The following is a 48,935-nucleotide window of genomic DNA, read 5'->3' on the forward strand; positions in this document are numbered from 1 at the left end:
CAGCAACTCGGTGTAGGCCCGCATGAAGGGGGCGGTCATCGTCACCTTCGCGCGGTCGGGGAGCAGGAAGTCGGTGCGGTGGCCGAAGGTCTTGATGAGGCTGAACAGGTAGTCCCAGCGGCCCGCGTTGAGACCGGCGCTGTGCTCACGCAGCTCGTGGAGGATCTCCTCCATCTCGAAGGCGGCAGTGATCGTCTCGATGAGGACCGTGGCGCGGATCGTGCCTCTGGGGATTCCCAGCAGTTCCTGCGCGCTGATGAAGATGTCGTTCCACAGCCGGGCCTCGTAGCGGTTCTCCAGCTTGGGCAGGTAGAAGTACGGGCCGTGGCCGGCGTCGATCTGGCGCTGCGCGCAGTGGAAGAAGTACAGACCGAAGTCGACGAGCGCGGCGGGCACGGACCGTCCGCCGAACTCCAGATGTTCCTCGTCCAGATGCCAGCCGCGCGGCCGGACCACGATCGTGGCGAGCCGGTCGCGATCGGCGAGCCGGTACTCCTTGCCCTCCGGTGTGGTGAAGTCGATGCGCCGCTCGATGGCGTCGAGCAGGTTGATCTGTCCGCCGACGATGTTGTCCCAGGTGGGTGATGTGGCGTCCTCGAAGTCGGCCAGCCACACCTGCGCACCGGAGTTGAGCGCGTTGACGGTCATACGGCGCTCCGGCGGACCGGTGATCTCCACTCGACGGTCGGTGAGTCCGGGAGCCGGCGGTGCCACCTGCCAGGTGGGGTCGGCGCGGACGGCCGAGGTGACCATCGGGAAGTCGAGCGGTGATCCGGCCGCGAGCCGTATCGCCTGCCGCCTGCGCTCCTTGAGGAGTTCCTGGCGGCGCTTGCCGAAGGCGGCGGCGAGGTGACCGACGAAGTCCAGGGCGGCGGGGGTGAGGATCTCGTCGTGGCGGTCGCCCGCTGCCGCGAGGACGCGGACGTGGTGGGTCAGTGCACTGGTGGACATCGGGATCTCCTGATCGGGGAGCGGAGCGGGAGCCGGTCGGGGACGGTCGCCCGGCTCCCCTCGGTCAGGAGCCGGTTCGCCGCGTCGCCTTGGTGGGACAGGCCCTAGTGGAACTGCTCCTCCTCGGTGGAGCCCGCGAGCGCGGTGGTGGACGAGGCCGGGTTGACGGCCGTGGAGACGAGGTCGAAGTAGCCGGTGCCGACCTCGCGCTGGTGCTTCACGGCGGTGAAGCCCTGAGCCTGGGCGGCGAACTCCCGCTCCTGGAGGTCGACATAGGCCGTCATGCCGTACTCGGCATAACCTCGCGCGAGGTCGAACATGCCGTGGTTGAGAGAGTGGAACCCGGCCAGGGTGATGAACTGGAAGCGGTAGCCCATCGCGCCCAACTCCCGCTGGAACTTGGCGATCTGGTCGTCGTCCAGCGCGGCCTTCCAGTTGAAGGACGGCGAGCAGTTGTACGCCAGCATCTGGTCCGGGTACCGGGCGTGGATGGCCTCGGCGAACTCACGGGCCTGTGTCAGGTCCGGGGTACCGGTCTCGACCCAGATCAGATCGGCGTACGGGGCGTAGGCCAGGCCGCGTGAGATGACGGGCGCCATGCCGTTGCGCACGTGGTAGAAGCCCTCGGCGGTGCGCTCGCCGGTGACGAACTCGGCGTCGCGCTCGTCCACATCGCTGGTGAGGAGAGTGGCGGCGAGCGCGTCGGTGCGGGCGACGATGAGCGTCGGCACGTCCGCGATGTCGGCCGCGAGGCGGGCCGCGTTGAGGGTCCGGATGTGCTGGGAGGTGGGCACCAGGACCTTGCCGCCGAGGTGGCCGCACTTCTTCTCCGAGGCGAGCTGGTCCTCGTAGTGGATGCCCGCGGCGCCGGCCGCGATCATCGCCTTGGTCAGTTCGAAGGCGTTGAGCGGGCCGCCGAAGCCGGCCTCCGCGTCGGCGACGATCGGCGCGAGCCAGTCGGTGGTGTCCGCGCCGCCCTCGGCGGTGGCGATCTGGTCGGCGCGCAGCAGCGCGTTGTTGATCCGACGGACCACCTGGGGAACGGAGTTGACGGGGTAGAGGCTCTGGTCGGGGTAGGTGTGACCGGCCTGGTTGGCGTCGGCGGCGACCTGCCAGCCGGACAGGTAGATGGCCTGCAGCCCCGCCTTGACCTGCTGGACCGCCTGACCGTCGGTGAGCGCGCCGAGCGCGTGGACGTAGTCCAGCTCGTGCAGCTGCCGCCACAGCCGCTCGGCACCGCGCCGGGCGAGCGTGTACTCCTCACGGACGCTGCCGGAGAGCCGTACGACGTCCTCGGGGCCGTAGGTGCGCTCGATGCCCTGCCAGCGCGGGTCGGTGGCCCAGTGCCGCGCGAGTTCCTCGGCCGCCGTCGTCTTCGCCTCTGCCATGGTCTTCACCGTCTCCTCGTTGTTCGATCTGCCAATCTCCTGATCGTGGGAAAGGGGAGTGGCACTGTATGTCTCTTCTGGGGGTGCGGCCCGCTGTCCCATCACCGGGCGGAGCTGAGCAATGCTGCCGTGCAGGAGGAAACAGCTACCGGGATCTCCGACGTCAGGGCATGAATCGCGCTCAGTGCTGTGTGCCTGCTGCCGAAGGTCCGGCGGGCCGCACTGGAACTCTGACACTGGCACTGAGTGCCATCAAGAGGGGATGGCTGCCAATTCTTGCGAATCTTAACTCCGACTTTTGCCAAGTTTGCGAAGGGAGTGGCGGGGTGTTCTTCGCTTACGCTGACGATCGTCCGACCACAGGTGACGTGAGGAGCGCGGTGAGCAAGATCTACGCGGGCGCGCGGCTACGGCGGTTGCGCGAGGAACGCCGGATGACCCAGGCCGAGCTCGCACGGGCGTTGGACATCTCGCCGAGCTATCTGAACCAGATGGAGCACGACTCCCGCCCGCTCACCGTCCCGGTCCTGCTCAGACTCACCGAGACCTTCGGCGTCGACCCGGCCTTCTTCTCGGAGCGCGACACGAGCAGGCTGGTGGCCGATCTGCGGGAGACGCTGGCCGGCGAGCTGGCCGAGGCCCGGATGTCACCGACCGACCTCGCGGACCTCGCCACGCGTATGCCCGCGGTCGCCCAGGTCCTGCTCGACCTCGGCCGCCGCAACCAGTTGCTGGGCGAACAGCTCGCCGGCGCGGCCGACGGCCGGGACGAGGGGCCGCAGGCGCCTCGCTCACCGCACGAGGAGATCCGCGACTTCTTCTACCGTCGCCAGAACTACCTTCACGACACCGACCTCGCCGCCGAGCAACTCGCAGAGGAGATCGGCATCCGCCCCGGTGAGGTCGTACAGGCTATCGGTGCGCGCCTCGTCGACCGGCACGGTGTGCGACTGGCCGCCGAGACCGGCGAGCGCCTGCACCACTACGACGAGACGAGCCGCACCCTGCACCTGTCCACCCGCCTGCGCCCCGGCCAGCGCGCATTCCGCCTCGCGACCCAACTCGCGCTGCTCGAACAGGGCGACGGACTCGACCACCAGGCGTCCGACGACTTCGCACCCGGCTCGCCCACCCACGCCCTGGCCCGCATCGGCATCGCCAACTACTTCGCCGCCGCGCTGATCCTGCCGTACACCGCCTTCCACAGGGCGGCCGAGGAAGTCCGCTACGACATCGAACGCCTCACGGACCGCTACGGCCTCGGTTACGAAACCGTCTGCCATCGGCTCAGCACACTGCAGCGCCCGCGTCTGCGCGGTGTGCCGTTCTCCTTCGTGCGCGTCGACCGGGCCGGCAACCTCTCCAAACGCCAGTCCGCGACCGGCTTCCACTTCTCCCGAGCCGGCGGCACCTGCCCCTTGTGGAACGTCTACGAAGCGTTCGCCGCTCCCGGCCGCATCCACGTCCAGATCGCCGAAATGCCCGACGGACAGCGCTACTTGTGGACGGCCCGAGCCATCACCCGGCATCGGGGCGGCTGGGGCGAGCCGGGCAAGACCTTCGCGATCGGTCTGGGTTGCGAGATCCGTCACGCCCACCGGCTCGTGTACTCCGACGGACTCGACCTCGCCAACTCCTCCGCCGCCACACCGATCGGCATGGGCTGCCGAGTCTGCGAACGCCTCGAATGCCCGCAACGCGCCGCGCCGCCCCTCGGGCGCCCGCTGCGGATTGATCAGAACAGCAGCACGTTCGTGCCCTATCCCGTGGCCGAATCCCCGCGATGACCGATGTAAGGGGGCGGCTCGGCGGCGAGAGTGACGGCCCACGGGCCGCGCTCGGACGCCTGCGCCGCCCGTGATCCCGAGGCGCTGCCTGCGCTCTTCGCGGCATGGGAGAGTCAGACCATGCACGCGCTCGGCTTCGAATACGTCCCGGCGTCTGAGGACTCAAGCCCGGGAAAGAGCGGATGCTCTGGGCCCACCAGGCCGCTGTCTGGGCCGCGGTGTGAAGGCGTCGGTGGTGATGGTGCGGTCGAACTGTGTTTCGCGGGCAGCCTGCAACGTCCGGCTTGCCGCAGGCTGCGGGGTCGCGGCAATCAGCTGGCCTCAGCGTGGGCCACGACTCCGATCACCGGGGCCGTAGTCGGACTCGGCGCGGCGAGTCGTCCGGACACGGGGACGACCTGCGTCAACTCACCTACCACCTTATGGGCGTTGCGGGTCTGGAGCGCGGCCGGCTGACCGGGCTCGTGATGCGCGGCGATGACCCGGGTGATCGGCACTGCCTCGACGTGATGCAGAAGCACACGGCTTGGCATCGCTGATGCCACAGCACCACCCGGTCTGCGTGGCCTTCGACGACGCCGGAGTTCCGGGGAGGGCGGGGCAGCGGTGACGGTGTCGAGGTCTTGACGGGGGAAGCGGGCGAGGCCCTTCCTGCCGCGCACCCAAATCATCGGGCGCCGGCCGGCTGAGGGGTTCCGTTGGGGACCGCCGAGGCGTCTCGGATCGGCTCAACCGGGTGAAGATCGCTGCACGCGAAGGCGGCCTGAAGTAGTCCCGCTTGGCCCCGCCGATGTTGTCGAGGGTGGCCGATTCAACATGCCTCCGTGGGGCTTCACGGGCTGGAGCCCCACGCACACGCCGCAGCGGGCCTTTCCGGCGGGACTGACGGCGGCCTCCAGTTCGGCGTGGTCGGTGGCGCGAGTGAGGATCTTCTCCGAGGCGATGAAGGTGACTCCGGCCTCGGCGGGGAAGTCCGGTTGTGCACGGGTCAGCGGTGCGGGTCGGCGATCTCCCGCAGCATTTCCAGGGCCTGTCTCAGCTGCCGCGTACGTGCCGGGCCCAGGTGGGCCGTCCACTGCCCCTGGATGTCGCGGACGACGGGCAGGCTCAGCTCGACGAGTTCGTGACCCAGGGCGGTGACGGTGACCAGCCGGGCCCGTGCGTCGCGCGGGTCGGGTACGCGTCGGACGTACCCGGCTCGTTCGAGCTGGTCGACGATCGAGCCGATGGTCTGTTTGCTGACCTGTGACGCCTCGGCCAGCTCGGCCAGGCGCGAGCCCTCCGGGCCGATCCGCTGGAAGACGCGTGCCTGGGTGAGGGAGATGTCGTGCCCGGCGGACTTCAGGGCGGCCATCACGGCCGACTCCATGAAGCGGTACGGGATGAACATCAGGAGTCCCAGGTTGAGCTCGTCCGGGTCGTCGTCGGTCATGTGTCCATCATTGCAGAAAGTCCGAGTCTCGTACTAATATGGTCCGAGGTTCGGACCGTTGGAGGCTGATATGGACGACTCGGACGCGTACTGGTCCGCTGTCCGCGCGACCCGGCTGCGGATTGCCGACCTGTTGGAACAACTCGCTCCGGCCGAATGGGAACAGGAGTCGCTGTGCCGGGGCTGGCGGGTGCGGGATGTCGCGGGACACCTCGCCCTGGTCCCTACCATCACCACCTGGGACATGGTCTCGGTCGCACCGCGTGCACGATTCAGCCCCGACCGGATCAACACCGTGCTGGCCCGCCGCAACGGCTCCCGCGAGCCCGCGGACCTGGTCGCCGCGATCCGCCGCCACGCCGGCACCCGGCGGACGGCGAAGGTGCTGGACACCCGCAACGCACTGTTCGACGTGATCGTCCACAGTCAGGACATCGCCCTCCCGCTCGATCGACAGCTTCCCGTCCCGGCCGAACACAGCCGTGAAGGACTGCGGAGGGTCTGGGAGATGGGCTGGCCGTTCCACGCCGAGCGCCGCTTGGACGGCTTCACCCTCCGGGCGACCGACACCGACTGGTCGGTGGGCGACGGACCGGAGATCGTCGGACCCGCCCTGGCCCTCCTGCTGCTCTCGACCGGACGCACCGCCTGTCTGGACGCGCTCCAGGGCGACGGCGTCGACCGGTTCAAGTCCCGGCACGCACACCGCTGAGCCATCCGCTCGCACGCGTCGCATGCGGAACAGAGCATCTGATGCGTCGCACGATCGGCAGGACCCTCTGCGCAGTCCTCGCCGTACTCGACCTGGCCGGCATCTCCGGCCGGTGACAACACCCCGGACCACCGCCCGCTGCCGCCATCACCGGCGCGCTGCTGGGAGCCGTCACCCTGACCGCCTGCCGGCCCGCCCACCGGGGCGACACCCGCGCCCTGCGAGTCGTCGTCGGCTTGCGTGTGATCTCGGCCCTGGCGCTATGTGCCCAACTACCGCATCGTCCGCACCAAGGCCTGCATCCGACTTGGCTGACAGCACCACGCACTTCTCCGATCGCAAAGCCACAGGCCGTCTCGTCTGCCGCGCCGGCCTCGGATTCTCATGTGGAGATGTCTCGCATGGGTCCTGTCGTCGCTGCCTGATCGCTGCCTGCGTGGCGCAGGCTACGGCTCCCGCGCTCGTGATGATTCAGCCGGTCACGGGTATCTGGTGCTTGCGGGCTGATGTCGGGGGTGGGCAACGCCGGAGTGGTCGGCGGCATCAGTTTGATGTGCCCGCGCCCCCTCCCGGAACGTGCCTGTGTCCTGCCGGTTCGGGGATGGCATGAGCGCGGCATCAAAGACGCGTAAAGATTGCCGGAACAAGGCAATGTTCCTGGCGCCCTCCACGTGTGAGCATGCGTCCACCAGCACGGTGGCGGCGAGGAGAGGTGGTGAACGCGGATGGCCTGGTTTCTTGGTCTCGGCATTGCGGGGGTCGTGCTTCTCGTCCTGTCCCTTGTCTTCGACGGTGTCCTTGAGGGGCTCTTCGAAGGCGTCGGCGCGCTGAACGGTCTGTTCGACGGGTTGCTGTCGCTTCCGGTCATCGCTGGATTCGTCTCTATGGTCGGCTTCTCCGGTGCGATCGCCATGGGCACCACCGGGGTGGGTGTGGTCGGTGCCACCGCGGTCGGGGTGCCTGCCGGGGTCGCCACGGGCTGGCTCACCTATCGCCTCAGCCGTGCGCTGCTGAGCGACCGTTCCGGCGCCGCTCGCCGCGACGATGACCTGATCGGTATCTCCGGATCGGTGGTTACCGCCATTCCGGTCGACGGCTACGGCGAGGTGCTGGTCCGCCTGGCCGGGCAGCCGGTGAAGCTCTCGGCGAAGAGTCCGGTTGCCGTGGCGCGCGGTGCCGAGGTCTGGGTGGAAGCGGCGCTGTCGCACACCGCGGTTGCCGTACGCCTGGTTGAACGCTGAGCATCCGAACTGCCTTACCTCAGGCGCCTGTTCGTAGTCACTCTTTCTGTTCCGCAAGACCCGTTTCGATCTGCCGTCCCCTGGGAGGGCTGAGGGGGAATCACCATGAGTTCAGTTGTCATCGCGGTGGTAGGAGTCGTTGTACTCCTCGTCCTGTTGGCACTGGTTGTCGTCACCCGGTACAAGGTCGCCGGCCCCAGTGAGGCGTTCATCGTCACCGGGCGGCGCGGAAAGAAGGCCACCGATCCGGAGACAGGCCGGGTCTTCACCGACAACAGTGGACAGAAGGTCGTGGTCGGCGGCGGCGTGTTCGTCGTGCCGTTCGTGCAGCAGAAGTTCTCCCTCGATCTGTCTTCGCGGCACATCCCGGTCGCGGTGCGCGGTGCCGTCACGCTGCGCGGGGTCAAGGCCCATCTCGAAGGCGTCGCCATCGTCAAGGTCGGCGGCAGCGAGGACTCCATCCGCGCCGCGGCCCAGCGGTTCTTGATGCAGCAGGACGGCATCGTCGGCTTCACTCAGGAAGTACTCTCCGGCGCGCTGCGCTCGATCGTGGGCCGGATGTCGGTGGAGGACATCATCCGCGACCGCGCCGCCTTCGCCGGGCAGGTCGCCGAGGAGGCCGAGGCCAGCCTGTCGGGGCAGGGCCTGGTCCTTGACGCCTTCCAGATCCAGGACATCACCACCGAGGGTTCGTACCTGGAGGACCTGGGCCGTCCGGAAGCAGCGCGGGCCCGTCAGGAGGCCGACATCGCCGAGGCCGTGGCCCGACGTGCTTCCGAGCAGGCGCGGTTGAAGGCCGAGGAGGAAATCGCGATCGCGCAGCGGACGTTCGCGCTCAAGCAGGCGGAGATCAAGGCTGAGACGGACCAGGCCGCCGCCCAGGCGAATGCCGCAGGGCCGCTCGCCGAGGCGGCCCGGCAGCAGGATGTGCTCAGTGAGCAGGAGAAGGTCGCGGAGCGTCAGGCGGCGTTGACGGACCGCGAGTTGGACACGAAGGTCCGCAAGCCTGCCGACGCGGCCCGCTACCAGGCTGAGCAGGAGGCCGAGGCCCGCCGCATTGCTCTGGTCAAGCAGGCCGAGGCGGACGCCCAGCGGTCCCGGCTGACCGGTGAGGGTGAGAAGGCGCACCGCGCCGCGCTCGCCGACGCCGTCCGTATCGAGGGCGAGGCGGAGGCGGCCGCGATCGGTGCGAAGGGTGCCGCCGAGGCTGAGGCCATGCGTAAGAAGGCTGATGCCTTCACTCAGTACGGCGATGCGGCCATGCTGCAGATGCTCGTCGAGGTGCTGCCGCAGGTCGTGGCCAAGGCATCCGAGCCACTGAGCGCGATCGACAAGATGACCGTGATTTCCACGGACGGCGCGAGCCAGCTCTCGCGGACCGTCGCGGACAACGTCGCCCAGGGCGTCGAACTCCTCAACTCCACCACAGGTGTCGACCTCGCGGAACTGCTGAAGAGCATCACGGCCGGCAAGGGCGGCAAGGCCGGAGTTCCGGCCTCGGCGACCACCGGGCCCGAAGGAGTCTCTGAGGCCAACGGCCGGATCGCGATCGCCGAGTAAGGAGAGGCGGCGGCGTGCACGCGGGCCCGGCCGTATCGTCGGCCGGGCCCACGGCTTGGGGGCCGTAGAACCGCGTCGGAGATCTACTCAGTACTGCTCGCCTCAGAGCGGGTCGTACTCCGGGTGCAGGCGACCTCGATGGTCACCCAGAAGGGAGCAGACTCGGCAGACTGGGGTCACTGCCGTTCCGGATCGAACTCCAATACCTGTGTGAGCCGGATGTTGTTGCCCGACGGGTCCCGGAACGATGTGTCGATCCCATAGGGCTGCACCGTCGGCGGGTCGTTGAACTCGACACCTCGGGCAGACAGTTCGTCATACGCGGCCTTGCAGTCGTCTGTCTCCAGGAACAGAGTGCCGCCCGCACCTTTGGCCACCAGATCCGACAACTGGGCAGTGCTCGCCTCGTCCAGCATCGGCTTGCTCGGTACCGGCATCAGTACCAGCGCCGGACCCTCCCCGCCGGGTGGGCCGACGCACAGCCACCGGAAGGTCCATGCCTCCATCGTCACGTCCGCTCGGACCTCCCATCCGAGTTTTCTCGTGTAGAAGTCGAGTGCCTCGTCCTGGTCGTGCACCCAGAACTGGGCGTTGGCGATCTTGATCGTTGTCACGGTTGCCCCTCGGTCGACTGGCTGGGATCGACGCTAGGCAGCCGGTGGCGCCGTGTCTTCTCGAAACGTGCGGTTCTCCGGCCGTCCGTAGGCCATCGCGACACAGCGCGGGATGCGCACATGACGTTCGGCGGGCGGGTGCGTCGCGCGGTAGGCCTGCGGGGTCGTCCCGTACATCCGGCGGAAACTGGTCGTGAACGAACCGATGCTCCGCACCCCGACGGCGACGCCGATCGAGGCCACTGTCCAGTCGGTCGCGAGCAGCAGGGTGGCGGCCCGCTCCAGGCGACGGGTCAGCAGGTACTGGTGTGGAGACTCACCGAACGCCGCCTTGAAGCAGCGGCTGAAGTGAGCCGGGGACAGCGCGGCGGCAGCGGCCATGTCAGCCACAGTGAGTGCCTCGGAGTAGCGGAAGTCCGCGAGATCCCTGGCACGGAGCAGATGACGGGCGATCGGGAGACGGGGCACGGTCCCATTGTGCGGTCCGCGTAACCGTCACCAACGGGGAACAGCCGGCCCTGCATGCGCGACCAGGCGCCGGGCTGTCCCGCCGACAGGAGTCGCTGACGGACTCCGGTGCCAGCGCCAGAGCCCTCCGACTCGGGTCCCTGCCATCGGTCGACACCTCCTCCTGCGTACCGTCGCTCCCACCCCGTTTCCCAATGTCGTCCGGTGGACGTCCTGGAGCGCTTCATGTCCGAGGCGGACGGTGTGCGAGTGGTTTGGCCGTCGCGACCAGCGCACCTCGTCCAAGGCGCAGGGCGCAGGGCGCAGGGCGCAGGGCGCAAGGCGCTGTGGGGCCGGGTGCCCTGTACCCGAATCGCCCCTCAGATCTCTTGAGCGGGCCAGTCGAGCAGTCGGGCGCCGATCACCGCGGTCTGGAGCATGTAGCGGTGGGCGGGGTCGGCCGGGTCGGCGCCGGTGAGCTTGTGGATGCGTTCCAGACGGTACGTCAGGGCGCGCACGCTCAGCGTCAGGCGGCGGGCGGCTTCGGCGGCCACGCAGCCGGAGTTGAAGTAGACGGTGAGGGTGTCGAGGAGTGGTTCGGCGCCGCCGCGGGCTGTGGTGAGCGGGCTGAGGGTGTTGAGGACGAGGTCGGCCATCGCCTGCCGGTCGCGGGTCAGGACCGGGTAGACGAGAAGGTCGGCGGCGCGCAGTACCGGTTCGTCGAGGCCGAGGCGGTCGGCGAGTTCGAGGGCGTTGAGTGCTTCCTCGTAGGACTGGACGACCCCGCCCGGGCCGGGCTGCGGACGGCCGATGGCGACGCGGCAGCCGTCGGTGGCGGCGTACGCCTGCTGGGCGAAGTGGGTGAGGATCTCGTCCTGGTGTCCGGGGGCGACGCACAGCAGGCGGCCGTCCTTGGTGGTGAGCAGGATGCTGCGGTCGCCGAAGCGGGCCGTGAGTGCGCGTTCCACCTGCCGGGGTACCTGGTCGCCTTCGTCGTAGGCGGCCGGGCTCCGGGCGACGGCGACCGCGTGGGCGTGGGAGAGCCGCAGGCCGAAGCGTTCGGCGCGCTCGGCGAGGCGGCCCAGGTCACTGCGGCCGTGGAGGAGGTCGTCGATGAACTCCCGTCGGGTGGCCTCCTCTTGTCGTACGGCGAGGCGTTGGGCGCGTTCATAGCCCTCGGCGAAGGCGCCTATGACCTGCTCCACGGTGGCGAGTGCGGTGTCGGTCGATCCGGAGGTGTGGGGCCAGGTGTGGCGAGCGGCGGCCAGATGTGCGCTGACGAGGTCGCGCAACCCGTGGCCGGCATCGGCGGCTTGTTCCCCGAGGATGCGCCGGGACTCGATCTCCTCCCGGGTGAGGCGTCGGCCGGTGGCTGCGACCGCGGTGAGGATCTGGTCGTAGCCGTCCAGGTACTGGTCGGGAATCCTTTGGTTCGTCATGGGTCCCCCGTGATGTTGATGTTCCGCTGACGGTTCCTTAGCGGCTCACCGGCATGCGAACCCTAGTGAACGCTGCCGGGAACCGGCAATGCGGGGGTGGGGTCCGGCCGTGCAGCATGGCGTGCGGGGAGCACTGCGGATGGTTCCGGCCCGGACACCGACAGACGGTGCCCGGGCCGAGGGGAGCAGTGCTCCTGGGGAGTACGAGGTGGGCGGGAGAGGGGCTGCGCCTGGCGGTGGCGGTCGGTGCTCCGCTGGTCGCGTGGCGACTGGGCCGCTGGTGCGTGCGGCGGCTGAGCCGCCTCTTCCCCGAGGAACGCGGGCCGTCCCGGCCCACTCTCCTCATGCCTAGAGATCTATGTCGTGAACCCCGCTGAGCTTGACACCTGGAATGCGGAGGAGGGGCAGGAACGGTGATGGTGTACTTCCTCGCGCCGCTTGCCGCCGCCATGGTGATCGTGGCGCTCACTACGGCCGTGCTGATACGCGGGGACCGACGGCGGATGCGGACGAGCCCGCAGGAGGTACACCGTCCGCCGCCGGTTGTATCGTGCGTGTACGGCAGATCGGCCGGTTCGGGAGACGACTGAACACGCCGGCTGTCGGTATCGAGCGTGAGACAGGAGCCGAGCGTGCGTGCACGTGACCTGGCGGTTGAGTACGAGACGGTCGGCCTCGACAGCGACGCTCTGGACGCCGCGCGGCTGATGGCCGAGCAACGGCTGCCCGCGCTGCTGGTGGTCGACGAACGAGGGGCGCCGAAGGCGATCCTGCCCGCCTCTCAGATGGTCAAGATCCTGGTGCCGGCCTACGTGGTCGAGGACCCGGCCCTCGCGGCGGTGGTCGACGAGCGTCACGCCGACCGGCTGTGCGAGGCGCTGGCGGGCCGCAGGGTGCGCGACTGTCTGTCGAAGAACACGCCACCGCCCGCCGTCGCCGCGCCGGACGACACCGCGCTGGAGGTGGCCGCGCAGATGGCGCAGGTACGCAGTCCGTTGGTGGCCGTCGTGGAGAAGGACGGGGCAGGCGTACACCTGCTCGGCGTGATCACGGCCTCGCATCTGCTGGAGCGGCTGCTCGCCGCCGCTTCCTGCTGACTTCGGGGTTCACGGGGCGTCCCCGTCCGCGTCGGCACGGATGTCGTTGAGGCGAGCCAGGCCCAGTTGGGTGAGCGTGGTCCGGGCACGGGCACTCGAGTGCGTCACGGTCGCCAGGGTGCCGTGCGGGCGTGGCGCCCGCAGTGCCCGGAAGAACGCCGCGCCCTGTCATTGCTGAGGCGGGTCACCCGGCCGAGATCGACTTCGAGGACACCGGGACGGACGTCGAAGGTCTCCCGGGCGTTCGCCGACCGGACTTCCCGGCACACCCGTTCGCCGGCCCAGGCGTACGTCCTGAGGGCGGCCACGCGGGTGGCGGTGTCCGACAAGAAGGTCGGCACCACCCGGCCCGGCTTGTTCCTTGCCGGGAACCGGCAAGACCGTGCACCTCCCGGTGCCTGGCGGCAGCCTGTTAAGGGCGCGTCAAGAACCGGTAGGGTTCCTGACGGTGTGCCGGGAAGCCTGGTCGGCGAGCAGGGGATCACTCTCTCTTCCGATCGGGGCGCTCGACATGGTGCTGGTGGCGGTGTTCGGTGTCGCGCTGCTGGTGGCGGTGCTGTTGTCGGGCCTGGCGGCCCGGACGGTGCTGTCCACGTCCTTCCTCTTCCTGGCCGGGGGCGCGCTCGTCAGCGACGGTTTCCCAGGCCTGATCCACATCACTCCCGACAGCGAGATCGTCTCCATGACGGCGGACCTCGCCCTGTTCGCGGTGCTGTTCACCGACGGCATGCAGGTCGCGTTCCCCAAGCTGCGCGCCCACTGGCGGAACCCGGCGCGCGCTCTCGGACTGGGCATGCCGCTCGCCTTCGTCTTCATGGCCCTGGTCACCCACTTCCTGGTGGGCCTGGACTGGACGACGTCGTTCCTGGTGGGCGCGGTGCTGGCGCCGACCGACCCGGTGTTCGCCTCGGCGATCGTCGGACGGGCCGAAGTCCCCGCGAAGCTACGGCAGTTGCTGAACGTGGAGAGCGGGGTCAACGACGGACTCGCCCTCCCGGTCGTCCTGGTCCTGATCGCAGCCGCCGGCCCGACCGCCGGCAGCGCCGAGGCGTCACCCGGGAAGATCGCGGTCGAGCTTCTGCTCGGCCTGGCCTTCGGCGTCGTACTGCCCGTGCTGGTCAATGTGCTGGTGCGGTTCAGGCTGCTGGGCGCGGAGCCGAAACTCCAGCCGCTGCTGCCGCTTGCGACCGGCATCATCCTGTACGCGGCCTGCCACCTCACCCACGCCAACCCCTACCTGGCGGCGTTCTCGGCGGGTGCGGTCCTCGCCCATGTCTCGCCGGAGGCGAAGGAGTCCTTCGAGCCGTTGGGTGAAGCACTCGCGGAACTGGCGAAGTTCACGGCGCTGCTCGTGTTCGGCGCGCTCCTGACCCCGAAGCTGTTCGGCGACCTGTCGCTCGGCGGCTACGCGGCGGTACTCCTGGCGATCTTCCTGATCCGTCCGGCCTCACTGCTGCTGTCCCTGCTCGGCACCGGCATCTCGCGGCGGGAGAAGCTCGTGGCGGCCTGGTTCGGCCCCAAGGGCTTCGCCTCGGTCGTCTACGGGCTGCTGGTGCTGCAGTCCGGCATCCCGCAGGCCGAGCGGGCGTTCACACTGATCGCGGTGTGCATCGCCTTCTCGATCGTCGCCCACAGCTCCACGGACGTGCCGATCGCCCGCGCATTCGACGTCGAGGATCTGGCGGGCATCCCGGACGGCCGCGACGCCGCGGACACCTCCACAGACAGGTCACCACAAGCACTCTCGACAACCGGAGGACCGTGAACGACTGGCACAGCTGGGCGTCGATCGTCGTTTTCGTGGGCGCCTACGCCCTGATCATCAGCGAGAAGATCCACCGCGTCGCCGTGGCCCTGGGCGGCGCGGGCCTGATGCTGGCGATCGGGGCGACCGACGACGTCTCGGCGTTCTACTCCGAGGACTCCGGCATCGACTGGAACGTCATCTTCCTGCTCATGGGCATGATGATGATCGTCGGCGTACTGAAGCGGACCGGCATGTTCGAGTACCTGGCGATCTGGGCCGTCAAGCGAGCCCGCGCCCAGCCGTTCCGGGTGATGGCCATGCTGGTGGTCATCACCGCGCTGGCCTCCGCGCTGCTGGACAACGTCACCACGGTTCTGCTGATCGCCCCGGTCACCCTGCTGATCTGCGAACGCCTCGCCCTGCCTGCCGCGCCCTTCCTGATCGCCGAGGTGATGGCCTCCAACATCGGCGGCACAGCCACCCTCGTCGGCGACCCGCCCAACATCATCATCGCCAGCCGGGCCGGCCTGACCTTCAACGACTTCATCGTCCACCTGGCCCCGCTCTCGGCGGTCCTGGTGCTGGTCCTCCTCCTGCTGTGCCGGGTGATGTTCCGCAAGACCTTCGTCTACGACGAGGACCGCGCCGCCGCCATCATGGCGCTGGAGGAGCGGGAGGCCATCAAGAACCCGCGCCTGCTCGTCCAGGGACTGCTCGTGCTGGCCCTGGTGGTCACCGGCTTCGTGCTGCATCCGGTGCTGCACTACGAGCCCAGCATCGTCGCCCTCCTGGGAGCGGGACTCCTCATCGCGATCTCCAGCGTCGACACGCACGACGTGCTCGCCGAGGTGGAGTGGCCCACGCTGGCCTTCTTCGCCGGGCTGTTCGTCATGATCGGCGGACTCATCGACACCGGGGTGGTCGGCGAGATGTCCCAGAAGCTGGCGGACGCGATCGGCGGCAGCGAACTGGGCGGCTCGATGACCCTCCTCGGCGGCTCGGCCGTCCTGTCCGGTGTCGTCGACAACATCCCCTACGTCGCCACCATGGCCCCCATCACCAGCGACCTCGTTCATGACATGGGCGGCGCGAGCGACCACGTCATGTGGTGGGCCCTCGCCCTCGGTGCCGACCTGGGCGGCAACGCCACCGCCATCGGGGCCTCGGCCAACGTCGTCGTGCTCGGTATCGCCGAACGCAACCGACAGCCCATCTCCTTCTGGCAGTTCACCAAGTACGGCCTGATCGTCACCGTCGTCACCGTGGCCATCTCGCTGTTTTACGTGTGGCTGCGCTACTTCGCACCGGCCTGAGCGGCGAGCCAGGACCGCGCAGAACACAACGGGGGGATTGCGCCCGCGGAGAGCAGCCACATGGCGAACGGCAGGATCGGTACCCGCCGGCCGCAGGCCCGCGACCTTTGCCGGGCCGACGATCAGCGCGGTGAGCCCGGAGACGAGGCCAGCCGATCGGTGTCCCGTGACCGAGAGGGCGAGGAACGCGACGGCCCAGGCGGCGACCGCCACGAGGTACCCGTCCGTCGAGGTTCCATTCGTACGATTGGGACACCTGTCGATTCCCTGTCATCCCTCAAGCCGCTGTTGCCCCTGCCTGCCGATCGTCACTACGGTGCTCATGCAGATTTCACAGGGAAATCCGATGGAAGGGTCTGCCATGCCCCTGCCAGAGCGCCAGGCTGCACGGTTCCCGGCTGCGACTGCTTCCCGAACTGCTCCACCTGGCCGCTGAGCAGGCCACCTCCCGGCGGTCTCGCCCCGGTTGACGCGGCTCGGACGTACGGTCCCCGCCTTTCCTGCAGCCCGGCCCCGTTCAGTTGGGCCAGTCGCTGTATCGCGCCCGCCGCCATCGCGCTTCCGCGCGCGACGTGACCTGTCAGGACTGCGCCCGGCTGTCATGAGCCGGCCCTCGACCGGTTGTTGCCGGTTCTCACCCCCCACCCAGTCTTCAGGCGTGTCCTCGCCCGGAGCAGAAAGAGGGATCCATGAATCCCACAGACAGCGAGCCTCTCGACTACCTCGTGGTCGGCGGCGGCCCCGCGGGCCTCCAGCTGGGGCAGCTGCTTCAGGCGGCCGGACACGCGTACCGGATCCTGGAAAGCGGCCGAGCGCCCGGCACCTTCTTCCGTACGTTTCCCCGCCACCGCAAGCTGATCTCCATCAACAAGGTGCACAACGGCACCGATGATCCCGAGCTGAATCTCCGGATGGACTGGAACTCCCTGCTGTCCCCGGACGACCGGATGCTGTTCACCCGCTACAGCAAGCGCTACTTCCCGCACGCCGACGACCTGGTGCGCTATCTCGCCGACTTCGCCGAGGTGTTCAAGCTGGACATCGTCTACGACACCTGGGCGGAGCGGATCCGGCGTCACGACGACGGCTTCACCGTCACCGACCAGCACGGGCAGGAGCACCACGCCCGGCGCCTGGTGATGGCCACCGGGCTCACCAGGTCCAACACCCCCGACATTCCCGGGATCGAGACCGCCGAGGACTACTCCGTCGTCTCCGTGGACCCCGAGGACTTCACCGACCGGCGCGTCCTGATCATAGGCAAGGGCAACTCCGCCCTGGAGACCGCTGACAACCTTGTCGAGACCGCCGCCGTCATCCATGTCGCCGGCCCGCACTCCGTCCGCATGGCCTGGAACAGTCACTATGTCGGCCATCTCCGCGCGGTCAACAACAACTTCCTCGACACCTACCAACTCAAGTCCCAGAACGCCCTGTTGGACGGTCAGGTGCTGTCGATCGAGAAGGACCCCGACAGCCTGTACCGGGTCCGCTTCAGCTTCTCCCGGGCCGACGAGGTCGTGAAGGAACTGCGCTACGACCGAGTGATCGTCTGCACCGGATTCCGCTTCGACGCCTCGGTGTTCGACCCGGAGTGCCGTCCCACCCTGGTCATCGACGACCGCTTCGCCGCCCTCTCCCCGGCGTACGAGTCGATGAACGTGCCCGGCCTCTACTTCGCCGGAACGCTCATGCAGCAGCGCGACTTCAAGAAGTCCACCGGTGGCTTCATCCACGGTTTCCGGTACGCCGTACGCGCCCTGAGCCACATCCTCGACGAGCGCCATCACGAACGGCCCTGGCCGCACCAGCAGTTGGAGAGCAGCCCAGCCGCTTTGGCGGACGCCGTGGTGGCCCGGGTCAACCGAAGTTCGGCGCTCTGGCAACAGTTCGGCGTGATCGGGGACTTGATCGTCACGACGCCCGGCGAACCGGCCCGCTACCACGAGGAGGTGCCGGTCGCTTACGCCCACGAAAGTCAACTCACCCGGAACAGCGACTACTTCACCATCACGCTGGAGTACGGCCCCGACCATGACAAGGTCGATCCCTTCGACATCACTGTGCGCCGCACCGCCCAGAACTCGGTCGACGACGCCTTCGACGCGGCGTACCTGCACCCGGTGATCCGTCACCACGGCGGTGGTGAACTCCTCGGCATCCACCACATGGCCGAGAACCTGGAGAACCACTGGGACCACCCGGAGGCCCACCACGCCCCGCTGGCCGAGTTCTTCGCCCGCGAGCTGGACCGTCGGTCGACTCCGGCCGGGCGGTGATCGGCGTGCAGTACACCGTCCGCGACTTCGAGGCCGCGGCGCGCGCCGAACTGAACCCCGTCTACGCCGACTTCATCGCGGGCGGGGCCCGCGACGAGATCACCGTACGGGCCAACGAGGCCGCGTTCGGACGCCTGCAACTGCTGCCCCGGGTGCTGCGGGGCAGTGCCGTACGGGAGGTGGACATCAGCCTGCTCGGCAGCCGGGCGAGCATGCCGGTCCTGCTGTCCCCGACCGCCTTCCACAAACTGGTCGATCCGGAGGGGGAGTTGGCGACGGCTCGGGCCGCGGCGGCAGCCGGGGCCATCATGATCGTGGCCATGGCGTCCACGGTGGCGGTGGGCGAGATCGCCGACGCGGCCCGCGCGGCGGGCGACGACGTGGCGCTGTGGTTCCAGCTCTACATCCAGCCCGACCTGGAGATCACCGAGGCGCTGGTGAAGCGAGCCACGGACGCCGGGTGCACCGCGCTGGTGGTGACCGTGGACTCCCCGGTGCTGGGCGCGGGCGAACGCAACCGGCGCAACGGCTTCCACGACCTGCCGCCCGGCCTGCGCTGCGAGAACCTGGTGGACCTGCGGGACGGCGAGCGCGGCCATGTACGCCAGATCGCCATGTCCCCCGAGCTGAACTGGGCGCACGTCGACTGGCTGCGCGGCATCACGTCGCTGCCCATCCTGCTCAAGGGCGTGCTGCACGCCGAGGACGCGCGGCTCGCGGTCGGGCACGGCGTTGACGGGCTGCTGCTGTCCAACCACGGAGGTCGTCAACTCGACACCGTACCGGCCACGTTGGAGTTGCTGCCGGAGATCGTTGCCGCGGTGGACGGACGCATCCCGATCGTGCTGGACGGGGGAGTCCGGCGCGGCACCGACGTGGTCAAGGCGCTGGCGCTCGGCGCGTCCGCCGTGGGCGTCGGCCGGCCCGTGATGTGGGCGCTGGCCGAGGGCGGAGAGAAGGGCGTACGGCGGCTGCTGGAGTTGCTGCGCGACGAACTCGACGACGCGCTGGCGCTGTGCGGGGCGTCCGGACTCGCCGACCTGACACCCGATCTGGTCCGCGTACCCACGTGGGGGCCCACGCCGGGCCCCGCCGTGGCTCCGGGAGCGGACACCCGGTTCGGCGGGGTGGTCGCGTGAGTCCCACCGGATGGCTGTTCATCGGCGTGGCCGCGATTCTGATGGCCGCTCTGCCGTACTGGCTGCCCAGGACCGTGATCGCGCTGCGGGTGCGGATCTTCGCCTGGGTGGGCGGCGAGGAAGGGGTCCGGGCTCCGGGCCGGGAGGTACCCGTCGAGGATTTCAAGAAGGTGTACGGGCATCCGGCGGCGAACGGCCGCAGCCGGGGAGCCGCGCTGTCCGACCTGTTCTGGTACTGGCTGTCGCCGGGCCCGGAGGTGCACCAGGAGCACCTGGAGCCCGGCCCGCGCTACGACGATGTGGCCCGGACAACACGGCAGATCCTGGCCGGGCTGTCCAGGGAGCAGTGGACTGAGCTGGTCGGCCGCTGCACCCGGCGGGTGCTCGACGAGCTCGACCCACGCTCGGCCCACGGCGTGCACGGCGTCAGACTGCGGGACCTGATGATGCCCGTCTGGGCCGAGGTCTACTACGAGGTGGTCTTCCGGGAACCCTGCCCCCGCCACGTTCGGGATCTGATCACCGGCAATGCGAACGACGTGGTGAGTGCCCTGAAATGCACCAGCCTCAGACACATGGACCGGCGGGCCCGGCTCACGGAGTACCTGCGGACCCGGTTGGCGAAGGACCGCCCGCCCGTGCCGCTGCCGTCCTCGCTCACCGCGCAGGAGCAGGCGTACTACCTGCAGGGGACGTTCTTCAACACCGCCGTGGTGCAGATGTCGGAGGCGATGGCCCATCTGCTGCTCGCCCTCGCGACCCACCGGCCGGTCCAGGACCGGCTGTCGGCCGACGAGGAGGACCCGGACTTCCTTGACCGGGTCATCAACGAGACGCTGCAGCACTTCCCGCTCTTCGGAGTGGCCCACCGGATCACGTCCGGGGAGATCCCCCGGGACGGGCGGGACCCCATCCCGGCCGGCTCCGTCCTGTTGTTCAACTACCCCGAGTACCAGGGATCCGGAGGTGATCCGTTCGACCCGGACCGCTGGTTGACGCCCGACACCAGGCCGTCCGCCTTCATCCCGTTCGGGGTGACCGCCAACCGGCCCTGCCCGGCGCGTGGTTTCGCCGTCCTCACCATGCGGGTCGCGGCCCAAGAGGTGCTGCGCGGCTACCGATTGGAGTCCTCGGTGGAACACACTCGTTCGCTGCCCAGCCGCGGCCCCTGCCTGCTCGTCCCGCGCACCGGTGCGGTGCCCCAGAGCCAGGTCCGCCGAGGGATCCGGCTCACGGCGATGCGCCTCGCCGATCGCTGGGCCGCGGTCCCACGCAGCCTCACCCAACTCGTCCTCGGCAGCTACATGGTGTGGGACGCCCGGCGCCAGGGCCTGTGCCGGAACTACTTCGCCGCCTCCTCCGGCGGCACCGCCACCTCCGTCACCGTCGGACGTTGAGAGGAGCGCGACCATGACTCCTGTCGAGCTCGCTCCCGCCTTCTTCCTGGCCGTCGTCGTCATTCTGCTGGCGTGCCGACTGGTGGTCCTGGTGGCGGGCCGCCTCGGCCAGCCACCCGTGGTCGGCGAGATGATCGCCGGGGTGATGCTGGGCCCCTCGCTGTTCGGGCTGATCGCCCCGGGGATCTCCGCCGACGTCTTCCCACCCGAGCTGAAGCCGGTGTTGTACGTGGCCGGCCAGATCGGCCTGGTGACCCTGATGTTCGCCGCCGGCTACGAGTTCAGGGCCCACGCGGGGCGCGGCCTGGCGGGCACGGCCGTCGCGGTCTCCTCGGCGGGTGTGGGGATTCCGCTGGTGCTGGGCGTGGGGTTGACCGTCGTGGCGCACGGCCATGTCGGCATCTTCGTCGACGGGGTCTCGGTCTGGGTGACGGCCGCGTTCGTCGGTGTCGCCCTGTCGATCACCGCCTTCCCGATGCTGGCCCGGATCATCACCGAACGGGGGCTGGCCGGTTCCCGGTTCGGCTCGCTCGCCCTGGCGTCCGGGGCCACCGACGACGCCGTCGCCTGGATCATGCTCGCCGGGGTGCTGAGCGTGGCCTCCGGCAAGGCGGAGCCGGTCCTCAAGGCCGTCGGCGGCTCGGTGCTGTTCGTTGCCGTGCTGTTCCTGCTGGGACGCCGCCTGCTGGCCTGGATCGTGACCCGCCAGGGTCTGGGCGCCGACACCAGGATCCTGTTCACCGTCGCCATGCTGTTCTGCGCCGCCTGGTTCACCGACATCATCGGCCTGTACTCCGTGTTCGGGGCGTTCTGCATCGGGATGGCCATGCCGCGTGGCGAGGCGGCCGAACGACTGGTGCGGACCATCCAGTCCGTGACCCAGGTGGTGTTCGTGCCGATGTTCTTCACCTACTCCGGCCTGAACACCCGTTTCGATGTTTTCGCCGATCCGTCCGTGATGGCGTTCGGGGCGGCCGCGGTCGTCCTGGCGGTGGTCGGCAAGTTCGGCGGCTGTTGGGCCGCCGCCCGGCTGCGCGGCGAACCCGCCTCGGTGGCCGTCCGGGTCGGCGCCCTCATGAATGCCCGGGGCCTCATGCAGCTGATCGCGCTCAACATAGGGCTGGCGGCCGGCATCGTCAGTGAGGAGCTGTTCGCCGCTCTCGTGCTGGTGGCTCTGGTCACAACGGTCATGACCGTTCCCCTGCTGAGTCTGCTGGATCGTCAGGACGCCAGATCGCGGCCGGCCGAGGAGGCCCACGAGGGCGAGGAGCCGGTGGCGACAATGAACTGACCGGAGGATGCGCGCAGTTGTTACGGAAGGCTGACGTGCCGGTCGAATCCCTCTCGCCCCACTCACCTCATGGACAACTCTGGTCCCGCCCTCCACCGACCGATGGTCGTGGCGAAGACACGAGGAGTTGTGTATGAGCAGGCACACCAGGCGAAGGTCTCCGTTACAGGTCAGGCTGACCGTCGTCGGAGCGGGCATCCTCGCCGCCGTGGCGGGCGTGACGGCGGTGACCGTCGCCTCGGCGCACGAAGAAGCGCGCGGGCACGGCACCGGGAGCAGGACTAGGGTCGGGGCGGACCACGCGGTCTTCGTCCAGGGCAACGAGCTCGACGGCAACACGATTCACGTCTTCAAGCGCACGCGGGACGGCAGGCTGAGCGCCGCAGGCAGCTATTCCACTGGCGGCAAGGGCGGCGACCAAGTCGACGCGCCCACCGACTCGCTCGCCTCCCAGGGTTCGCTCGTCTACGACAACCGGTCGAGGCTGCTTCTTGCGGTGAACGCGGGCAGCGGCACCGTGACATCGTTCCGGGTCGAGGGGCAGAAGCTGACGGGCCGTCGGGTGACGAGTTCGGGTGGGGACTTTCCGGCGTCGATCGCCGTCTCGGGCAGCCTCGCCTACGTCATGAACGCGGGTGGCACGGGCAGCGTCCAGGGGTTCCGCCTCACCGCGAAGGGTCTGGAACCGCTGAGTGACGCGCACCGTTCGCTCGGACTGGACAACAAGAAGGTGCCGCTGTTCAGCAGTTCACCCGGCCAGGTCGCGTTCACCCCCGGCGGCCATGAACTGGTCGTCACCACCAAGTCCGCCAACACCCTTGAAGTCTTCCCGATGACGCGCGGCGGTCGGCCCGCGCGGCAAGCAGTGGTCAACGACTCGGCCGGGGCCGTGCCGTTCGCGATCACCTTCGACAAGGCCGGCCGGATGCTGGTGGCCGAAGCCAAGGAATCAGCAGTCAGCACGTACGGCGTGCGCGCCGACGGCACCCTCAAGGTCGTCCAGAAGAGCCTGCCCAACGGCCAGAACACCCTGTGCTGGCTGGAGCGCGCCGGTGACTTCTTCTACGGCGGCAACACCGGAAACTCGACCGTCACCGGCTACCGAACGGACCATCACGGCAGGCTGGCGCTCACCAATGACGTCGGTGTCGCGGCCCCGCCGTCGGCCGAGTCCCAGGGCGTGATCGACCTGGCGGTGACCGATGACGAGAAGTTCCTGTACGTGCAGAACGCGACGTCGGGCACCGTCGACGGCTTCCGTATCGGCCGGAACGGCTCGCTTTCCAAGATCGGCACGACCACTGGACTGCCTCTCTTTGCCGAGTCCGGCATGGAGGGCATCGTCGCGGTGTAATGAAGCGGCCACCGCGGCCATGGCGCCCCGGACATCTCCTGTCCGGGGCGCCAAGCCCAGTTTGTACGGCGCTCTCGTCGTCGGGAGTCGGTCGACGCTCCGGAAGCCGTCGCGCGGGGGTTCGCCGCCGCGGCGCTGGAGATTGCGGCTCGGGAGGAGGCGCCGGCGCTGAGTCTCGACCGGAAAGCGCGTCTGGACGAGCTGAACGCCGGGCTGGATCCGCATACCGTGGCGACCCTCCGCGGCGCGTGACGGCAGCCCGGGTTCCCATGGTGGGCGGGGCTGACCGGACGGTGTGCCGTCGGCGTCGGCCGCCCAAAGGGCGGCGGCCATGTTGGCCCGGCACGTCGGCTTCGGCGGCCACCGGGTGGCCGAGGTGGCCCTGGCTGTAACCGGGGCCGCCGCGAACGTCCATCGACAAGCCGTGGGCGGAGCGCTGCTGCGTTGTGGGGTCGGCAGGTGTCTCGTACAGCGCCCTGTAGCGGGTGTTCGTCGGTCGGACTTCCGATGGCGGTTGAGGAGGGCGGCGTGCTCCGCCGACAGGCACTCCAGTTCCGCGTAAGGGCAGTCGGAGGGGAAGAGCCCGTCGCCTGTGCCGAGGACGATGGGAAGGTCAGCAGCCGATCAAGATTCTGGTCCCGGCGGATGTGGTCGAGGACCCCGCGCTCGCGGCGGTGGTCGACGAACAGCACACCGACCGGCTCTGCCAGGCCGCCCTCGACTCCCCGCGCTCCTCCAGCACGAGCAGCGCCGGCAGCTTCTGCTCTGCCATCAGCCGTGCCCCGTCCAGGGCATCGCCCTCCTTCGGTGAGAAGAGCGTCAAGGAAGCATCAATGGGCTGGTCAAAGGCCATACTTGAGGAGTGGGGGCCAGGCCGGGCCCCGAGTGGTTCCACGTGGGGGAGGCGACATCAGGTGAGCAGTGTCGGCGAGGGGCTGGGGAAGGTCGAGATACGCCTGAAATGGGACCCGAGCCCGCTGGGAGAACCGCCCCGCCACCTCGACATCGTCGCCGCGACCTACTCCGCGGACGATCTCCACGGGCGGCCGGCGTACGTCGTCCACTACGACAGCCGCTCTCCCGACGGCACGATCAACATGACCCGGCACAGTCGGACCGGCCTGGGCTTCGGGTACGTCGAGGTGATGGTGCTGGAGTTCGACCGGCTGTCGCCCGCCTACGGCCGGGTCGTGGTGGGTGTCGTCATCCACCAGGAAGGCGGACACCGGACCTTCGGTGAGATCTCCAACGCCGGAGTGCTGGTCGTCCGGCACTACACGGAGCTGCTGGCGGACGACTTCGCCGGGGTCGCCGATTCCACCGCGACCACCGTGGCCGAGTTCGTCAGAGACGGCTCGGGCCGGTGGGAGATGCGCGAAATGATCCAGGGATCCGACAGCGACCCGGTGCCCTTCACTCTGGACATGGGTAGCGTGCCTTGGCCCCGCATGCACGACGCTTCCGAGGAACGACCGGCAGAGACAGCGTGATCGCCGATCCGCTGAGATCGGCCTGACAGTTCGCCGGTTGAGGGCCGCATGGTCTTGAACGTGCAGCCGGCATGCTGCCCGCGGCCTGCTACGGATCAGGGCCAACTGCCCCTCGTCGACGGGGCTTTGATGGGGCGGCAAGCCCTTTCTGACGTCGGCCCCACCGAGGTCTTGAACGTCACGTCGACGCCGGCCATGGCCCCGTCAGCCGCACCGCACCACCCGATACATCCGGACAGAGCACCACCCCACCGCCGAGCGTGTCGGGCGAGCCCCGATCACCCTCGGCGGGTGGCGTTCCGTCAGTGCTGGCCGGCCTTGCTTCCGTGGTTGGCCTTCTTCTTGCGACGTGCCTTCTTCTTGCGACGTGCCTTCTTCTTGCGGGCCCGCTTGGACACGGACGTCAACTCTCCTTCGGACACGGGTGTTTCAGGCAGCGCTGCGGCCGACCAGCAGGTCCGCCAGCTTGTTCAGGCGCTTGACGGTGCGGTCCTCGGCCGCGGCCGAGGCCGGTTCGACGCGCGCGTCGCGGTCGTAGTACGCGCCGTTGACGATCTCGACCGCTGGGTCGCACAAACGCACCACGTTCGCCGCGCCCTCGGCGGGCGACATGCCCTCGTGCGAGTACAGGGGGAGCAGTGCCGTGTCGCAGACGCCGGGGTGCACGGAGACCGCGGTGACGCGCGGGTCGGCCGCGAAGACCGTCAGGGCGAGTTGGGACTGGGCGTAGGCGGCGAGCCGGGAATAGCGGCGAGCGCGGTTGGGGTCGGACCACTGGATGGACCCAGTGCGGTGCAGGGCGGGGGACACGTTGACGACGCGGCCGCCGGGGTCGCTGGTGAGCGCCGGCTCCAGCAGACAGGTGAGCAGGTAGTGGGCCAGGAAGTTGACCTGGAAGGCGATCTCGTTGCCGTCGGCGGTGACCGTGTGCCGCTCGGGGGCGGCCATGCCCGCGTTGTTGACGAGCACGTCCAGGTGCGGGTGTTCGGCGACGACCGTGCGGGCGAGGGTCTCGACCTCGTCGAGACGGGCGAAGTCGGCTGCGTACGTGCGGAGTTGGTCCTCGCGGATGTCTGTCGTGGCGATGAGCGCGTCGGCGGCGGCGCGGGCGTCCTCGGCGGTGCGGCCGTGCACCAGCACGGTGGCGCCGCGCTCGGCGAGCTGCCGGGCGGTCTCGTAGCCGATGCCGGAAGTGGCACCGGTGACGAGCACGGTACGTGAGGAAAGAGAGGAGTCGGACATGATCCAATCCGGGGTTGATGGCACGCGAACAGAGCCCCGACGAGGGGCGGTTGGGCGTGCGGGAGTAAACACGGGCGGGGCGCCGGACGGGAGTCACGGCGCCCCGGGGGATGCGGAACGCGTCAGTGGGACACGGACGCGGGCATTTCCGCACAGCGCGGCGCAGGACTGGACGGCCGAGCGGGACTCGGCGGCCGGTCGAAGAGGAGCCAGGCGCTGTTCACGTCATCCATGGAAGCCGTCCCGCAGGCCGCGGGCAAGCCTTTCCGTAGTTCTCTGACACGCTTCTGACGTGCGCATACGTGTCCTTGACGGCCGGGGTCGAGCGGCAGAGAGCGTGGTTCAGCCAAGGCCCGGCACCCCGGAGATCAGCAGGTCGATCAGTTTGATGCCGAGGAAGGGCAGCACCAGCCCGCCGAGGCCGTACAGGAGCAGGTTGCGGCGCAGCAGGTCGTGCGCCGACGAGGGGGTGTAGCGCACGCCGCGCAGCGCGAGCGGGATCAGTCCGACGATGATCAGGGCGTTGAAGATGATCGCCGAGGTGATCGCGGAGGCGGCCTGTGCAGGCCCATCACATTCAGTGACTTCAGGCCCGGGTAGACCGCCGCGAACAGCGCCGGGATGATCGCGAAGTACTTCGCGACGTCGTTCGTGATGGAGAACGTCGTCAAGGCACCCCGGGTGATGAGGAGTTGCTTGCCGATCTCGACGATCTCGATGAGCTTGGTCGGGTTCGAGTCGAGGTCGACCATGTTGACGGCCTCATTCGCGGCCGACGTACCCGTGTTCATCGCCACGCCGACGTCCGCCTGAGCCAGCGAGGGTGCGTCGTTCGTGCCGTCGCCGGTCATCGCGACCAGCTTGCCGCCTTCCTGCTCCTGTCTGATCAGGGCGAGTTTGTCCTCAGGGGTGGCTTCCGCCAAGTAGTCGTCCACGCCCGCCTCTTGGGCGATTGCGCGGGCGGTGAGCGGGTTGTCGCCGGTGATCATGACGGTGCGGATGCCCATGCGGCGCAGTTCCGCGAAGCGTTCGTGGATGCCGTCTTTGACGTTGGGCGGCGCCCTTGCGGATGGCGCACACTGCTCCGTAGTCCCAGCACAGGTCGACCCCGCTCATCCGGGTCTGTGCGCTGAAGGCGACCCCGCGGGCGTTCGTCAACTCGCCCTCGGCGGGGGCCCGTAGACCGTACATCTCCTTCGCTAGGACAACGGCGGAGCGGCCCTCGGGCGTCTCGTCGGCCAGGGACGACAGCTGGGCCGCACCCGCGAGTTGCCGTTCGTCGATGCCGGGCAGCGGGACGAACGCGACAGCCTCGCGGTTGCCGAGGGTTATGGTGCCGGTCTTGTCGAGCAGCAGGGTGTTCACGTCACCGGCCGCCTCGACAGCCCGGCCCGACATGGCGACCACGTTGCGCTGGACCAGGCGGTCCATGCCGGCTATGCCGATCGCGGACAGCAACGCGCCGATGGTCGTGGGAATGAGGGTGACGAGCAGGGCGACCAGGACGGTCGTCGACTGGGCGGCGTTCGCGTACTCGGCCATCGGCTGGAGGGTGACCACGACCAGCAGCAAGATGATCGTGAGCGACGCCACCAGGATGTTGAGGGCGATCTCGTTCGGGGTCTTCTGCCGGTTCGCGCCCTCGACCAGGGCGATCATCCGGTCCAGGAAGCTGTGGCCCGGGCGGGCGCTGACCCGCACCACGCTGCGGTCGGACAGGACCGTCGTACCGCCCGTGACACCGCTGCGGTCGCCGCCCGCCTCCCAGATCACGGGCGCCGACTCACCGGTGACCGCCGGCTCTCCCCCCAGTTCTCGGCTTCGCTCGAACCGGGGGGACCCCCATCCGCGGCGACGCCGTCGACGACGTCGCCGTCCGCCGGGATCATCTCGCCCGCCTCGACGAGTACGACGTCCAGCGGTTTGAGGTCGATGGCGGCGACGGACTCAGCGCGGGCGCTGCGCAGGTCGGTACCCCAACGCCAGTCGAGCAGTCGCAGCGCCACCGTGTCCGCACGCGCCCGGCGCAGCGACTCGGCCTGGGCCTTGCCACGGCCCTCGGCGACGGCTTCGGCGAGGTTGGCGAAGACGACGGTCAGCCACAGCCAGGCGCTGATCACCCAGGTGAAGACGGCCGGGTGGAGGAGCGCGGACAGGGTGGTCAGCGCGGCTCCCACGGACACCACGAAGAGGACGGGGTTCTTGACCAGGGAGCGCGGGTGCAGTTTGCGGAGGGCCTCGGGGAAGGAGCGGACGAGCTGAGCGGGTTCGAAGAGCCCGCTCCTGGCGCGGTGTCCGGTCCCTCCTCCCGGTCCGGGCCCCCGAGGCGCTGGGGGCGGGACGGCGGGGCCTGTTCGGGCGCAGCGGGATACATGGGACCTTCGGGGCTCGGCGGCGGCACGCGTCAGGGCATGCCGCCGGACTGGTCGGTGGGCGGGAATGCGACCACGGGACCGTGCGGTGCCAGGGCCCCGGCACCGCACGGTTACGCGCGGACGTCGGCGCGGGAAGACGACGGGACGCCACACGCCGGGTGCCTGCCGTTCGGTGGCACGCACCAGGCCGCCGCGGGCCGCTCCTTGGATCGGGGACTCCGGAGCGGGTGAGGCGAGGCTGTCGACGCCTCGGCCTCGGCGGCGGACCACAGGAATCTAATCGCGACCAGCTGTTGAACAACCCTGCTCAGCAAGGAATTTGCGGCTTTCATACGGGTCCGGCGTGAACGCCGTCAAGGCCCCGTCAAACAAACCTGGCCAGCCGTCAGGAGGGTGTCAACGCAGGCCGTCCATGGGCTGATCCGGTCGCAGACTGAGCGGCAACGGGGGGCGGGGTCACCGTCCTCGGCATGGCGGGGGAGGGACCGTGACCATCACGGCCGGCGCATCGCACAGACCTCAGCCGGAGGCCGGTGTGCAGTCGTCGCAGCCGGCGATCACCCCGCCGGGGGGCAGCTCCGGACCGCAGCGACAAGAGGCGTCGCGGACGGGCGGTCCGGGGCACCGCCCCGCGCAGCGGACCGTGGCCGCGTGGGCCGCTCTGCGCCGCCGCTACTGGGCCACCGTGCCCGCGCGGCTGCGCCTCCTGCGCGCGGCCACGGTCGTGCTCGCCGCGGCCCTTGCTCTGCTGCTGACACTCGCCGGACTCGCGGCCCTGGGCACCTGGAACAGCGTGGCCGACCGCGACGCGCCCCGGACCACCAGCGCCGCCGACCTCGATCTCGCCCTCAACGACATGGACGCGCAGGCCGCCAACCTCCTGCTGTCCAACGGTGACGCCGGCAAAGGACGCCTGCAGACGCCGTATAAGAAGGCTGTCGACTTCTACGGTGATGCGCGCAAGGAGATCGGCCACGATCTGCGCACGCTCGCCGTCGCCGCGCAGGGTGACAAGACCGACGAGAAGACCGTGGAGTCCCTCACCGACGACTTCGCCGAGTACCAGGAGCTGATCGGCCGAGCACTGGAGAACGACGGGCACCACGGCGGCAAAGCGTCCGCGCTTGTCGACTACCGCCGGGCCACAGATCTTCTGCAACATCAACTCGTCCCGGCAGCAAGGACGTTGGTGTCCTCCAACGACAAGGCGTTCGACGCGGAGTACAGCTCCGCCCGATCCACCCTGTCCTCCCAGCTCACCGCCGTCGGCGCGCTCGGCGCGCTGCTGTTGGCCGTGCTCGGCGCCCTGCAGTGGTACCTCGGCCGCCGCTTCGGGCGCAACCTCAACCCAGGCGTGCTGGCCGCCACCGTCTGCACTCTGCTCGCCGTGCTCCTCGGCACCCAGCTGCTCACCTCCACGGCCGACGACCTGAGAGGGGTCCGGCGCGACGCCTTCGACTCCGTCGTCGCGCTGTCCCGCGCACAGGCCATCGCCTACGACGCCAACGCCGACGAGAGCCGGTATCTCCTGGACCCCGGGCGCCGCGACCAGTACGCCGCCTCCTTCCTCACCAAGTCGCAGGAGCTGTACGGCGTCGAGGGCGCGACCCTCGCGACGTACGACGCCGAACTCGCCACCACCTGGCAGGCGTACGAGTCCGACCACCACGACCTGCGCTTCACCGGCGAGTTCCGGCGCGAGCTGGACAACATCACTTTCGCGGGGGAGCGGGCCGCGGCCGAGAAGACCGTGGAGACCTACGCGGTCTACCAACGCGACGACCGGAAGATCCGCGCGCTGCTGGCCGCGGGCAAGGAGGACCAGGCCGTCGAGTTCTGCATGGGCTGGGAACCGGGCACCTCCAACGCGCACTTCGGGGCCTGGATGACCGCGCTGGACAAAGTGACCGACATCAACCGCGCCCACTTCACGGCCTCGACCGACGCGGGCCGCTCGGCGGTCGCCGGCCTGCTCCCCTGGGCGGGCGGACTGCTGCTCGCGGCGCTGGCCCTCACGGCCCTCGGACTCCGGCCCAGGCTGGCGGAGTTCCGTTAGGACCTGTCTGCCGGATCGTCCTGGATGCAGGGCTTGGCAAACGACCGTATCTCGGCACCCCCAGCGGAGCGCTCACGCATCGGAGAGCCGGGCCTCCTCCAGGTCCAGTGACCGCTGCAGCCGGCGGCGGGTGGTGTCGCTGATGGCGTGGCCGTCGTAGAGGCGCTGGAGTTCGCCCGTCTCGACGGCGATCAGATCGCGGCGCAACTGTCGGTACACCAGGTCGGCGGACTCGGTCGCGGCTCCGTCGCCGTCCTGCTCCGCGAGGCGGTCGCGGGCGTCGTCGAGGCGGGCGGCCAGGCCGCGGCGGAGCCGGTCGAGGACGACGTCCGGTACGACCTCGAGCTCGCCCAGTTCTTCCAGGCGGGCCAGTCCCGCGTGGGCGAGGTGGGAGCGGGCCTCGGCCTCCTCGCGCGCGGTGTGGGCGGGCTCCAGGGCGATACCGGCGCGGTGGACGACGGGCGCCAGGGTGAAGCCCTGCACCACGAGGGTGACGACCACGACCGAGGTGGTCAGGACGAGGACGAGCGGCCGTTCCGCGAGAGCGGTGCCGTCCTGCGCGACCTCCGGGATGGACAGGGCGGCGGCCAGCGGCATCACCCCTCGGGTGCCGGCCCAGGTCAGGACCACAGGGATCCGCCAGTTCATGCGGGTGATGCCACCCTTGCGCTGCACCACCGCCGACAGGGGGGCCAGCCACAGCATGCGCACGGCGACGAGCGTGACGGCCACGGCGAGGGCGTACAGCGGCCACGCACCGTCGCCGTCGTCCAGTGCCCGCACCTGGGCGGGCAGGGCCAGCCCGATGAGGCTGAAGACCACGCTCTCCAGCAGGAACACCACCGTGCCGTACACGGCGTGCAGTTGGAGCCGGATGCGGGCGTTGGTGAGGCGGTCGCCCCGGCCGCCCAGGACCACACCGGCCACCACGCAGGAGGTCACGCCGGAGGTGTGTGCCGCCTCCGCCAGCAGATAGGCCGCGTACGGGGTGACCAGGGCGATCACCGTTTCCAGGACCGGGTCCTCGGTGCGCCGCCGGATCAGGGCGATCACGCCGGCCACCGCCGCGCCGATCAGGGTGCCGCCGCCGGCCAGCAGCAGGAACTCGCCGCCCGCCGCGCCCCAGTTCGCGGCGGCGGAGGCCACCGCGATACCCGCGGCCACCCGGACCAGCACCAGGGAGGTCGCGTCGTTGAAGAGGCTTTCCGCCTGCACGAGGACCTGGACCTTCGGCGGCAGGGCGAGGCGTCTGCCCAGCGCTGTGACGGCGACCGGGTCCGTGCTCGCCAGAATCGCACCCAGGACGAAGGCCATCTGCCACGACAGCGGTGTCACCAGTGCCGCCACCGCGCCGACTGCCGCCGCGGAGGCCAGGACCAGGCCGATGGAGAGGATCCCGACCGGTTTCCACACCGCGCGCAGCTCACGCCAGGGCATCTCCTCCGCGGAGGCGTAGAGCAGCGGCGGGAGTACGACGAGGCCGATGATCTCCGGGCTGATCTCGATCTGAGGGGTGCCCGGCAGCAACGCCACACCGAGGCCGGCGACCACGAGCAGGGAGGGGGCCGGGATGCGCCACCGGCGCGCGAAGGTGGCCACCATCGTGGCCAGGACCACGAGGGCGAGAACCGTACCTACGCTGCGCATGCCGCCTCCTGGAACTAAGAGGGGAGCCGACTTGGCTCCCCTGCCGACCAGGCTTCCCGGCACACCGCTTTCACCCTATCCGCTGCAGGTCACGTCAAGACAGTGTCAAGGTCCGCGGGACCGGCGCCAAGGAAGCGCTAACACGCGTACCTCCCGGCCCCCGGAGAGGCTTCCTTAGGAACAGCCCCCTTCATGAGAGGGGGTGTTGACCCAGTGATGGAGCGCGTCGGCGGCGATGAGTGACGTACGGCCCGGACGACTGAAGGTCTACCTCGGGGCAGCCCCCGGAGTCGGCAAGACCTACCGCATGCTCGACGAGGGACGGCGCCGCGCCGCCCGCGGGGCGGACGTGGTGGTGGGATTCGCCGAGTGCCACGGCCGCCCCGGTACGGAGGCGATGCTCGACGGCCTGGAGGTCGTCCCCCGCGCCCGCTGCTCCTACCGCGGCGGACACTTCCAGGAGATGGACCTGGCCGCGGTCCTCGCGCGCCGCCCACAGGTCGCGATCGTCGACGAGTTCGCCCACAGCAACGTCCCGGGCGACGGCCGCAACGCCAAGCGCTGGCAGGACATCGCAATACTGCTCGACGCCGGCATCGACGTCGTCACCGCGCTGAACGTCCAGCACCTGGCCTCACTCAACGACGTGGTCGAGAAGATCACCGGGGTGCCGCAGCACGAGACGGTCCCCGACGAGGTCGTACGGCGCGCCCACCAGGTCGAGTTGGTGGACATGCCGGCCGAGGGGCTGCGCCGCCGTATGGCGCACGGCAACATCTACGCGCCCGAGAAGATCGACGCGGCGCTCGCGAACTACTTCCGGCCCGGAAACCTGACCGCGCTGCGGCAGCTGGCGCTGCTGTGGGTGGCCGACCGGGTCGACGAGGCGCTCCAGGAGTACCGCTCCCAGCACGGCATCGGCGGGGTATGGGAGACCCGGGAGCGGGTGGTCGTGGCCCTGACCGGCGGCCCGGAGGGCGACACACTTGTGCGCCGGGCCGCCCGTATCGCAGCCCGCTCGGCCGGGGGCGATCTGCTCGCCGTGCACGTGGCCCGCAGCGACGGCCTCGCGGCCGGAGTCTCGCATGCCTCCCTGGCCCGGCAACGGCGGCTGGTGGAGGACCTGGGCGGGAGCTACCACTCGGTCGTCGGCGACGACGTGTCCACCGCGCTGGTGGACTTCGCCCGCACCGAGAACGCCACCCAGCTCGTCCTCGGCACCAGCCGCCGCGGCCGCTTCGAGCGGTTCCTGACCGGGCCCGGCACGGGGGAGACGGTGACCGCCCTCTCCGGTGACATCGACGTCCACCGGGTCACGCACGAGCGGGCCGGCCGCGGGACCCTGCTGCCGTCCCGGCGACGCACACTGTCGACGCGGCGACTGATCGCGGGTCCGGTCGCGGGGCTGGTGCTCCCGGTGCTGCTCACGGCCGTCCTGGCGCAGGTGCGGGGGACGGTGAACCTGACCAGCGAGGCGCTGCTGTTCCTGCTCGCCGTGGTGGGGGTGGCCTGCATAGGCGGGGTCGCCTCGGCGGTGATCGCGTCGTTGACGGCGTCGCTGCTGCTCAACTACTGGTTCATCCCGCCCATCGGGCAGTTCACCCTGGACGATCCCAACGCCCTTTTGGCGCTGGGCGTGTTCGCGGTCGTGGCCGCCACCGTGGCCGCCGTCGTCGACCGCTCCCTGCGCCTGTCACGCCGCTCAGCCCGGGCCACCGCCGAGGCCGAGACCATGTCGTCCCTGGCCGGCACCATCGTGCGCGGCGGCGCGACGATTCCCGCGCTGCTGGAGCGCACGCGAGAGACCTTCGGCATGGAGTCGGCGCAGCTCGTGGACGAGCCGCCCGATGCCAACGGCGTGACAGCCGTGCCGGCCGGTCCCGACGCGTATCTCGTCCTGGCCGGCCGCACTCTGTCGTCCTCCGAGCGGCGGGTGCTGGCCGCCTTCGCCGCGCACGTCGGAGCCGCGGTGGAACGGGCCCGGCTCGCCGAGGCCGCCGCCGAGATCGAACCGGTGAAGGCCGCCGACCGGATGCGTACCGCGCTGCTGCGGGCCGTCGGCCACGACCTGCGCACGCCGCTCGCCGCGGGCTGGGCGGCGGTTACCTCGCTGCGCAGCCGGGACGTCGAATTCTCGCCGGAGGACCGCGAGGAACTCCTCGCCACCGCCGACGAGTCCATGGCCAAACTCAACCGGCTGGTGGAGAACCTCCTCGACCTCAGCCGCCTGGAGGCCGGCGTCCTCACCCTGAACCTCCGCGCCACCACGCTTGAGGAGGTGCTCCCCATGGCGCTCGCGGACACGGCCGGCGTCGACGTGACGGACACGGAGGGGATTCCCGCAGTGCAGGCCGATCCGCCCTTGCTGGAGCGCGTGATCGCCAACCTGGTCGCAAACGCCGCCCGCCACACACCTGTGGGGCGGAAGGCGCTGGTGACCGCCAGCGCACTGGCCGGCCGGGTCGAGTTGCGTGTCGTCGACCGGGGGCCCGGGCTTCCCGCCGACAGCCGGGAACGGCTCTTCGAGCCGTTCCAGCGTCTCGGCGACACGGACAACACCACCGGACTCGGCCTCGGCTTGGCCCTCGCCCGTGGTCTGACCGAGGCGATGAACGGGACCCTCACCCCTGAGGACACCCCGGGCGGCGGCCTGACCATGGTCGTATCGCTGCCCTTCGCCGAACAGACCGAACAGGCCGAACAAATGGAACAGGCCGAATCGCCGGAGTACCCGCACCCCCGTGGTGCGCAGAGCGTAGGAGGTGCCTGATGAGCATGGAGACCGGCACAGGCCGGCTGTCGCACCGCACGGCGGGACCGCGCGTCGCGTCGGCGGCTGCCTGGCCACTGAGGGACCGGCTCGCCCTGACGGCGGGCCTGGCCGCTCCGTTCCTGGTGGCCCTCGCCCTGGTCCCGTTCCGCACGGACCTGTCCCACACCAACGCCGCCCTCATCCTCGTGGTGGTGGTCGTCGCGGTCGCCGCGCTGGGCAGCCGTACGGCGGGTGCGCTCGCGGCGCTCTCCGCGGCGGCCTGGTTCGACTTCTTCCTCACCCGGCCGTACGAGACGTTCGACATCACCGCGTCCGCCGACGTCGAGACGGCCGTGCTCCTGTTGCTCGTCGGCGTCATCGTGTCCCAACTGGCGGCCCGGGCGCGCCGCTTGGAGGTCATCACGGTGACCGACGCGGATCACCTGTCCCGGATCCACCGCACGGCCGCCCTCGCCCAGTCGGCCAACTCCGCGGACACCGTGGTCGACCACGTCCGCCGGGAACTCACCGACCTCCTCGGCCTGAGCGCCTGCCGCTTCGAGTACGGCACCCTCCTCGGCCGCCCGCCCCGGCTGTTGAAGGACGGCAGCGTGACGGGGGCGAGCGCCTGGCCACAGGGCGAGATCGAGCTGCGGACCTACGGCAACGGCCACTACCTCGGCCGCTTCATGCTGACCCCCGGCCCGGGCCCCGTACCCCTCCTCCAGGCACGCCTGGTGGCGGTCACCCTGGCCGACCAGACGGGCGCGGCGCTGGACACGGCGGGGCCGGTGACGGAGGGCTGACAGCGGTGGCTACTCCAGGCCGGAGACCCTGAACACGGACTCGGCGGTCTTGCGGTCGATGCGCTCCGAGACACGGCGCAGCACGGTCGCGCCGTACACCAGCGTGCCGGCCCCCATCGATTTCCGTGCGTCCTCGTCGAGGCGGTACCAGAGGTGGGGATTGGCCACGAGGACGTCCGGATCGATCTCGACGTGTCCACCGAGCGCGTCCCGCAGCAGGAGCCGTTGCGAGACGCCGTCCAGGCACCGGACGGAGACCAGCAGATCCGTACGGACCCTGTGCTCCCGCAGCATCCGACGCGAGGACAGCCAGCCCTCGCCGGCTGACACCCGGGCGGGATACAACGCGACGAACAGCAGCCCTGCCAGCCCCAGCCACAGCGCGGCACGCCAGGGGGCGAGCCGCCCGGAACCCCAGTCGATCAGGAGGAGCATGACGAGCAGGACGCCCGCGCAGCGGACGGAACTCCACAACTCCTGCGCCCACTGGAGGCCGTTGGTTGCCTCACAGGGTCTCTCTCGGTGTGCGTCGACCGGTTCGTGTCGCGCGTCGTCGCGGCGTCCCATACCGGTGACGGTAGAGATCCGGAGAACCCGATCGGCGAACTTTGATGCACCTCTGACGGGTATCCGCCGCTTCTTGACGCCCTGACTGCGGTGCACGGCAGTCCGAACGAGGAACGACAGTCGCCGGGATCACACGGCCGTCAAGGTCCCGTCAGGGTCTGGCTCTTCAGCGCGAAGATGCCGCAAGGATCAGTCGGAAGTGACGGGATCCGGACAGAACCTGGAGTGCACCGCGCAATCTTCAGCCCCCGTGCGCGGACCTGGAAGAAGGAGCACCCACCCATGTCTGTCCTGACGACCGAGCCGGACGCCGTCCCCGCGGGTGAGGAACCGCCGGATACCGGTGAGCGGCACCGGTTGACCGCCGTCACGGGCCTGGCCGCGCTGTCGCTGGACGCGATGGCGTCGGTGGCGTACGGCCCCGAGGCGATCGTCCTCGTCCTGGCCGCCGCGGGTGGGCACGGACTCGGCTTCACGCTCCCGGTGACGCTGGCCATCGCGGGCCTGCTGGCGGTGCTGGTCGCCTCGTACCGGCAGGTGATCGCGGCCTTCCCGGACGGCGGCGGGTCGTACGCCGTCGCGAAGACGCACCTGGGCGCCCGTACGAGCCTGGTCGCGGCGGCCTCTCTGGTTCTGGACTACGTCCTCAACGTGGCCGTCGCCGTGACCGCCGGAGTCGCGGCGCTCACCTCTGCTTTCCCGTCGCTCTACGACGACCGGCTGTGGCTCTGCCTGGCGGTGCTCGCCCTGATCACGGGTGTGAACCTGCGGGGCATCGTGGAGTCGGCGAGGGCGTTCATCGTGCCGACGGTGGTCTTCGTCGGCTCCATCTTCGTCCTCATCGCGGTCGGCCTGTTCCGGTCCGCGCCGGTGAGCACCGCCACCGCGGCGGGACACGCCTCGGCGCTCGCGGACAACGCCTCCACGGTGGGCGCACTGCTGTTGCTGAAAGCTTTCGCCTCAGGTTGCGCCGCACTGACCGGAGTGGAGGCCATCGCCAACGCCGTGCCGTCCTTCCGCCGCCCGCGCGTGAAGCGGGCGCAGCGGGCGGAGGTCGCCCTCGGCGCGGTGCTCGGCGTGATGCTGATCGGCCTGTCGGTGCTGATCTCCCGCTTCCACCTCCAGCCGGTCCACGGAGTCACCGTCCTCGCCCAGCTCGCGGACGCCTCCCTCGGCCACAACTGGGCTTTCTACGTCATCCAGTTCGCCACGATGATCCTGCTGGCCCTGTCCGCGAACACGTCCTTCGGCGGGCTGCCGGTGCTGCTCAAGCTGCTGGCCCGGGACAACTACGCGCCGCATGTGTTCGCGCTGAAGGCCGACCGCCAGGTGCACCGGCACGGCGTGCTCGCCCTGGCCGTGGTCTCGGCCGCGTTGTTGGTGTTCTCCGGTGGTGACACCAACACCCTCGTGCCGCTGTTCGCGATCGGTGTCTTCGTCGGCTTCACCGTCGCGCAGGTGGGCATGGTCCGGCACTGGCGGTTGGAGCGTGGGCCCGGCTGGAAGGGCAAGGCGCTGCTCAACGGGTTCGGCGCGCTCCTCACCGGCATCGCTACCGTCGTCGTCACGGCGTCGAAGTTCGAGGAGGGCGCCTGGCTGATCGTGATCGCGCTGCCCCTGCTGGTGCTCGCCTTCGAGACCGTCCACCGCGCCTACCGCCGGATCGGCGAACGACTCGGCCTCGGCAGCATCCCCGAGCACCCCCACCGCGACCGCTCCGTGGTGATCGTGCCGGTCTCCTCGCTGTCCCGGCTCACCTCGGAGGCCCTGACCGCCGCCGCCTCCCTCGGCGACGAGGTCCGTGCGGTGACCGTCTGCTACCCCGACCCCGAGGACCGGGCCCAGCTGCACGCCCTGGAGCGCGCGTGGGCCGAGTGGGACCCGGGCGTCCCGCTGGTCCGGCTGACGTGCGAGCGCCGCACGCTGGGCCGCCCCATCGCCGCGTACGTCCGCGAGGTGACCGCGTCGGAGCCGGCCACCCGGGTCACCGTCCTGATCCCGGAACTGGAGCCGGAGAGGCTGTGGCAGCGGCTGCTGCAGAACCAGCGCGGCGCCGTCGTCGCGCACGCGGTGCGGCGGGAAACCGACGCCGTGATCTGTCGGCTGCGCTTCCGGCTGTCCTGACGCACCCTGACGCGCCCGGCAGCGGCTCCTTGCCACAGGTCGGCGCAGGTGCCGTAAGAGTTCCGTCAAAGGTGTAGGACGCGCCGTAAGGGACCCGTCAACGGCGCTCGATTCCGGCCAGAGACGGGGTTTCCTCTATTCGTCCGATCCGCTCGCGGACGACTCGCCTGCGGATTCCAGAATCTCCTCTAGGAGCTCGCGATGGCCGATCTGGCCTTCGTCGTCACCACGGTCGCGGTGTTCGCGCTGGTGGCCCTTGTCGCCAAGGGGGTGACGAAGCTGTGACCGCCGAGAACATCGTCGGCCTCGTCGTGGCCGTCGCCCTGCTGGGCTATCTCGTCCTCGCCCTGATCTTCCCGGAGAGGTTCTGAGACACGACATGGGTCCCGTACTCGCCGGCTTCCTCCAGCTGCTCGCCCTCATAGGAGCACTGGCGCTCGCCTACGTCCCGCTGGGCAACTACATGGCCAAGGTCTACTCCTCCGACAAGCACTGGCGTGTCGAGAAGTGGATCTACAAGGGCATCGGTGCCAACCCCGACACCGAGATGCGCTGGCTCGCCTATCTGCGCGGCGTGCTCGCCTTCTCGGCCGTCGGCGTCCTCTTCCTCTACCTGCTCCAGCGCATCCAGGGCGTGCTCCCCGGCTCGCTGGGCTTCTCCTCGATCGAGCCGGCGCAGGCGTTCGATACCGCCGCGTCGTTCGTGACGAACACCAACTGGCAGTCGTACTACGGCGAGCAGGCCATGGGCCACGTCGTGCAGACCGCCGGTCTGGCCGTGCAGAACTTCGTCTCCGCGGCCGTCGGCATCGCGGTCGCGGTGGCGCTGGTACGGGGCTTCGCACGGGCGCGTACCGGTGAGCTGGGCAACTTCTGGTCCGACCTGGTGCGCGGCATCATGCGCATCCTGATCCCCGGCTCGATCATCGCGGCGATCGTGCTGGTCGCCTGCGGTGCGATCCAGAACTTCTCCGGGATCCACGAGGTCGGCCAGTTCATGGGCGGACAGCAGCAGTGGAACGGCGGTGCGGTCGCCTCGCAGGAGGCCATCAAGGAGCTCGGCACCAACGGCGGCGGTTACTTCAACGCCAACAGTGCCCACCCCTTCGAGAACCCGACGCCGTTCACGAACCTCTTCGAGATCTTCCTGCTGCTGGTCATCCCGTTCTCGCTCACCCGCACCTTCGGCGTGATGGTCGGGAGCGTGAAGCAGGGCTACGCGATCCTCGCGACCATGGCCACCATCTGGCTCAGCTTCGTCGCCCTGATGATGTGGACCGAGTTCGCCCACCACGGGCCGGCGCTGCAGGCTGCGGGCGGTGCGATGGAGGGCAAGGAAACACGCTTCGGTGTCGGGGCCTCGTCCATCTTCGCGGTGTCGACCACCCTGACCTCGACGGGCGCGGTGGACTCCTTCCACTCCTCGTTCACGGGTCTGGGCGGCGGCATCACCATTCTGGGCATGCAGTTGGGCGAGATCGCGCCGGGTGGTACCGGTTCCGGCCTGTACGGCATGCTGATCATGGCGGTCATCGCGGTGTTCATCGCCGGTCTGATGGTCGGCCGTACGCCCGAGTATCTGGGCAAGAAGATCGGTACCCGCGAGATGAAGCTCGCGGCCTGCTACATCCTCATCACCCCGGCCCTGGTGCTGGTCTTCACCGCGGTCTCCATGGCGCTGCCGACCCCGCCGCACTCGATGCTGAACTCCGGCGCGCACGGTTTCTCCGAGGTGCTGTACGCCTTCACGTCCGCCGCGAACAACAACGGCTCCGCCTTCGCAGGACTGAACGCGAACACCGACTGGTTCAACACTATGACCGGACTCGCGATGCTGCTGGGCCGCTTCCTGCCGATGGTGTTCGTGCTGGCGCTGGCCGGTTCGCTCGCCGAGCAGAAGCCGGTCCCGGTCACGGCAGGCACCCTGCGCACCGAAAAGCCTTTGTTCACCGGCCTGTTGGTGGGCGCGATCCTCATCATCACCGGTCTGACCTACTTCCCGGCGCTGGCGCTGGGCCCGCTGGCCGAGGGGCTGGCGTCATGAGCACCCGTATAGAGAACCCAGAGGACTCGATGTCCACAGCCACTCCGACCAGGGCGCCGCACAGCGATGTGCCGACCGGTCACAAGGGCGAAGGCAAGGTCGGCGCGGGTCTGTTCGACCCGAGGCAACTGCTGAAGTCGTTGCCGGACGCCCTCCGCAAGCTCGACCCGCGGGTGATGATCAAGTCGCCCGTCATGTTCGTGGTCCTCGTCGGCTCGGTGCTGACGACGATCTTCTCCTTCAAGGATCCGGGCGACTGGTTCGGCTGGACGATCAGCGCCTGGCTGTGGCTGACCGTCATCTTCGCCAACCTGGCGGAGGCGGTCGCCGAGGGCCGCGGCAAGGCGCAGGCCGACACCCTGCGCAAGGCCAAGACCGACACCGTCGCACGCCGTCTGGGCAAGGACGGCAAGACCGAGGAGCAGGTGCCCGGCACCGAGCTCACGATCGGCGACCTGGTCGTGTGCGAGGCCGGCGACATCATCCCCGGCGACGGTGACGTCGTCGAGGGCGTCGCGTCCGTGGACGAGTCGGCGATCACCGGCGAGTCGGCGCCCGTCATCCGGGAGTCCGGCGGCGACCGTTCGGCCGTCACCGGCGGTACGAAGGTCCTCTCCGACCGGATCGTCATCAAGATCACGACGAAGCCCGGCGAGACCTTTATCGACCGCATGATCGCCCTGGTCGAGGGCGCGGCCCGGCAGAAGACGCCGAACGAGATCGCGCTGAACATCCTGCTGGCGTCCCTCACCATCGTCTTCCTGCTGGCCGTCGCCACGCTGCCGCCGTTCGCGGACTATGCGGGCACCCACCTGACGATGATCGTGCTGGTGGCCCTGCTGGTCTGCCTCATCCCGACCACCATCGGCGCGCTGCTCTCCGCGATCGGCATCGCGGGTATGGACCGGCTGGTGCAGCGGAACGTACTCGCCATGTCCGGCAGGGCAGTTGAGGCGGCGGGTGACGTATCGACCCTGCTCCTGGACAAGACCGGCACCATCACCCTCGGCAACCGGCAGGCTTCGGAGTTCGTGCCGGTGCGCGGCACCACGGAGGCCGAACTCGCCGACGCCGCCCAGCTGTCGTCGCTGGCCGACGAGACGCCCGAGGGCCGCTCCGTCGTCGTACTGGCGAAGGAGAAGTACGGGCTGCGGGAGCGCCACCAGGGCGAGTTGGCCCATGCCGAGTGGATCGCCTTCACCGCGCAGACCCGCATGTCCGGTGTCGACGTGGACGGGCGCAAGATCCGCAAGGGTGCGGCCGGTTCGGTCATCACCTGGGTCAAGGAGCAGGGTGGCACCGTTTCTGAGGACGCCGACACTCTCGCCAACCGGATCTCGGAGGCCGGCGGTACCCCGCTGCTCGTCGCCGTCGAGGACGAGCAGGGTGCCCGGATCCTGGGCGTCATCCACCTCAAGGACGTCGTCAAGGAGGGCATGCGCGAGCGGTTCGACGAGCTGCGCCGCATGGGCATCAAGACGGTCATGATCACGGGTGACAACCCGCTGACCGCCAAGGCGATCGCCGAGGAGGCGGGTGTCGACGACTTCCTCGCGGAGGCCACTCCCGAGGACAAGATGGCCCTCATCAAGCGGGAGCAGGCGGGCGGCAAGCTGGTCGCGATGACCGGTGACGGCACGAACGACGCGCCGGCGCTGGCTCAGGCGGACGTCGGCGTGGCGATGAACACGGGTACGTCGGCCGCGAAGGAGGCCGGCAACATGGTCGACCTCGACTCGAACCCGACCAAGCTCATCGAGATCGTCGAGATCGGCAAGCAACTCCTCATCACCCGGGGCGCGTTGACGACGTTCTCCATCGCCAACGACGTCGCGAAGTACTTCGCGATCATCCCGGCGCTGTTCGCGGCGGTCTACCCGGGCCTGGACAAGCTCAACATCATGGACCTGTCCTCGCCGGACTCCGCGATCCTGTCGGCCGTCATCTTCAACGCGCTGGTCATCATCGCGCTGGTGCCGCTGTCCCTGCGGGGCGTGCAGTACAAGCCGGTGAGCGCGGACAAGATGCTGCGTCGCAACCTGACGATCTATGGCCTCGGCGGGCTGATCGCGCCCTTCATCGGCATCAAGATCATCGACCTGCTCATCTCACTCATCCCCGGAATCGGCTGAAGGCCATGAACAACTCCGTTACGAACACAGCCCGGTTGCTGGGGGCAGGCCTGCGTGCCCTGCTCGTGCTGACCCTGGTGACGGGCGTCATCTATCCGCTGGTCGTCACCGGCATCGCCCAGGGGATCTTCCCCGGCAAGGCGAACGGCTCGGAGATCAAGTCGGACGGCAAGGTCGTCGGCTCGTCCCTCATCGGGCAGTCGTACAACCTGCCGTTGAAGAAGGGGCAGGAGACCCCGGACCCGGATCTGAAGTGGTTCCAGGGCCGCCCGCAGAACGGTCTCGGCACCAACAGCGTCAACACGCAGTACTCGTTGATCCTGTCCGGTGCCACCAACCTCTCCGCCGACAGCAAGGTCCTCCTCCAGCAGGTGAAGGACGCCAAGGCCGCCGTCATCAAGGACAACTCGGTGCCCGGCTACACGGTCAAGGCGTCCCAGGTGCCCGCCGACGCCGTCACCTCCTCCGGCTCCGGCCTCGACCCGAACATCTCCCCGGCCTACGCGGACCTCCAGGTCCACCGCATCGCCGAGAAGAACGGGCTGTCCGTCGCCCAGGTGCAGAAGCTGGTCGACGAGCACACCGACGGCCGTACCCTCGGCTTCATCGGTGAGCCCACGGTGAACGTGCTGGAACTCAACATCGCGCTCAAGTCCCTTGTGACGAAGAGCTGATGGCGTTACGCGACGATCCGCGCGGGAGTCGGCGGCCGGGGACACGTCCCGGGTCCGCCGACTCCCGTCGCATTGAGGCCGGTTGTGCTGTTTCCGGACTTCACGACTGCCCGTACGACACGAAAGGCGCACACCCATGACCAGGGTGTTGGTGGTGGAGGACGACCCGCAGCTCGTACGGGCCCTCGTGATCAACCTGCAAGCCCGCAAGTACGGAGTGGACGCGGCGCCCGACGGCGCCACCGCGCTCCGGCTCGCGGCGGCGCGACAGCCGGACGTCGTGATGCTCGACCTCGGACTGCCCGACATGGACGGCGTCGACATCATCAAGGCACTGCGCGGCTGGACCCGCGTCCCGATCCTGGTGCTGTCGGCCCGGCAGGCGTCGGACGAGAAGGTCGCGGCGCTCGATGCGGGCGCGGACGACTACATCACGAAGCCGTTCAGCATGGACGAACTCCTGGCCCGCCTGCGGGCCGCTGTCAGGCGCAGAGAGGACGCGCCGTTCGTCTCCGAGGCAACGCTGGTGGAGACCGCCGAGTTCACCGTCGATCTGCGCGCCAAGAAGGCCACCCGCGGTGGACACGACATCCGGCTGACCCCGACCGAATGGCACCTGCTGGAGATCCTGATCACCAACCCCGGGCGGCTGATCACCCAGAAGCACCTGCTCCAGGAAGTGTGGGGCGTCACCCAGAGCAACAAGACCAACTACCTGCGGGTCTATATGGCCCAGCTTCGCCGCAAACTGGAGACGGACCCCGCCCACCCCCGTTACCTGATCACCGAGCCCGGCATGGGTTACCGCTTCGAAGGATGAACATGGCACGCGGCAAGCTCCGGATCTATCTCGGCGCGGCACCGGGCGTCGGCAAGACGTACGCGATGCTCTCCGAGGCACACCGGCGCGTGGAACGCGGCACCGACTGCGTGATCGCTTTCGTGGAACACCACGGTCGGCCGCGCACCGAGGTGATGCTGCACGGCCTGGAGGAGATCCCGCGCAGGGAACTGGAGTACCGGGGCACGACGTTCACCGAGATGGACATCGACGCCGTCCTGGCCCGGAACCCCGACGTGGCGATGGTCGACGAGCTGCCTCACACCAACGTCCCCGGCTCCCGCAACACCAAGCGCTGGCAGGACGTCGAGGAACTGCTCACGGCCGGAATCGACGTCGTCTCGACCGTCAACATCCAGCATCTTGAGTCGCTGGGCGACGTCGTCGAGTCGATCACGGGTGTACGACAGCAGGAGACCGTGCCGGACGAAGTGGTGCGCCGGGCCGACCAGATCGAGCTGGTCGACATGTCACCGCAGGCGCTGCGCCGCCGCATGGCACACGGCAACATCTACAAGCCCGACAAGGTCGACGCGGCCCTCTCGAACTACTTCCGGCCCGGAAACCTGACAGCCCTGCGGGAGTTGGCGCTGCTGTGGGTGGCCGACCGGGTCGACGCCTATCTGACCGAGTACCGCAGTGAGCACCAGGTGTCGACGATCTGGGGCTCGCGGGAGCGGATCGTGGTGGGCCTGACCGGCGGACCGGAGGGCCGGACACTGATCCGCCGGGCTGCGCGTCTCGCCGAAAAGGGCGCCGGCGGCGAGGTGTTGGCCGTCTACATCTCCCGCAGTGACGGCCTGACCTCCGCCTCACCCAAGGAACTGGCTGTCCAGCGAACGCTGGTGGAGGATCTGGGCGGCACGTTCCACCAGGTCGTCGGCGACGACGTCTCGGCCGCGCTGCTGGACTTCTCCCGCGGGGTGAACGCCACCCAGATCGTGATGGGTGTCTCCCGGCGCAGGAGCTGGCAGTACGTGTTCGGTCCCGGCGTCGGCGCCACGGTGGCCCGCGAGTCGGGGCCCGATCTCGACGTCCACCTCATCACGCACGACGAGGCGGGCAAGGGACGCGGACTGCCCGTGAACCGGGGCGCGCGGCTCGGCCAGGCCCGGATCGTCTGGGGCTGGCTCGTGGGCGTGCTCGGCCCCGTCCTGCTCACCCTTCTGCTGACCAGCGCCATTCCGCACGTCGGTCTCGCCAACGACATGCTGCTCTTCCTCACGCTGACGGTGGCGGCGGCCCTGCTCGGGGGACTCCTCCCCGCGCTGGCCTCGGCGGTGGTCGGATCGCTGCTGCTGAACTGGTACTTCACCTCACCTGTGCACACATTCACCATCGCCGACCCCAAGAACATCGTCGCCATCGCGATCTTCGTCGGTGTGGCCGTGTCGGTGGCGTCGGTGGTGGACCTCGCTGCCAGACGCACCGACCAGGCCGCCCGGCTGCGCGCCGAGTCCGAGATCCTGTCCTACCTCGCGGGCAATGTGCTGCGCGGCGAGACCAGCCTGGAGGCTCTGCTGGAGCGGGTGCGGGAGACCTTCGGCATGGAGTCGGTGGCCCTGCTGGAGCGGGCCGGCGAGCTGGATCCGTGGACCTGCGCGGGCAGTGTCGGCCCGCGCCCCTGCCAGAACCCCGAGCACGCGGACGTCGACGTACCGGTCGGCGACCACATGTCCCTGGCCCTGTCGGGGCGCGTACTGCCGGCCGCCGACCGCCGGGTGCTCGCCGCGTTCGCCGCCCAGGCAGCCGTCGTCCTGGACCGCCGACGCCTGCAGCAAGAGGCGGACCAGGCCAAGGAGTTGGCCGAGGGCAACCGCATCCGCACTGCGCTGCTGGCCGCCGTAAGCCATGACCTCCGTACCCCGCTGGCCGGGATAAAGGCGGCCGTCACCTCCCTGCGCTCCGACGACGTCGACTGGTCGGAGGAGGACCGGGCGGAGCTCCTGGAGGCCATAGAGGAGGGCGCCGACCGTCTCGACCAGCTGGTCGGCAACCTGCTCGACATGTCCCGCCTGCAGACCGGCACGGTCACGCCCATCATCCGCGAGACCGACCTCGATGAGGTCGTCCCGATGGCGCTGGTCGGGGTGCCGGAAGACAGCGTGGAGCTGGACATCCCGGAGACGCTCCCCATGGTCCATGTGGACCGGGGGCTGCTGGAGCGGGCCGTCGCCAACATCGTGGAGAACGCGGTCAAGTACAGCCCTCCGGAGGAGAGAGTCCTGGTGTCGGCGAGCGCCCTCGCGGATCGGGTCGAGGTGCGTGTGGTGGACCGCGGGCCGGGTGTCCCCGACGAGGCCAAGGACCGCATCTTCGAGCCCTTCCAGCGCTACGGCGATGCTCCGCGCGGCGCCGGGGTCGGCCTCGGCCTGGCCGTGGCCCGCGGTTTCACGGAAGCCTTGGGCGGCACCCTGAGCGCGGAGGACACCCCCGGTGGCGGACTCACGATGGTGCTCAGCGTGCCGACAGCACCGGAGCGCCGGACGGAGCAGCCGGATCTGCCGGCCGCGGCCACGTCCTGAAGGGTGAGGCCCATCGGCCTCAGGCATCGGGCGGTACGGTCTCGAACTCCTTCTTCACATGCCCTGTGTCCAAGCGCAGCCGCCAGGCGTTCCGGCGGTGCGCGGCGGCCAGTTGGGCCTCCAACGGCGACGGCGGCACGGCGAGGACGGGACATGCGGCGTGCGCGAGGCAGTAGCGGCCGACCGACGGCCACAGGGCGCGGTGCAGACGGCCGCGGGGCCCGGCGCCGACGACGAGGAGGTCGTCCTCACGGTCGGCGATCTCGGTCAGCGCCCGGCCCGGGGAACCACGGACGACGAGGGCCCGCGTCGGAAGTCCCGTGTCCGTACTGCCGAACACGTCGCGGAGCGCCGTGACCAGTCGCTCCCGGGCCAGCTGCTTCCACTCCTCGACCAGGTAGGACGCCGCCGGTGAACGACGTGCGGCGAGATCCCCGCCGGGCGGCTCCCAGGCCAGCACCGGCCACAGCTCGGCACCCCTGTGCCGTGCTTCTCCGACGGCCCGGCACAGGGCGGCGAGACTGCCCGTGGAGCCGCTCACTCCGACCACGACACGAGCGGCTGAGGGTGCGTCGGACTCGGACATCACTTCACCCTTCTCCACGCGTCGGCGGTCGGTTCCCGCCGACGATCCTCATCGGAACGCCTTCCATCTCACTCCCCGGCGAGGCAGTCGAAAAGCCCGCGAACCACTTCTTGGCGCCCCTCTGACGGGCGCCGCCCGGGCCGCTCACCGGGGACGTCAGCATCTCGTCAACGTCTTCCCAATCACCGTCAGCGTCACGTCAGGAGGGTCCGCCGACCCTGGTGAGCGGGCATACCGTCGTTGGCGAGCCCCGGTGCGCCTCCCCGCGTCCGGGGCACTTCAGCTCCTCCCGGAGGTATCCCATGAGAGAACTCCTCTACGGCGAAGAACCCGAGCCCTGGGATCGGTTCCCGGCCGGACTGCTGTTCGTCCCGGTCCGGCCGGGCCCCTCACGGTGTGCAACCCGCCTCTTCCGCACGCCCCTCGGCGATCCCACGGCCGTCGGCTTCACCTCCCTGCGCAGGCTGACCGCGACGCTCGGTTCCGACCAGACGTGGATCCGCCTCGCCGATCCCGCACTGCGCGCCCTGGTCGCACCGCTCGGCGTCACCACCGTCACGGTCGATCCCCAGTTCACCGCCCCGGCGCGCACACCGGTCGGACCGGCAGTCCCCGACTCGGCCCCGACCGTCCCGATCCTGCGGGCCGGTTGAGAACCCGGCTGAGAGGGGAGCAGCAGTCGATGACCACCCTTCGTGAACCCGCCGTCCCTTCCACCTCCGTCGAGCTGTCGGTGTGGCCGGCCTCGACCGCCGGTACAGCATCGTCGACCCAGCCCGGGTAACTGCGGTGGCTCGGCACTTCGAGGTGGGAGACATCCTTGCCGCCGACGTCGAACTCCCCGGCGACGTACGCCCAGGAGACCGGCTCGCCGTGCCGGTGGCCGGTGGGTATCACCTCTCCATGGCGTCCGGCTACGGCTTGGTCAGCCGCTCACCGGTGGCTGCCGTACGCGACGGTCACGCCCGTCTCCTCGTACGTCGCGCGTCCCTGGACGGCATCCGCTGCCCCGATGTGGGCCTGTAGCTCGCAGTGCTTCCGGCGTCGGGCTGTGGACCGCGGAAGGGCTTCAACGGCGTACCAGTTCCCCGATCCGGGCCACCGGCGTTCCGCTCTTCGGACACACCCACACCGCTGTGTCCGCCAGGACCGTTGCCGTCAGCGGATGCGTGTCCGGGTGGGTTGGGCAGTGTGGCCAGACCGCCGGTGTCCTGTGGACATGCCGCGGGGGATCATTCCGCAGCAGAGCGAGCCTGTGGCGCACCCACAAGCGCCGGGCTCGCCTTTCCTCTCCCGCGGGGAAGCCGCCGACAGCTCGGCCTGTCCCTCGGGGCAACTTTGAGGCCGGACTGGTCCACGCCTTCGGCCGCCTGGGGGAGTGCTCCAGTGGCTTCGGGGGAGGCCACCCGGAAGGGGCACGCGGCCGCCACCCGTTCGGCTCGTCTCGGTGAAGATCCATCGGTCGGAGTCGCCTTTCAGTTCCGATCGATGGTGATCGTCGTACAGAGCCTGACGTGTACGCGGTCGCCGTCCTTCAACGGCACCGGCACGAGCGGGGTCGGGCTGCCGGACGAGGATCGCGTGTCGATGGGAGACGCCCGGGTCCATGACGTGCCTTCCCTCAGTTTGCGGATGTCGACTGGCAATCACCCTCGAACGCGTTCGCGTCTCGGCTACTTCGGGTCGCGGTTGAATTTGGCCTTGGACCACAGGTAGCCGAGGACGGTCATGGCCAGGCACCAGCCGACGGCCAGGAGTGCGTTCTTGGTGCCGATCTCGGTGCCGAGGAGGAGTCCGCGCAGGGTCTCGATGGCGGGCGAGAAGGGCTGGTACTCGGCGAACCAGCGGAACCAGCCCGGCATGGCGTCCACCGGCACGAACGCGCT

General features: G+C 69.5%; 36 protein-coding genes and 3 pseudogenes (1 of these 39 cut by a window edge). 25 read left to right on the plus strand and 14 right to left on the minus strand.

What is annotated here, in order from left to right; all coding sequences use genetic code 11:
• Both aceB and aceA read right to left on the minus strand, forming a co-directional pair.
• A protein-coding gene (gene aceB / locus ACIP6U_RS44015) for a malate synthase A (RefSeq protein ID WP_401728680.1) crosses the window boundary here: on the minus strand, positions 1-951 show its 5' portion. It extends 648 nt beyond the left edge of the window; only the first 951 of its 1,599 coding nucleotides appear in the window; the start codon lies at positions 949-951; its stop codon lies beyond the left edge, outside the window.
• Positions 952-1,055: 104 nt separating this feature from the next.
• The gene (aceA, locus tag ACIP6U_RS44020; RefSeq protein ID WP_401728682.1) at positions 1,056-2,339 is read right to left on the minus strand and encodes an isocitrate lyase; all 1,284 of its coding nucleotides are present in this window, start codon (positions 2,337-2,339) and stop codon (positions 1,056-1,058) included.
• A gap of 380 nt (positions 2,340-2,719) precedes the next feature.
• On the opposite strand from aceA, the gene ACIP6U_RS44025 reads away from it, so the two are divergent.
• Positions 2,720-4,126 carry a short-chain fatty acyl-CoA regulator family protein gene (locus ACIP6U_RS44025; RefSeq protein WP_401728683.1) on the plus strand — a complete coding sequence of 469 codons (1,407 nt, stop codon included), beginning with the start codon at positions 2,720-2,722 and terminating at the stop codon, positions 4,124-4,126.
• A 988-nt stretch (positions 4,127-5,114) separates the two neighbouring features.
• On the opposite strand, the gene ACIP6U_RS44030 is transcribed toward ACIP6U_RS44025, so the two are convergent.
• Complete coding sequence (locus ACIP6U_RS44030; protein WP_401728685.1) at positions 5,115-5,558, minus strand: MarR family winged helix-turn-helix transcriptional regulator; 444 nt, start codon at positions 5,556-5,558, stop codon at positions 5,115-5,117.
• Positions 5,559-5,628: 70 nt separating this feature from the next.
• On the opposite strand from ACIP6U_RS44030, the gene ACIP6U_RS44035 reads away from it, so the two are divergent.
• The 3 genes from ACIP6U_RS44035 (at position 5,629) to ACIP6U_RS44045 (ending at position 9,071) form a co-directional block, all read left to right on the plus strand.
• Positions 5,629-6,270 carry a maleylpyruvate isomerase family mycothiol-dependent enzyme gene (locus ACIP6U_RS44035; RefSeq protein WP_401728687.1) on the plus strand — a complete coding sequence of 214 codons (642 nt, stop codon included), beginning with the start codon at positions 5,629-5,631 and terminating at the stop codon, positions 6,268-6,270.
• A 725-nt stretch (positions 6,271-6,995) separates the two neighbouring features.
• On the plus strand, positions 6,996-7,511 hold the full coding sequence (locus tag ACIP6U_RS44040; RefSeq protein ID WP_401728689.1) for a hypothetical protein: 516 nt from the start codon (positions 6,996-6,998) through the stop codon (positions 7,509-7,511).
• 105 nt (positions 7,512-7,616) lie between these two features.
• Positions 7,617-9,071: a flotillin family protein gene (locus ACIP6U_RS44045; RefSeq protein WP_401728691.1), complete on the plus strand. Its 1,455-nt coding sequence runs from the start codon at positions 7,617-7,619 to the stop codon at positions 9,069-9,071.
• 176 nt (positions 9,072-9,247) lie between these two features.
• Here the strand turns inward: ACIP6U_RS44045 and ACIP6U_RS44050 are convergent, their stop codons facing one another.
• The 3 genes from ACIP6U_RS44050 to ACIP6U_RS44060 form a co-directional block, all read right to left on the minus strand.
• Positions 9,248-9,685, minus strand: coding sequence for a VOC family protein (locus tag ACIP6U_RS44050; protein ID WP_401728692.1), 438 nt, complete (start codon positions 9,683-9,685; stop codon positions 9,248-9,250).
• A gap of 33 nt (positions 9,686-9,718) precedes the next feature.
• Positions 9,719-10,153 carry a helix-turn-helix transcriptional regulator gene (locus tag ACIP6U_RS44055; RefSeq protein WP_401728694.1) on the minus strand — a complete coding sequence of 145 codons (435 nt, stop codon included), beginning with the start codon at positions 10,151-10,153 and terminating at the stop codon, positions 9,719-9,721.
• A gap of 359 nt (positions 10,154-10,512) precedes the next feature.
• The gene (locus ACIP6U_RS44060) at positions 10,513-11,571 is read right to left on the minus strand and encodes a PucR family transcriptional regulator (protein WP_401728695.1); all 1,059 of its coding nucleotides are present in this window, start codon (positions 11,569-11,571) and stop codon (positions 10,513-10,515) included.
• 632 nt (positions 11,572-12,203) lie between these two features.
• Here ACIP6U_RS44060 and ACIP6U_RS44065 point away from each other — a divergent pair.
• Complete coding sequence (locus ACIP6U_RS44065; RefSeq protein ID WP_401728697.1) at positions 12,204-12,668, plus strand: CBS domain-containing protein; 465 nt, start codon at positions 12,204-12,206, stop codon at positions 12,666-12,668.
• Between the two features lie 104 nt (positions 12,669-12,772).
• Here ACIP6U_RS44065 and ACIP6U_RS44070 read toward each other — a convergent pair whose 3' ends face one another.
• Entirely contained in the window at positions 12,773-13,012 is a 240-nt protein-coding gene (locus ACIP6U_RS44070; protein WP_401728699.1) for a hypothetical protein, read from the minus strand.
• 167 nt (positions 13,013-13,179) lie between these two features.
• Between ACIP6U_RS44070 and ACIP6U_RS44075 the strand changes: the two genes are divergently transcribed.
• The 7 genes from ACIP6U_RS44075 to ACIP6U_RS44105 all read left to right on the plus strand — a co-directional run bounded on the left by ACIP6U_RS44075 (position 13,180) and on the right by ACIP6U_RS44105 (position 23,188).
• Positions 13,180-14,433, plus strand: coding sequence for a cation:proton antiporter (locus tag ACIP6U_RS44075; RefSeq protein WP_401728700.1), 1,254 nt, complete (start codon positions 13,180-13,182; stop codon positions 14,431-14,433).
• Positions 14,430-15,728 (plus strand): SLC13 family permease, encoded by a 1,299-nt coding sequence (locus ACIP6U_RS44080; RefSeq protein ID WP_401728702.1) that lies wholly within the window; start codon positions 14,430-14,432, stop codon positions 15,726-15,728. Before ACIP6U_RS44075 ends, ACIP6U_RS44080 begins: the two co-directional genes overlap by 4 nt.
• 689 nt (positions 15,729-16,417) lie before the next feature.
• The gene (locus ACIP6U_RS44085) at positions 16,418-18,007 is read left to right on the plus strand and encodes an NAD(P)-binding domain-containing protein (protein ID WP_401728703.1); all 1,590 of its coding nucleotides are present in this window, start codon (positions 16,418-16,420) and stop codon (positions 18,005-18,007) included.
• A 5-nt stretch (positions 18,008-18,012) separates the two neighbouring features.
• A complete protein-coding gene (locus tag ACIP6U_RS44090; RefSeq protein WP_401728704.1) occupies positions 18,013-19,146 on the plus strand; it encodes an alpha-hydroxy acid oxidase in 1,134 nt (377 codons plus the stop codon).
• Positions 19,143-20,543, plus strand: a complete 1,401-nt coding sequence (locus tag ACIP6U_RS44095; RefSeq protein WP_401728706.1) for a cytochrome P450 — start codon at positions 19,143-19,145, stop codon at positions 20,541-20,543. Before ACIP6U_RS44090 ends, ACIP6U_RS44095 begins: the two co-directional genes overlap by 4 nt.
• A 13-nt stretch (positions 20,544-20,556) precedes the next feature.
• Entirely contained in the window at positions 20,557-21,834 is a 1,278-nt protein-coding gene (locus ACIP6U_RS44100) for a cation:proton antiporter (protein WP_401728708.1), read from the plus strand.
• Positions 21,835-21,967: 133 nt separating this feature from the next.
• Positions 21,968-23,188 carry a lactonase family protein gene (locus ACIP6U_RS44105; protein ID WP_401728710.1) on the plus strand — a complete coding sequence of 407 codons (1,221 nt, stop codon included), beginning with the start codon at positions 21,968-21,970 and terminating at the stop codon, positions 23,186-23,188.
• A 613-nt stretch (positions 23,189-23,801) separates the two neighbouring features.
• Here ACIP6U_RS44105 and ACIP6U_RS44110 read toward each other — a convergent pair.
• Entirely contained in the window at positions 23,802-23,960 is a 159-nt protein-coding gene (locus tag ACIP6U_RS44110) for a hypothetical protein (protein ID WP_401728743.1), read from the minus strand.
• Between the two features lie 61 nt (positions 23,961-24,021).
• Here ACIP6U_RS44110 and ACIP6U_RS44115 point away from each other — a divergent pair, with 61 nt between their 5' ends.
• Positions 24,022-24,678 (plus strand): TerD family protein, encoded by a 657-nt coding sequence (locus ACIP6U_RS44115; RefSeq protein WP_401728741.1) that lies wholly within the window; start codon positions 24,022-24,024, stop codon positions 24,676-24,678.
• Positions 24,679-25,107: 429 nt separating this feature from the next.
• Here the strand turns inward: ACIP6U_RS44115 and ACIP6U_RS44120 are convergent, their stop codons facing one another.
• Entirely contained in the window at positions 25,108-25,920 is an 813-nt protein-coding gene (locus ACIP6U_RS44120; protein WP_401728711.1) for an SDR family NAD(P)-dependent oxidoreductase, read from the minus strand.
• A 342-nt stretch (positions 25,921-26,262) separates the two neighbouring features.
• Positions 26,263-28,145 (minus strand): annotated as a pseudogene (gene kdpB / locus ACIP6U_RS44125) (potassium-transporting ATPase subunit KdpB).
• Between the two features lie 637 nt (positions 28,146-28,782).
• Between kdpB (ACIP6U_RS44125) and ACIP6U_RS44130 the strand changes: the two are divergent.
• A complete protein-coding gene (locus tag ACIP6U_RS44130) occupies positions 28,783-30,351 on the plus strand; it encodes a hypothetical protein (RefSeq protein WP_401728713.1) in 1,569 nt (522 codons plus the stop codon).
• 72 nt (positions 30,352-30,423) lie between these two features.
• Here the strand turns inward: ACIP6U_RS44130 and ACIP6U_RS44135 are convergent, their stop codons facing one another.
• Positions 30,424-31,998, minus strand: a complete 1,575-nt coding sequence (locus ACIP6U_RS44135; protein ID WP_401728714.1) for a Na+/H+ antiporter — start codon at positions 31,996-31,998, stop codon at positions 30,424-30,426.
• Between the two features lie 235 nt (positions 31,999-32,233).
• Here ACIP6U_RS44135 and ACIP6U_RS44140 point away from each other — a divergent pair, with 235 nt between their 5' ends.
• Together ACIP6U_RS44140 and ACIP6U_RS44145 are read left to right on the plus strand one after the other, a co-directional pair.
• Positions 32,234-34,768, plus strand: a complete 2,535-nt coding sequence (locus ACIP6U_RS44140; RefSeq protein ID WP_401728716.1) for an ATP-binding protein — start codon at positions 32,234-32,236, stop codon at positions 34,766-34,768.
• A 5-nt stretch (positions 34,769-34,773) separates the two neighbouring features.
• The gene (locus tag ACIP6U_RS44145) at positions 34,774-35,556 is read left to right on the plus strand and encodes a DUF4118 domain-containing protein (RefSeq protein ID WP_401728742.1); all 783 of its coding nucleotides are present in this window, start codon (positions 34,774-34,776) and stop codon (positions 35,554-35,556) included.
• 9 nt (positions 35,557-35,565) lie between these two features.
• Here the strand turns inward: ACIP6U_RS44145 and ACIP6U_RS44150 are convergent, their stop codons facing one another.
• The gene (locus ACIP6U_RS44150) at positions 35,566-36,123 is read right to left on the minus strand and encodes a hypothetical protein (RefSeq protein ID WP_401728717.1); all 558 of its coding nucleotides are present in this window, start codon (positions 36,121-36,123) and stop codon (positions 35,566-35,568) included.
• A 282-nt stretch (positions 36,124-36,405) separates the two neighbouring features.
• On the opposite strand from ACIP6U_RS44150, the gene ACIP6U_RS44155 reads away from it, so the two are divergent.
• The 7 genes from ACIP6U_RS44155 to ACIP6U_RS44185 all read left to right on the plus strand — a co-directional run bounded on the left by ACIP6U_RS44155 (position 36,406) and on the right by ACIP6U_RS44185 (position 46,463).
• Positions 36,406-38,247, plus strand: coding sequence for an APC family permease (locus ACIP6U_RS44155; RefSeq protein WP_401728718.1), 1,842 nt, complete (start codon positions 36,406-36,408; stop codon positions 38,245-38,247).
• Between the two features lie 281 nt (positions 38,248-38,528).
• Entirely contained in the window at positions 38,529-38,618 is a 90-nt protein-coding gene (gene kdpF / locus ACIP6U_RS44160) for a K(+)-transporting ATPase subunit F (RefSeq protein ID WP_016434100.1), read from the plus strand.
• An 8-nt stretch (positions 38,619-38,626) separates the two neighbouring features.
• Complete coding sequence (kdpA, locus tag ACIP6U_RS44165; RefSeq protein ID WP_401728720.1) at positions 38,627-40,291, plus strand: potassium-transporting ATPase subunit KdpA; 1,665 nt, start codon at positions 38,627-38,629, stop codon at positions 40,289-40,291.
• The gene (kdpB, locus tag ACIP6U_RS44170) at positions 40,288-42,423 is read left to right on the plus strand and encodes a potassium-transporting ATPase subunit KdpB (protein WP_401728722.1); all 2,136 of its coding nucleotides are present in this window, start codon (positions 40,288-40,290) and stop codon (positions 42,421-42,423) included. Before kdpA ends, kdpB (ACIP6U_RS44170) begins: the two co-directional genes overlap by 4 nt.
• A gap of 5 nt (positions 42,424-42,428) precedes the next feature.
• Entirely contained in the window at positions 42,429-43,097 is a 669-nt protein-coding gene (locus ACIP6U_RS44175) for a potassium-transporting ATPase subunit C (protein WP_401728723.1), read from the plus strand.
• Between the two features lie 136 nt (positions 43,098-43,233).
• Positions 43,234-43,917, plus strand: a complete 684-nt coding sequence (locus ACIP6U_RS44180; RefSeq protein ID WP_401728725.1) for a response regulator — start codon at positions 43,234-43,236, stop codon at positions 43,915-43,917.
• Positions 43,918-43,919: 2 nt separating this feature from the next.
• On the plus strand, positions 43,920-46,463 hold the full coding sequence (locus ACIP6U_RS44185; RefSeq protein ID WP_401728726.1) for an ATP-binding protein: 2,544 nt from the start codon (positions 43,920-43,922) through the stop codon (positions 46,461-46,463).
• 19 nt (positions 46,464-46,482) lie between these two features.
• On the opposite strand, the gene ACIP6U_RS44190 is transcribed toward ACIP6U_RS44185, so the two are convergent.
• A complete protein-coding gene (locus tag ACIP6U_RS44190; RefSeq protein ID WP_401728728.1) occupies positions 46,483-47,049 on the minus strand; it encodes a universal stress protein in 567 nt (188 codons plus the stop codon).
• Between the two features lie 302 nt (positions 47,050-47,351).
• Between ACIP6U_RS44190 and ACIP6U_RS44195 the strand changes: the two genes are divergently transcribed.
• Together ACIP6U_RS44195 and ACIP6U_RS44200 are read left to right on the plus strand one after the other, a co-directional pair.
• A complete protein-coding gene (locus tag ACIP6U_RS44195) occupies positions 47,352-47,702 on the plus strand; it encodes an SAV_915 family protein (RefSeq protein ID WP_401728730.1) in 351 nt (116 codons plus the stop codon).
• Positions 47,703-47,808: 106 nt separating this feature from the next.
• A pseudogene (locus ACIP6U_RS44200) lies at positions 47,809-48,075 on the plus strand (diaminopimelate decarboxylase); the annotation flags it as partial.
• A 647-nt stretch (positions 48,076-48,722) separates the two neighbouring features.
• Here ACIP6U_RS44200 and ACIP6U_RS44205 read toward each other — a convergent pair.
• Positions 48,723-48,935 (minus strand): annotated as a pseudogene (locus ACIP6U_RS44205) (ABC transporter permease); the annotation flags it as partial.

It is taken from the genome of Streptomyces sp. NPDC088794 (assembly GCF_044750545.1).
In the GTDB taxonomy this organism is placed as follows: domain Bacteria; phylum Actinomycetota; class Actinomycetes; order Streptomycetales; family Streptomycetaceae; genus Streptomyces.

Excerpts from the sequence above, each read along its gene's own strand:
- ACIP6U_RS44040 (WP_401728689.1), top strand. The coding sequence starts at position 6,996 with ATGGCCTGGTTTCTTGGTCTCGGCATTGCGGGGGTCGTGCTTCTCGTC.
- ACIP6U_RS44075 (WP_401728700.1), top strand. The coding sequence starts at position 13,180 with ATGGTGCTGGTGGCGGTGTTCGGTGTCGCGCTGCTGGTGGCGGTGCTG.
- ACIP6U_RS44185 (WP_401728726.1), top strand. The coding sequence starts at position 43,920 with ATGGCACGCGGCAAGCTCCGGATCTATCTCGGCGCGGCACCGGGCGTC.
- ACIP6U_RS44155 (WP_401728718.1), top strand. The coding sequence starts at position 36,406 with ATGTCTGTCCTGACGACCGAGCCGGACGCCGTCCCCGCGGGTGAGGAA.
- ACIP6U_RS44175 (WP_401728723.1), top strand. The coding sequence starts at position 42,429 with ATGAACAACTCCGTTACGAACACAGCCCGGTTGCTGGGGGCAGGCCTG.
- ACIP6U_RS44045 (WP_401728691.1), top strand. The coding sequence starts at position 7,617 with ATGAGTTCAGTTGTCATCGCGGTGGTAGGAGTCGTTGTACTCCTCGTC.
- aceA (WP_401728682.1), bottom strand. The coding sequence starts at position 2,339 with ATGGCAGAGGCGAAGACGACGGCGGCCGAGGAACTCGCGCGGCACTGG.
- ACIP6U_RS44105 (WP_401728710.1), top strand. The coding sequence starts at position 21,968 with ATGAGCAGGCACACCAGGCGAAGGTCTCCGTTACAGGTCAGGCTGACC.
- ACIP6U_RS44120 (WP_401728711.1), bottom strand. The coding sequence starts at position 25,920 with ATGTCCGACTCCTCTCTTTCCTCACGTACCGTGCTCGTCACCGGTGCC.
- ACIP6U_RS44140 (WP_401728716.1), top strand. The coding sequence starts at position 32,234 with ATGAGTGACGTACGGCCCGGACGACTGAAGGTCTACCTCGGGGCAGCC.
- ACIP6U_RS44115 (WP_401728741.1), top strand. The coding sequence starts at position 24,022 with ATGGGCTGGTCAAAGGCCATACTTGAGGAGTGGGGGCCAGGCCGGGCC.
- kdpA (WP_401728720.1), top strand. The coding sequence starts at position 38,627 with ATGGGTCCCGTACTCGCCGGCTTCCTCCAGCTGCTCGCCCTCATAGGA.
- kdpB (WP_401728722.1), top strand. The coding sequence starts at position 40,288 with ATGAGCACCCGTATAGAGAACCCAGAGGACTCGATGTCCACAGCCACT.
- ACIP6U_RS44150 (WP_401728717.1), bottom strand. The coding sequence starts at position 36,123 with ATGGGACGCCGCGACGACGCGCGACACGAACCGGTCGACGCACACCGA.
- ACIP6U_RS44195 (WP_401728730.1), top strand. The coding sequence starts at position 47,352 with ATGAGAGAACTCCTCTACGGCGAAGAACCCGAGCCCTGGGATCGGTTC.
- ACIP6U_RS44145 (WP_401728742.1), top strand. The coding sequence starts at position 34,774 with ATGGAGACCGGCACAGGCCGGCTGTCGCACCGCACGGCGGGACCGCGC.
- ACIP6U_RS44190 (WP_401728728.1), bottom strand. The coding sequence starts at position 47,049 with ATGTCCGAGTCCGACGCACCCTCAGCCGCTCGTGTCGTGGTCGGAGTG.
- ACIP6U_RS44060 (WP_401728695.1), bottom strand. The coding sequence starts at position 11,571 with ATGACGAACCAAAGGATTCCCGACCAGTACCTGGACGGCTACGACCAG.
- ACIP6U_RS44030 (WP_401728685.1), bottom strand. The coding sequence starts at position 5,558 with ATGACCGACGACGACCCGGACGAGCTCAACCTGGGACTCCTGATGTTC.
- ACIP6U_RS44180 (WP_401728725.1), top strand. The coding sequence starts at position 43,234 with ATGACCAGGGTGTTGGTGGTGGAGGACGACCCGCAGCTCGTACGGGCC.
- ACIP6U_RS44110 (WP_401728743.1), bottom strand. The coding sequence starts at position 23,960 with ATGGCAGAGCAGAAGCTGCCGGCGCTGCTCGTGCTGGAGGAGCGCGGG.
- ACIP6U_RS44135 (WP_401728714.1), bottom strand. The coding sequence starts at position 31,998 with ATGCGCAGCGTAGGTACGGTTCTCGCCCTCGTGGTCCTGGCCACGATG.
- ACIP6U_RS44100 (WP_401728708.1), top strand. The coding sequence starts at position 20,557 with ATGACTCCTGTCGAGCTCGCTCCCGCCTTCTTCCTGGCCGTCGTCGTC.
- ACIP6U_RS44035 (WP_401728687.1), top strand. The coding sequence starts at position 5,629 with ATGGACGACTCGGACGCGTACTGGTCCGCTGTCCGCGCGACCCGGCTG.
- ACIP6U_RS44085 (WP_401728703.1), top strand. The coding sequence starts at position 16,418 with ATGAATCCCACAGACAGCGAGCCTCTCGACTACCTCGTGGTCGGCGGC.